This is a genomic window from Pseudonocardia sp. P-1 (assembly GCF_058111925.1).
On sequence record NZ_CM176614.1, the window covers coordinates 5366156 to 5423635 of the forward strand.

48 protein-coding genes and 2 pseudogenes (2 of these 50 only partly in view) are annotated in these 57480 nt (G+C 75.3%); 23 read left to right on the forward strand and 27 right to left on the reverse strand.

Going from position 1 to position 57480, the window contains the following annotated elements:
- A protein-coding gene (locus AC0GKK_RS26235) for an amino acid adenylation domain-containing protein (protein ID WP_489882812.1) crosses the window boundary here: on the forward strand, positions 1-5221 show its 3' portion. It extends 9884 nt beyond the left edge of the window; only the last 5221 of its 15105 coding nucleotides appear in the window; the start codon falls outside the window, past its left edge; its stop codon occupies positions 5219-5221.
- A 67-nt stretch (positions 5222-5288) separates the two neighbouring features.
- Here the strand turns inward: AC0GKK_RS26235 and AC0GKK_RS26240 are convergent, their stop codons facing one another.
- From AC0GKK_RS26240 to AC0GKK_RS26250, 3 genes are all read right to left on the reverse strand, one after another.
- On the reverse strand, positions 5289-6329 hold the full coding sequence (locus AC0GKK_RS26240; protein WP_073574557.1) for an ABC transporter substrate-binding protein: 1041 nt from the start codon (positions 6327-6329) through the stop codon (positions 5289-5291).
- A gap of 108 nt (positions 6330-6437) precedes the next feature.
- Positions 6438-8234 (reverse strand): ABC transporter ATP-binding protein, encoded by a 1797-nt coding sequence (locus tag AC0GKK_RS26245; protein ID WP_489882813.1) that lies wholly within the window; start codon positions 8232-8234, stop codon positions 6438-6440.
- On the reverse strand, positions 8231-9973 hold the full coding sequence (locus tag AC0GKK_RS26250; protein ID WP_489882814.1) for an ABC transporter transmembrane domain-containing protein: 1743 nt from the start codon (positions 9971-9973) through the stop codon (positions 8231-8233). The genes AC0GKK_RS26245 and AC0GKK_RS26250 overlap by 4 nt, the downstream gene beginning before the upstream one ends.
- A gap of 124 nt (positions 9974-10097) precedes the next feature.
- Between AC0GKK_RS26250 and AC0GKK_RS26255 the strand changes: the two genes are divergently transcribed.
- Complete coding sequence (locus AC0GKK_RS26255; protein WP_489882815.1) at positions 10098-11036, forward strand: methionyl-tRNA formyltransferase; 939 nt, start codon at positions 10098-10100, stop codon at positions 11034-11036.
- Positions 11036-12250, forward strand: a complete 1215-nt coding sequence (locus AC0GKK_RS26260; RefSeq protein WP_489882816.1) for a GNAT family N-acetyltransferase — start codon at positions 11036-11038, stop codon at positions 12248-12250. The genes AC0GKK_RS26255 and AC0GKK_RS26260 overlap by 1 nt, the downstream gene beginning before the upstream one ends.
- 3 nt (positions 12251-12253) lie before the next feature.
- On the opposite strand, the gene AC0GKK_RS26265 is transcribed toward AC0GKK_RS26260, so the two are convergent.
- From AC0GKK_RS26265 to AC0GKK_RS26280, 4 genes are all read right to left on the reverse strand, one after another.
- The gene (locus AC0GKK_RS26265; protein WP_251782246.1) at positions 12254-13660 is read right to left on the reverse strand and encodes a uracil-xanthine permease family protein; all 1407 of its coding nucleotides are present in this window, start codon (positions 13658-13660) and stop codon (positions 12254-12256) included.
- A 128-nt stretch (positions 13661-13788) separates the two neighbouring features.
- On the reverse strand, positions 13789-14778 hold the full coding sequence (locus AC0GKK_RS26270) for an ABC transporter substrate-binding protein (protein ID WP_489882817.1): 990 nt from the start codon (positions 14776-14778) through the stop codon (positions 13789-13791).
- A gap of 106 nt (positions 14779-14884) precedes the next feature.
- Positions 14885-16321 carry a pyridoxal phosphate-dependent decarboxylase family protein gene (locus AC0GKK_RS26275; protein ID WP_489882818.1) on the reverse strand — a complete coding sequence of 479 codons (1437 nt, stop codon included), beginning with the start codon at positions 16319-16321 and terminating at the stop codon, positions 14885-14887.
- Positions 16322-16332: 11 nt separating this feature from the next.
- Positions 16333-17490, reverse strand: a complete 1158-nt coding sequence (locus tag AC0GKK_RS26280; protein WP_405416705.1) for a GTP-binding protein — start codon at positions 17488-17490, stop codon at positions 16333-16335.
- Between the two features lie 184 nt (positions 17491-17674).
- On the opposite strand from AC0GKK_RS26280, the gene trpS reads away from it, so the two are divergent.
- On the forward strand, positions 17675-18742 hold the full coding sequence (trpS, locus tag AC0GKK_RS26285; RefSeq protein WP_178373567.1) for a tryptophan--tRNA ligase: 1068 nt from the start codon (positions 17675-17677) through the stop codon (positions 18740-18742).
- Here trpS and AC0GKK_RS26290 read toward each other — a convergent pair.
- Positions 18714-19358, reverse strand: a complete 645-nt coding sequence (locus tag AC0GKK_RS26290) for an MOSC domain-containing protein (RefSeq protein ID WP_251782250.1) — start codon at positions 19356-19358, stop codon at positions 18714-18716. The two genes, trpS and AC0GKK_RS26290, sit on opposite strands and share 29 nt — an antisense overlap.
- Before the next feature lie 48 nt (positions 19359-19406).
- Positions 19407-20918, reverse strand: a complete 1512-nt coding sequence (locus AC0GKK_RS26295; protein WP_489882819.1) for a long-chain-fatty-acid--CoA ligase — start codon at positions 20916-20918, stop codon at positions 19407-19409.
- A gap of 115 nt (positions 20919-21033) precedes the next feature.
- Between AC0GKK_RS26295 and AC0GKK_RS26300 the strand changes: the two genes are divergently transcribed.
- On the forward strand, positions 21034-22290 hold the full coding sequence (locus AC0GKK_RS26300; protein ID WP_489882820.1) for an MFS transporter: 1257 nt from the start codon (positions 21034-21036) through the stop codon (positions 22288-22290).
- Between the two features lie 76 nt (positions 22291-22366).
- On the opposite strand, the gene AC0GKK_RS26305 is transcribed toward AC0GKK_RS26300, so the two are convergent.
- From AC0GKK_RS26305 to AC0GKK_RS26315, 3 genes are all read right to left on the reverse strand, one after another.
- A complete protein-coding gene (locus AC0GKK_RS26305) occupies positions 22367-23902 on the reverse strand; it encodes an acyl-CoA synthetase (RefSeq protein WP_489882821.1) in 1536 nt (511 codons plus the stop codon).
- A 96-nt stretch (positions 23903-23998) separates the two neighbouring features.
- Complete coding sequence (locus AC0GKK_RS26310; RefSeq protein ID WP_251782253.1) at positions 23999-24343, reverse strand: histone-like nucleoid-structuring protein Lsr2; 345 nt, start codon at positions 24341-24343, stop codon at positions 23999-24001.
- Between the two features lie 219 nt (positions 24344-24562).
- Positions 24563-25702, reverse strand: coding sequence for an MBL fold metallo-hydrolase (locus tag AC0GKK_RS26315; RefSeq protein WP_476651709.1), 1140 nt, complete (start codon positions 25700-25702; stop codon positions 24563-24565).
- A 51-nt stretch (positions 25703-25753) separates the two neighbouring features.
- Between AC0GKK_RS26315 and AC0GKK_RS26320 the strand changes: the two genes are divergently transcribed.
- Together AC0GKK_RS26320 and AC0GKK_RS26325 are read left to right on the forward strand one after the other, a co-directional pair.
- Positions 25754-26524, forward strand: a complete 771-nt coding sequence (locus AC0GKK_RS26320) for an enoyl-CoA hydratase-related protein (protein WP_489882822.1) — start codon at positions 25754-25756, stop codon at positions 26522-26524.
- 42 nt (positions 26525-26566) lie between these two features.
- Positions 26567-27058: a MarR family winged helix-turn-helix transcriptional regulator gene (locus AC0GKK_RS26325; RefSeq protein WP_062395807.1), complete on the forward strand. Its 492-nt coding sequence runs from the start codon at positions 26567-26569 to the stop codon at positions 27056-27058.
- Positions 27059-27061: 3 nt separating this feature from the next.
- On the opposite strand, the gene AC0GKK_RS26330 is transcribed toward AC0GKK_RS26325, so the two are convergent.
- A complete protein-coding gene (locus AC0GKK_RS26330; RefSeq protein WP_489882823.1) occupies positions 27062-28348 on the reverse strand; it encodes an acyl-CoA dehydrogenase family protein in 1287 nt (428 codons plus the stop codon).
- 595 nt (positions 28349-28943) lie between these two features.
- Here AC0GKK_RS26330 and AC0GKK_RS26335 point away from each other — a divergent pair.
- Positions 28944-30548 carry an AMP-binding protein gene (locus AC0GKK_RS26335; RefSeq protein WP_489882824.1) on the forward strand — a complete coding sequence of 535 codons (1605 nt, stop codon included), beginning with the start codon at positions 28944-28946 and terminating at the stop codon, positions 30546-30548.
- On the opposite strand, the gene AC0GKK_RS26340 is transcribed toward AC0GKK_RS26335, so the two are convergent.
- The 4 genes and pseudogenes from AC0GKK_RS26340 to AC0GKK_RS26355 all read right to left on the reverse strand — a co-directional run bounded on the left by AC0GKK_RS26340 (position 30451) and on the right by AC0GKK_RS26355 (position 34985).
- On the reverse strand, positions 30451-32316 hold the full coding sequence (locus AC0GKK_RS26340; RefSeq protein ID WP_489882825.1) for an MFS transporter: 1866 nt from the start codon (positions 32314-32316) through the stop codon (positions 30451-30453). The two genes, AC0GKK_RS26335 and AC0GKK_RS26340, sit on opposite strands and share 98 nt — an antisense overlap.
- Positions 32317-32392: 76 nt before the next feature.
- Positions 32393-33010 (reverse strand): TetR/AcrR family transcriptional regulator, encoded by a 618-nt coding sequence (locus AC0GKK_RS26345; protein ID WP_405416719.1) that lies wholly within the window; start codon positions 33008-33010, stop codon positions 32393-32395.
- Positions 33011-33087: 77 nt separating this feature from the next.
- Positions 33088-33566 (reverse strand): annotated as a pseudogene (locus AC0GKK_RS26350) (tautomerase family protein).
- A 90-nt stretch (positions 33567-33656) separates the two neighbouring features.
- A complete protein-coding gene (locus tag AC0GKK_RS26355; protein WP_489882826.1) occupies positions 33657-34985 on the reverse strand; it encodes a L,D-transpeptidase in 1329 nt (442 codons plus the stop codon).
- Between the two features lie 107 nt (positions 34986-35092).
- Between AC0GKK_RS26355 and AC0GKK_RS26360 the strand changes: the two genes are divergently transcribed.
- The 7 genes from AC0GKK_RS26360 to AC0GKK_RS26390 all read left to right on the forward strand — a co-directional run bounded on the left by AC0GKK_RS26360 (position 35093) and on the right by AC0GKK_RS26390 (position 41926).
- Complete coding sequence (locus AC0GKK_RS26360; protein WP_489882827.1) at positions 35093-36292, forward strand: cysteine desulfurase-like protein; 1200 nt, start codon at positions 35093-35095, stop codon at positions 36290-36292.
- A gap of 23 nt (positions 36293-36315) precedes the next feature.
- Positions 36316-37512 carry an ABC transporter substrate-binding protein gene (locus AC0GKK_RS26365; RefSeq protein WP_489882828.1) on the forward strand — a complete coding sequence of 399 codons (1197 nt, stop codon included), beginning with the start codon at positions 36316-36318 and terminating at the stop codon, positions 37510-37512.
- Positions 37509-38630 carry an iron chelate uptake ABC transporter family permease subunit gene (locus tag AC0GKK_RS26370; protein WP_476651696.1) on the forward strand — a complete coding sequence of 374 codons (1122 nt, stop codon included), beginning with the start codon at positions 37509-37511 and terminating at the stop codon, positions 38628-38630. The genes AC0GKK_RS26365 and AC0GKK_RS26370 overlap by 4 nt, the downstream gene beginning before the upstream one ends.
- Complete coding sequence (locus AC0GKK_RS26375; RefSeq protein WP_224402248.1) at positions 38627-39424, forward strand: ABC transporter ATP-binding protein; 798 nt, start codon at positions 38627-38629, stop codon at positions 39422-39424. The genes AC0GKK_RS26370 and AC0GKK_RS26375 overlap by 4 nt, the downstream gene beginning before the upstream one ends.
- Positions 39425-39803: 379 nt before the next feature.
- The gene (locus AC0GKK_RS26380) at positions 39804-40631 is read left to right on the forward strand and encodes an amino acid kinase family protein (RefSeq protein ID WP_489882829.1); all 828 of its coding nucleotides are present in this window, start codon (positions 39804-39806) and stop codon (positions 40629-40631) included.
- Entirely contained in the window at positions 40628-41425 is a 798-nt protein-coding gene (locus AC0GKK_RS26385) for an amino acid kinase family protein (RefSeq protein WP_062395798.1), read from the forward strand. Before AC0GKK_RS26380 ends, AC0GKK_RS26385 begins: the two co-directional genes overlap by 4 nt.
- Positions 41426-41470: 45 nt before the next feature.
- Positions 41471-41926 carry an epoxide hydrolase N-terminal domain-containing protein gene (locus AC0GKK_RS26390; RefSeq protein ID WP_489882830.1) on the forward strand — a complete coding sequence of 152 codons (456 nt, stop codon included), beginning with the start codon at positions 41471-41473 and terminating at the stop codon, positions 41924-41926.
- A 72-nt stretch (positions 41927-41998) separates the two neighbouring features.
- On the opposite strand, the gene AC0GKK_RS26395 is transcribed toward AC0GKK_RS26390, so the two are convergent.
- Positions 41999-42673, reverse strand: coding sequence for a TVP38/TMEM64 family protein (locus AC0GKK_RS26395; RefSeq protein ID WP_476651690.1), 675 nt, complete (start codon positions 42671-42673; stop codon positions 41999-42001).
- Positions 42674-42803: 130 nt separating this feature from the next.
- Between AC0GKK_RS26395 and AC0GKK_RS26400 the strand changes: the two genes are divergently transcribed.
- Positions 42804-43199, forward strand: coding sequence for a hypothetical protein (locus tag AC0GKK_RS26400; protein ID WP_489882831.1), 396 nt, complete (start codon positions 42804-42806; stop codon positions 43197-43199).
- Here the strand turns inward: AC0GKK_RS26400 and AC0GKK_RS26405 are convergent.
- From AC0GKK_RS26405 to AC0GKK_RS26425, 5 genes are all read right to left on the reverse strand, one after another.
- Positions 43162-43503 (reverse strand): hypothetical protein, encoded by a 342-nt coding sequence (locus AC0GKK_RS26405; protein ID WP_489882832.1) that lies wholly within the window; start codon positions 43501-43503, stop codon positions 43162-43164. The genes AC0GKK_RS26400 and AC0GKK_RS26405 overlap by 38 nt on opposite strands.
- 82 nt (positions 43504-43585) lie before the next feature.
- On the reverse strand, positions 43586-44611 hold the full coding sequence (locus tag AC0GKK_RS26410; RefSeq protein WP_489882833.1) for a glycoside hydrolase family 183 protein: 1026 nt from the start codon (positions 44609-44611) through the stop codon (positions 43586-43588).
- A gap of 9 nt (positions 44612-44620) precedes the next feature.
- Positions 44621-45364 carry an enoyl-CoA hydratase/isomerase family protein gene (locus AC0GKK_RS26415; RefSeq protein WP_489882834.1) on the reverse strand — a complete coding sequence of 248 codons (744 nt, stop codon included), beginning with the start codon at positions 45362-45364 and terminating at the stop codon, positions 44621-44623.
- Positions 45364-45897, reverse strand: coding sequence for a hypothetical protein (locus AC0GKK_RS26420; protein ID WP_489882835.1), 534 nt, complete (start codon positions 45895-45897; stop codon positions 45364-45366). Before AC0GKK_RS26420 ends, AC0GKK_RS26415 begins: the two co-directional genes overlap by 1 nt.
- A gap of 31 nt (positions 45898-45928) precedes the next feature.
- Positions 45929-46798 (reverse strand): alpha/beta fold hydrolase, encoded by an 870-nt coding sequence (locus tag AC0GKK_RS26425; RefSeq protein WP_489882836.1) that lies wholly within the window; start codon positions 46796-46798, stop codon positions 45929-45931.
- 92 nt (positions 46799-46890) lie between these two features.
- Between AC0GKK_RS26425 and AC0GKK_RS26430 the strand changes: the two genes are divergently transcribed.
- The 4 genes from AC0GKK_RS26430 to AC0GKK_RS26445 all read left to right on the forward strand — a co-directional run bounded on the left by AC0GKK_RS26430 (position 46891) and on the right by AC0GKK_RS26445 (position 49951).
- Entirely contained in the window at positions 46891-47421 is a 531-nt protein-coding gene (locus AC0GKK_RS26430) for a hypothetical protein (RefSeq protein ID WP_251782273.1), read from the forward strand.
- Between the two features lie 73 nt (positions 47422-47494).
- Positions 47495-48787 (forward strand): MFS transporter, encoded by a 1293-nt coding sequence (locus AC0GKK_RS26435; RefSeq protein WP_251782274.1) that lies wholly within the window; start codon positions 47495-47497, stop codon positions 48785-48787.
- Positions 48788-48833: 46 nt separating this feature from the next.
- The gene (locus AC0GKK_RS26440; protein WP_489882837.1) at positions 48834-49379 is read left to right on the forward strand and encodes a DUF4334 domain-containing protein; all 546 of its coding nucleotides are present in this window, start codon (positions 48834-48836) and stop codon (positions 49377-49379) included.
- The gene (locus AC0GKK_RS26445; protein ID WP_476651684.1) at positions 49376-49951 is read left to right on the forward strand and encodes a TetR/AcrR family transcriptional regulator; all 576 of its coding nucleotides are present in this window, start codon (positions 49376-49378) and stop codon (positions 49949-49951) included. Before AC0GKK_RS26440 ends, AC0GKK_RS26445 begins: the two co-directional genes overlap by 4 nt.
- A gap of 13 nt (positions 49952-49964) precedes the next feature.
- On the opposite strand, the gene AC0GKK_RS26450 is transcribed toward AC0GKK_RS26445, so the two are convergent.
- Complete coding sequence (locus AC0GKK_RS26450) at positions 49965-50822, reverse strand: YncE family protein (RefSeq protein WP_405416734.1); 858 nt, start codon at positions 50820-50822, stop codon at positions 49965-49967.
- Between the two features lie 23 nt (positions 50823-50845).
- The gene (locus AC0GKK_RS26455; protein ID WP_489882838.1) at positions 50846-51016 is read right to left on the reverse strand and encodes a hypothetical protein; all 171 of its coding nucleotides are present in this window, start codon (positions 51014-51016) and stop codon (positions 50846-50848) included.
- 128 nt (positions 51017-51144) lie between these two features.
- Between AC0GKK_RS26455 and AC0GKK_RS26460 the strand changes: the two are divergent.
- A pseudogene (locus AC0GKK_RS26460) lies at positions 51145-52357 on the forward strand (cytochrome P450).
- A gap of 84 nt (positions 52358-52441) precedes the next feature.
- Here AC0GKK_RS26460 and AC0GKK_RS26465 read toward each other — a convergent pair.
- On the reverse strand, positions 52442-54100 hold the full coding sequence (locus AC0GKK_RS26465; protein WP_489882839.1) for a GMC oxidoreductase: 1659 nt from the start codon (positions 54098-54100) through the stop codon (positions 52442-52444).
- Positions 54101-54111: 11 nt separating this feature from the next.
- The gene (locus tag AC0GKK_RS26470) at positions 54112-54552 is read right to left on the reverse strand and encodes a DUF8021 domain-containing protein (protein WP_476651679.1); all 441 of its coding nucleotides are present in this window, start codon (positions 54550-54552) and stop codon (positions 54112-54114) included.
- A 91-nt stretch (positions 54553-54643) separates the two neighbouring features.
- Between AC0GKK_RS26470 and AC0GKK_RS26475 the strand changes: the two genes are divergently transcribed.
- Both AC0GKK_RS26475 and AC0GKK_RS26480 read left to right on the forward strand, forming a co-directional pair.
- Positions 54644-55246, forward strand: a complete 603-nt coding sequence (locus AC0GKK_RS26475; RefSeq protein ID WP_476651678.1) for a TetR/AcrR family transcriptional regulator — start codon at positions 54644-54646, stop codon at positions 55244-55246.
- Positions 55247-55420: 174 nt separating this feature from the next.
- A protein-coding gene (locus AC0GKK_RS26480) for a Tex family protein (protein WP_489882840.1) crosses the window boundary here: on the forward strand, positions 55421-57480 show its 5' portion. It continues 412 nt past the right edge of the window; the window shows 2060 of its 2472 coding nt (coding positions 1-2060); it begins with the start codon at positions 55421-55423; its stop codon lies off the right edge, out of view.

Sequence of the window (57480 nt, forward strand, 5' to 3'; positions counted from 1 at the left end):
GGCCGGGGCCACCGGCCTGCGCCTCACCGGCGTCCCGGACGTGCGGCTCGCGACCGAGCAGGGCCGCCCGGCCGACGGCCCGGAGCCCGACGCGCTGCGCGCCCTCGCCGCCCGGCACGGCCGCGACGCCGAGCCGACCTGGTCCCCGGACGGGCCCGGCGTGCTCGACGTCGTGCTCGTGGAGGCCGATCCGGCGGGCCGTCCGCTGGTCGGGCTGCACCGCGCCGGGGACCCGGCGGCGCCCGAGGCGACCGACCCGGCCGCGGCCCGGTTCGCCGCCGAGCTGGTCCCGGTGCTGCGCGAGGACCTGCGGGCAGCCCTGCCCGACCACCTCGTGCCGTCGGCGTTCGTGCTGCTCGACGAGCTGCCGCTGACCGCCAACGGCAAGCTCGACACCCGCGCGCTGCCCGTCCCCGACGCCCGCGCCGCCGCGGCGCCGTCGCGGGCCCCGGAGACCGCGACCGAGCAGGCCCTCTGCACGGTGTTCGCCGAGGTCCTCGGCCTCGACGAGGTCGGCGTGGACGACGACTTCTTCGACCTCGGCGGGCACTCGCTGCTCGCCACCCGGATCGTCGCCCGGCTGCGCACCGCGCTCGGGGCCGAGGTGTCGATCCGCGACCTGTTCACCGAGCCGACACCGGCCCGGCTCGCCGCCCACCTCGACGCCGGTGACGCGGCCGGCGCCGAGCGCGGTCCTGCCCGCCCCGTGCTGGCGCCGCGGCCCCGCCCGGAGCCGCTGCCCGCGTCGTCGGCGCAGCACCGGCTCTGGGTCCTCGACCGGCTCGACGCCGACGCGGGCCGCGACAGCGCCTACCACTTCCCGATCACCTTCCGGCTGGCCGGAGCCCTGGACGCCGACGCACTGGAGCAGGCGCTGCACGACGTCGTCGCCCGCCACGAGTCGCTGCGCACCCTGCTCGTCGACGGGGGCGACGGCGTCCCGGTCCAGGTGGTCGTCGACGCCGCGGCGGCCCGGGTGCCGTTCGTGCGCCGCACCGTCGACGCCGCCGCCACCCCGGCGGAGGTGGCGGCGGAGATCCGGCGCCCGTTCGACCTGGGATCGGACGTGCCGGTCCGGGCGCTGCTGCTCACCGAGTCCGACACCGGCGAGCACGTACTGGTCCTCGTGCTCCACCACGTCACCACCGACGAGTGGTCCGACCGGCCGTTCCTGGCCGACCTCGCGACCGCTTACGCGGCCCGGTCCGCGGGCCGCGCGCCCCGCCTCACCCCGCTGCCGGTGCAGTACGCCGACCACACCCTGTGGCTGCGGGAGCTGCTCGGCGACCCGGCCGACCCGTCGTCGGTCGCGGGCCGCCAGCTCGGGTTCTGGACCCGCACCCTGGCCGGGCTGCCCGAGCGCCTGGACCTGCCGACCGACCGGCCCGAGCCGGCGTCGCCGACGATGGCGGGCGACGCGGTCGACGTGCCGATCGACCCCGCGCTCGGCGCCGAGCTGCGCCGCACGGCGCGCGCCGCCGGTGCGAGCACCTTCATGCTCGCCCGGGCCGCGGTCGCGGTCCTGCTGCACCGCCTCGGCGCCGGCGACGACATCCCGCTGGGCGCCCCCGTCGCCGGCCGCGCCGACCAGGCACTGGAGGACGTCGTCGGGTTCTTCGTCAACACCCTGGTGCTGCGCACCGACCTGTCCGGCGACCCCGGATTCACCGAGGTCCTGGACCGGGTCCGGGCTGCCGACCTGGAGGCGTTCGCGCACGCCGACGTGCCCTTCGAGTCGGTGGTGCGCGCGGTCAACCCGGACCGCAGCGCCGACACCACCCCGCTGTTCCAGGTGATGGTGGTGCACCGCGCCGGTGGCACCGCCCGCGAGTCGGGCCTGGTCCTGCCCGGTGTCACCGTCGGCGAGCAGCCGCAGCCGCCCGCCCGCGCCCAGTTCGACCTGGTCGTCGAATTCCGCGACGGCGGGCCGGAGGAACCGCTGGGGGTGCGGCTGCTGTACCGCACCGAGCTGTTCGACGCCGCGACCGTGCACGCGCTGGGGGAGCGGCTGACCACGGTGCTGCGCGCCGTCGTGGCCGACCCGCGGCGCCCGGTCCGCCGGATCGACGTCGCCGCGGCCGGGGAGGCCGCCCGGGCCCGCCGCGCCCTCGACGGCGGCCCGGTCCCGGCCGCCCGCACGATGTGGGAGATGGTCGCCGGCTCCGTCGCCGACCGGCCCACCGCGGTCGCCGTCGCCGACGAGCACCGCGAGCTCGACTACGCCGGGCTCGACGTCGAGACCGCCGCTCTGGCCCGCGAGCTGCGCGCCCGCGGCGTCGGCCCGGAGACCGTCGTCGGGGTCGCGGTGCCGCGGTCGGTCGAGATGGTCGTCGCGGTGCTGGCGGTGCTGCGCGCCGGTGGCGCGTTCCTGCCGCTGGACCTCAACCTGCCCGCCGAGCGGCTGGAGTACCTGCTCACCGACTCCGGCACCCGACTAATCGTGACGACCGGCGACGCCGCGGCCCTGCTGCCCGCCGTCGACGGCGTCACCCACCTCGTCCCGGCGCCTCCGGAGCCGGGCCCGGCTCCGGAGGACCCGCCCACCGACCCGGCGGGCGCCGCCTACGTCATCTACACCTCGGGCTCGACCGGACGCCCGAAGGGCGCGGTCCTGCCGCACGCCGGCATCGGCGAGCTGCTGGAGCTGGCCCGCGACCGGATGCGGCTCACCAAGGACTCCCGGGTCCTGCAGTTCTCCGCGCCCGGCTTCGACGTGCTCGTGTTCGAGCTGTGCATGGCGCTGTGCTCCGGGGCCCGGCTCGTCGTCGCCCCGGAGCGGCTGCGCGGCCGCGACGCCGACCCGTCCGAGCTGACCGGGTTCTTCGCCGAGCAGCGGCTCACGCACCTGATCCTGCCGCCGTCGCTGATCACCGCGCTGCCGCCGGAGGCGTCGCTCCCGGCCGGGTCGACGGTGCTCGCCGGGACCGAGGCCGTCCCGCCGGACCTGATCGACCGCTGGGGCGCGCACCTGGACCTGCACGTCGCCTACGGGCTCACCGAGGCCACCGTGAACTCCACGCTGTGGCACTCGCGGCCGGGCACCGCGTTCCGGTCACCGATCGGGCGCCCCGACCCGGGCGTGCGGACCTACGTCCTCGACGACGCCCTCACCCCCGTCCCGCCCGGCGTCCCCGGCGAGCTGTACGTGGCCGGGGCCGGGCTGGCCCGCGGCTACCTGGGGCGCACCGCCCTCACCGCGGACCGCTTCGTGGCCTGCCCGTTCGGGGAGCCGGGCGCCCGGATGTACCGCACCGGCGACCGCGTCCGGCTGCGCTTCGACGACGGCGCCGAGCACCCCGACCGCGAGCCGGTCCTGGAGTTCCTCGGCCGTTCCGACGACCAGGTCACGATCCGCGGCTACCGGATCGAGCCCGGCGAGATCGAGGCCGTCCTGGCCGCGCACCCGGACGTCGCGCAGGCCGCGGTCGTCGTACGTCGGCGGGGCCCGGTCACCCGGCTCGACGCCTACGTCGTCCCGGCGGGCGGCGGCACCTCGGTGCCCGCCGGCCTCGCCGAGCACCTGCGCGGGCGGCTGCCCGAGCACATGGTCCCGGCGCACCTCGTCGCGCTCGACGGGCCGCTGCCGCGCACCCCGAACGGGAAGGTCGACAAGCGGGCGCTGCCCGAGCCCGCCGCCGCGACCGGCAGCGGCCGGGAGCCCGCCGAAGGTCCGGAACGGGTGCTGGCCGGGCTGGTCGCCGAGCTGGTGGCCGTCGACCGGGTCGGCGCCGACGACGACTTCTTCGCCCTCGGCGGGGACTCGATCATCGCGATCCGGCTGGTGTCCGCGGCCCGCGCGGCCGGGCTGGCGCTCACCCCGCGCCAGGTGTTCCGGCAGCGCACGGTCGCCGGGCTGGCCACCGTCGCCGAGCCGGTCGCGCACGACCACACCCACGACGACGGCGTCGGGCCGGTCGGGTCCACCCCGATCCTGGACTGGCTCACCGAGGTCGACCCGCACGCGCCCGGCTACAACCAGTCGGTGCTGGTGCGCACGCCGGCCGGGCTGACCGGGCCGGTGCTGCGCCGCGCCCTGGGCGCGCTGCTCGCCACGCACGGCATGCTCCGCGCCCGGCGCACCGCCGACGGCCTGGAGGTCCCGGCCGCGGTGCCCGGCCCCGTGCTGCGGGAGGTGCCGGTCAGCGCGGCGAACACCGCCGACCAGGTGCGCGAGCAGCTGGGGGAGGAGGCACTCGCCGCGCGCGACCGGCTCGACCCCGGCTCCGGCACGATGCTGTCGGCGGTCTGGTTCGACGCCGGACCGGACGCCCCCGGCCGCCTGTTGCTGGTGGTGGCCCACGTCGCCGTGGACTGGGTGTCGTGGCGGATCCTGCTCGACGATCTCGCCGGTGCCGTCGCCGCCCAGGACGCGGGGCGCGAGCCGTCGCCGCCGCCGGTCCCGGTGTCCTACCGCGCCTGGGCGTCGATGCTCGCCGCCGAGGCCGCCCGCCCGCAGCGGGTCGCCGAGACCGGCCGGTGGCGGTCGGTCCTGGCCGGACCGCGGGTGGCACTGCCGCTGGCGACGCCCTTCGACCCGGACCGCGACCGGCACGGCACCAACCGGGTGCACCCGGTGGAGCTGCCCGCGGACCTGTCGGCCGCCGTCCTCGCCGCCGGTGCGGACCGGGCACTGGCCGCCGGGCTCGGGATCGCCGTCGCCGGCCTCGCGCGCCACCACGGCGCCCCCGCCGAGGGGGTCGTGCCGCTCGCGATGGAGGGACACGGACGGGAGGAGGAGGCCGTCGCGGCGCGACCGGACCTGTCCCGCACCGTCGGCTGGTTCACCGCGATCCGGCCGGTCGCGGTCGACCCGCGCGGACCCGCCGGGCAGGTGCGCGACCGGCTGGTCGCCGACCTCGACGGCGAGCCCGACCACGGCGTCGGATTCGGCCTGCTGCGCCACCTGAACCCCGACACCGCCGCGGAGCTCGCGCCGCTTCCGCTGCCCGAGATCGAGTTCAACTACCTGGGCCGGTTCGACCGGCGCGCCCCGCGCGACTGGGGCTTCGCCGACGAGGACGACGTCCTCGACGTCGCCGTCGAGCCGGACATGCGTCAGCGGTTCCCGCTGACCGTCATCGCCCGCACCGTCGACGGCGTGGACGGACCCCGGGTGCACGCCGACCTGATCCACCCGGTGGCGGTGTTCGACGACGCCGTCGTCGCCGACCTCGGCCGGCGGTGGGGTGCGGCGCTGCGCGAGGTGACCGGGCAGGGCTGAGCACGACGGAGGGGGCCGGTCGCGGTGCGACCGGCCCCCTCTCGTGTGCGCGGGGTGCGCCCCGGGGTCAGCCCTGGGTGGCGGGGAGCGCCTCGAGCTCCGGCACCAGCTTGTCGATCGCGTACGGCAGGCTGAGCACGCTGCCGTAGCTCAGCGCGGCGGGCAGCGGCTCGGTGCGGTCGGAGCTGAGCATCCACAGCACCCGGCCCTGCTGGACGGCGTCGAGCCTGCTGAACTCCGGACGCGCCTGGATCTCGGCCTTCGCGGCCTCGGTCGGGGCGAGCACGAGCAGCTTGTCGACGTCGAACTCGCCGGCCTGCTCCGGGCTCAGCTGCGCCTCGCTCGTCCCGGCCGCGGCCCGGGTGATCGCCTCGGGGGCGCGGAAGCCGAGCTGGGCGAGCAGGTCGGCCTTGATGTCGCCACCGGCGAACGCGAAGTAGTTCGGGGTGTCGTAGGAGACCGCGACGGCGGTCTGCTGCGCCCAGTCGGGGTGCGCGGCCTTGGCGTCGGCGATCTTCTTCTCGGTCGCGGCGATCAGTTCGTCGCCCTGCTGCTCACGGCCGACGGCCCTGGTGATCTCCCGGGTCATGACCTGCCAGGACGCGGTGTAGTCCTCGAAGCCCTTCGGCTGCGCGACCGTCGGCGCGATCCGGGAGACCTGGTCGTACTGCTCCTGGGTCATGCCCGAGTACGACGCGATGATCAGGTCCGGCTGGAGCGCCGCGATCTTCTCCAGCTGGTACTCCTCGCGGACGCCGACGACCTCGGGGGTCTGCCCGGCGAAGCCCTGCTCCTGCCACAGCCACGTGTTACCGGCCGGGGGCTGGGTGAACCAGTCGACGATGCCGACCGGCGCGATCCCGACGGCGAGCAGCGCGTCCGGGTCGGTGTAGCCCAGGGTCACGACCCGCTCGGGCTCGGCGGTGATCTCGGTGGAGCCGTACTTGTGCTCGACGGTCACCGGGAAGGTGCCGGACGCGGCCGGGGCCGCGGGGGCCTCGGCGCCGCCGCCCGACGGCGCCGACGAGCACCCGGCGAGGACGAGGACACCGAGCAGGGCGACGAGCAGTGGACGGAACCGTCCCCTGGACGGTGAGGCGTGAGGCATGACGTTCCTGTTCTCTCGACCCGGGACGACGGGGCCGTCGTTGCCCGGTGATCCGATGTGGCAGTTGAGGCTTACCTAAGTCGCAGGCCAGGTCAAGAGATCCTTACCTCAGTCGCCGGTACGCCGGACGGACTCACCGCGCAGACCCGTCCAGGCCTGCCACAGCTGGGCGAAGCGGCCGCCGGAGGCGACCAGCTCGGCGTGCGTGCCGGTCTCCGCGGTCCGCCCGCCCTCGAGCACCAGCACGAGGTCGGCGTCGGCGACCTGGCTGAGCCGGTGCGCCACGACGACGGCCGTGCGGCCGGCCAGCGCGGCGTCGGCGGCGCGTTCCAGCTCCGCCGCGCCGGCGCTGCCGGCCTCGGCGGTCGCCTCGTCGAGGATCACCACCGGCGGGTCGGCCAGCACCAGCCGGGCCAGCGCGAGCTGCTGGGACTGCACCACGGTCAGCGCGTGCCCGGTGTCCCCGACGACGGTCTCCAGCCCGTCGGGCAGCCGGTCCACCCAGGGCGCCGCGCCGACCGTGGCCAGGGCGGCGCGCAGGTCGTCGTCGGTGGCGTCCGGGCGGGCCAGGCGCAGGTCCTCGGCGAGCGGCCCGGCGAACACGTGCACCTCCTGGGTCACCAGGACCACCGGCGGCCGCCCGCCGCGCTGGTCGATGCGTTCCAGCGGCACGCCGCCGATCTCGACCGATCCGGCGTCCGGGGTGTGCATCCCGGCGACGAGCTTGGCCAGCGTGGACTTGCCCGCCCCGCTGGTCCCGACCAGCGCGACCCGGGCGCCGGGCGCCAGGTCGAGGTCGACCCCGGACAGTGCCGGGTGGCCGTCGACGTAGGAGTGGGTCAGGCCGCGCACCCGCACCCGCGCGTCGGCGGGCACCGCCGGGTCCGCGGGCGGGGCGGGCGGGTCGATCTCGGCGACGCCGACGATGCGCCGCAACCCGGCGACCGCGGACTGGGCGGCGTCGAGCTGGAACAGCATGATGTTGATCGGCGTGAACAGGTTGATGAAGTACAGCGCCGCCGCGCTCGCCGTACCGATCGTCGTGCTGCCGCTGCCGACCAGCACGAACCCGGCGACCAGCACGCCGCTCAGACCGAGGACCTCACCGGCGTTGAGCCGGCCGAAGAAGCGGGTCTGCAGCACCACGAGCCGCTGCCCGATCCCGGCGACGGCCTCGGCGCGGGCACGGACCCGGTCCAGGTGGTCGTCGGTGAGGCGGAACGCGCGCACCGTGCTCACCCCGGCCGCGGTGTCGAGCAGTTGCTGCTGCTGGGCCCCGCCCGCGATGCGCTCGTCGTCGTAGAGCGGGCCGGAGTGACGCAGGAACCAGCGGGCGGTGGCCACCTGGATCGGCACCGCCAGCAGCGCGCCGAGCAGGAACCGCCAGTCCAGCGCGGCGAGCGCGACCAGGGTCAGGCCGATGATCAGTGCGGCCCTGGCGAACTCGGGCAGCGCCTCGCGCACCGCCTCGCCGACGACCTTGACGTCGTCGGTGACGCGCGCGGTGAGGTCACCGGACCCGGCCTGCTCCAGGGTGTCCAGCGGCAGGTCCAGCGCGCGGGCGACGAAGCGCTCCCGCAGCCGGGCCAGCATCGTCTCCCCGACCCGGGCGATCAGCGCGATCCCGGCGAAGGCGAGCACACCCTGGACGACCGCGACCCCGGCCAGCGCGGCGACCGGCGCGGTCAGCGCCGACGGCGCCGCCCCGCGGGCGGCGAGGTCGACGATCCGGCCCAGCAGCGGTGCCGCCACCAGGCTCACCGCCGACCCGGCGACCAGCGCGACGAGGGCGGCGACGGCCGTCCCGCGGCGCGGCCGGAGCAGCTCGCCGAGGACGGCGCGGGTGCGGCGCCCGTCGGCGACGGGCAGCAGACGGGGTCCGGACGGCTCGGTCCCGGTGGTCATCCGGTCACCACCCTGCGGTAGTCGGTGTCGTCGGTCATCAGCTCGGTGTGCGTCGCGTCCGCGACGACCCGGCCGTCGCGCAGCACCACCACGCGGTCGGTGACCGCGAGCAGCGCCGGGCTGGTGGTGAGGAGCACGGTCGTGCGGCCGGTGCGGTGCTCGCGCAGCCGGGCCGCGATCTCGGTCTCGGTGACGGCGTCGACGGCGGTCGTGGGGTCGTGCAGCACCAGGACCGGGGGATCGGCGGCCAGCGCCCTGGCCAGTGCGACCCGCTGGCGCTGCCCGCCCGACAGTGAGCTGCCGCGCGAGGTCACCGGGGTGTCCGCGCCCTGCGGGAGGGCCTCGACGGCCTGGTCGGCGCGGGCCGCGGCCATCGCCGCGACCGTCGCGGACCCCGCGGCGCCGTCGCGGGTCGCGGCGGTGACGTTATCCAGGACGGTGCCGGTGAACAGGTGCGCGTCGTGCGCCGCGACCAGCAGCGTGGACCGGGTGGCGGCCGGGGCGAGGTCGTCGACGCCGGTGCCGCCGAGCAGGATCCGCCCTTCCTCGGGTGCGATGTCGCGGGCCAGGCAGCGGGCGAGTGCGGTCGCCGCGGACGGGTCGCTGGCGACCACGCCGAGCAGCTGACCGGCGGGCACCTGCAGGTCGAGGCCGTCGAGCGGGCCGTGCCGCAGCCCGGTGACCGCCAGCGCGGCGACGGGGTCGGTGGGGTCGGCGGTGGGGCCGGCATCGCGGCCGTCGTGGCCGGGGCCGACGGCGGGCGGCGCGGAGAGGATCTCGGCGATCCGCCCGGCCGAGGCCCGCGCCTGGGCGAAGCGCGCCCCGGCGATGCCGAGGGTCTGCAGCGGCCCGACGAGGAACTGGGCGAGCCCGACCGCGGAGACCAGGTTGCCGACGGTGATGGACCCGTCGAGGGCGAGCAGGCCGCCCACGAGCGCGATGACCGCGAGGAACAGGCCGTTCGCGAGCTGGACGGTGCCGAGGAAACCGGCCTCGGCGCGGGTCGCCCGCAGCGTGGCGCCCAGCGCGGTGCGGCTGCTGGCCGCGTACTGCTCGGCCGCGGCGGGCCCGGCGCCCAGTCCCTTGAGGACGCGGATCCCGGACACCAGGTCGGCTGCGGTGCCCGCCGCGCGTGCGGCCCGCTCCTGCTCGGCGCCGCTGCGCCGCTCCAGCGGCCGGCCGACCCGGCCGATCAGCCACAGCAGCGGCGGGGTGCCGAGCAGGATGAGCAGGCCCAGGGGGAGCGAGATCCGCAGCAGCGCGACGGCGGCGACGACGAGCGCCGCCGCCGCGGCCGCCGCCGTCGGGATCCAGAAGTTCATCACCGCGACTCGCTTGGCGTCGGCGACGGCGATCGAGGTGACCGACCCGGGCAGCCTGCCGGTCTCGGCGCCGCCCCGGTGGTCCAGCAGCCGCGCCGCCACGCGGGTGCGGAGCCCGGCGTCGGCACGCAGGTCGGCGTGCAGGGCCTGCCGCGCGCCGAACCGGTAGCTGTAGGACAGCATCGCGAAGTCCGCGGCCAGTACCAGCAGCCAGATCACCAGGCTGCCGACGTCGCCGGTCGCGACCGCGCGGTCGATCACCACGCCCACCAGGACCGGTACCAGCGCCTCACCCACCTGGTGCCCGCAGAGCAGGACGGTGGCCGCGGCGACCCGGCCGCGGAACGACCTGATCGTGCTGCGGACCACCTCGCGTGCGGTGACCCGTGCGTCACCGGTGCCCCTGTGCTCGGTCATGAAGAGAGGCTAACCTCACCAGCGCGTGGCGATCATGAGGGCGGGGTGTGTCTCGCCGCTCCCCGGTCGGCGCACCGGTCGCCGCCCGTCATCGGGTCCCGTCCCAGGAGGAGGTCGACACCTCGTGCGTGTCGTGTTGTTCGGATACCAGAAGTGGGGAGCCCGGCTGCTCGCCGACCTGCTGGACTCGCGGCACGAGGTGGTGCTCGTCGTCAGCCACCCGGAGGAGGGCGAGCCGTCCCCGGTGATCTTCCAGGAGTCGCTCGGTGACCTGGCCCGTGAGCACGGGATCCCGGTGCTCTACCGGGAGAAGGCCGTGGACGCCGAGCTGGTCACCGCGATCACCGGGTCCGGTGCCGACATCGGGGTGGCCTGCAACTGGCGCACCTGGATCTCCCCGCAGGTGTTCTCCGCCCCGCCCCGCGGGACGGTCAACACCCACGACTCGCTGCTCCCGCGCTACGCCGGGTTCTCCCCGCTGAACTGGGCGCTGATCAACGGCGAGAGCCAGGTGGGCGTGACCGCGCACTGGATGGACGCCGAGCTCGACCGCGGCCCGATCATCTGCCAGCGCACGGTGCCGGTCACCCCGACCGACACCACCGAGGACCTGTTCGAGCGCACCGTGCTCCTGTTCGGACCGCTCGCGCTCGAGGCGTTCGACCGGGTCGAGCACGGTCCGCACGAGTGGCTCACCCAGGACCCGGCGCACGCGTCGTTCTTCCACAAGCGGGCCGACGAGGACAACCGCATCCCCTGGGACCGTCCGGCGGCCGACCTGGTCAACCTGGTGCGCGCGCAGACCGGGCCGTACCCGAACGCCTGGTGCCTGCACGACGGGGCGCGGCTGCGGGTGCTGGAGGCGACCGTGTCGCGGGAGCGCTGCGGCGGGACCAACGGGCGGATCTTCGCCCGCGAGGGGAGCGGGGTGGTCGTCGTCGCCGGGCCGGACGCCTGGCGTGGCGGCCAGTACGGCCTGGTCCTGCAGCGGGTCAAGGACGCCGACGGGGTCGAGCACGTCGCCGGCGACCACTTCCGCCGCATGGGGGGTTACCTGACCTGATGACTCCCGACGCCCGCCGGGAACGGATCCTGCGACACGCCCTCCTCGACATCGGCGCCGATCCGGCGCCGGGTCCGCTGGTCCTGCCGTTGCCCGCGGTGGGGATGGACGTCGTCGCCGAGGTCGAGCACGCCTCGCCGGTCGGCCTGCACTGGTTCTCCCGGATCGCCCTGGCCACGACCGACGGTGCCGTCGACCCCCACCCGGGTCCCGACGAGCTGGCCGCCGCGCTGCGTACCGAGCTCGCCGCCCGCGGCGGCCCCGGACCGCTGCCGCCGGGTCCGGTCCCGGCGGCCGCCGACGGTCCCGCCCCGGAACAGGGGCCGGCCGGCGCCCCGCCGGAGCCCGTCGGTGGCACCGACCCGGTGGCGGTCGCGCTGGCCCTGCTGCACCACGAGGCGGGTCGCGTCTCCGACGCCGACCTGACCGACCGGGTACTGGTGTCGGGCCTGCTGCCGCTGGTCGGGGCAACCGGCCCGGCGGCTCGGCCGGAGTGCTCGGAGCTCACCGCGCTGGCCGAGCGGCTCGCCGCGGCCCGTGACGCCGAGCGCCCCGGCCGGGTGCGGCGGCTGCTGCATCATTGGCTGACCGCGGCGCACCTGTGGCGTCGCCCGGTCCTGCACCCGGCCCGGTGGCACCGCACGCCGAACCCGCTGCTGCGGGCGGGTGCGCCGGCGGTGACCGACCCGCCGGTGCCCGGCCGCGCGGGGGAGTACCTGCTGCGTCCGGCCCGTCCGCACGGCGCCGACCTGCGCACCGTCGGGGACTGGATGCGCAGGCCCGAGGTGGTGCGCTTCTTCGGTCAGCCCTGGCCCGACGAGCGCTGGGCTCGTGAGCTGGACGGCCACGGCGCCGGGTCGGGTACCGCCGCCGTGCTCGTGGAGCCCGCCGGCGACCCGGCCGCCGGACCGATCGCGTACCTGGAGATCTTCCGCCCGGTGCGGCACGCGCTGGCCCGCGCGTTCCCGGTCGGCCCGGGCGACGTCGGCGTGCACGTCTGCGTCGGTGCCGCGCACCGGCGTGGCACCGGTGGCGCGCTGCTCGCCGCGGTCGCCGAGGCGCTGACCGCCGCGGGGTGCCCGCGGGTGCTCGCCGAGCCCGACGCCCGCTACACCGCCGCGCGGGGGGCGTTCGGCCGGGCCGGGTTCGACGAGGCCGAGCGGATCGCGCTGCCGCACAAGGACGCCGTCGTCATGGTGCGCACGGCGGCCTGAGCCTCAGCCGAGCGGCCCGCCGTCCCCGTCCCCGGAGGGGCGCCGGTCGGCGGGGAGCAGCGCGTGCAGGGCGTGGTAGCCGACGAGCACCACGATCGTGCCCAGCGCGATCCCGGACAGCTCGAACCCGCCCACCGACAGGCTCGCCCCGCCGATGCCGATGATCAGCCCGGCGGACAGCGGCACCAGGTTCGCGGCGTGGGCCAGGTCGACCCCGTTGCGGATCCAGATGGCCGCCCCGAGCAGCCCGACCATGCCGTAGAGGACCACGGTGAGCCCGCCGAGCACCCCGCCCGGCACCGCGACGATCAGCGCCCCGAACTTCGGGCAGAACCCCAGCAGCACCGCGACGGCCGCGGCCACCCAGTACGCGGCGGTGGAGTAGACGCGGGTCGCGGCCATCACGCCGATGTTCTCCGCGTAGGTCGTGGTGGGGGAGCCGCCGACCAGGCCGGCCAGCGTGGTGCCCGCGCCGTCCGCGGCCAGGGCCCGGCCCAGGTACGGGTCGAGGCGCTCGCCGGTCATCCCCTCGACGGCCTTGACGTGCCCGGCGTTCTCCGCGATCAGCGCGATCACCGAGGGCAGCACGAGGAGCGCGAAGGCGAACGAGAACGTCGGCCAGTGCCAGCCGGCGATCTCCATGCCGTCCGGACCGGTCTGGGTGGCGGGCGGCAGGCCCACCCAGTCCGCGGACCCGACCCCGGACAGGTCGACCCGCATCCGGGTGCCGACGTCCCCGCTCGCGTCGGGCGCGGTGATCGGGCCGGTCGTGGCGTCGAGCAGCAGCGAGAAGGCGAACCCGGCGACCAGGCCGATCAGCACCCCGATCCGGCCCCAGAACCCCGGCAGCAGTACCGCGGCGGCGATCACCACGACCATCGTCACCAGCGCGGCCCACTGGTCCTGTGGCCAGTAGACGGTCGAGGCGACCCCGGCGAGGTTGAACCCGATCAGCATGACGACGGCGCCGGTCACCGCGGGTGGCAGCAGCCGGGACACGACGCGGGCGCCGACCAGGTGCACGACCACGCCGACCAGCAGCAGCACCACCCCGGCGACGACGATCGCGCCGGTCACGGCCGCGGAGTCCCCGCCCTGGGCGCGGATCGCCGCGACCCCGCCGACGAACGACGCCGAGGACCCCAGGTAACTGGGGATCCGGCCGTGGGTCATCAGCAGGAACAGCGCGGTCGCGACGCCGGACATCAGGATCGCGATGTTCGGGTTCAGTCCCATGAGGACCGGGAAGACGAACGTCGCCCCGAACATCGCGATCACGTGCTGGCCGCCGAGGCCGACGGTGCGCGGCCAGGACAGCCGCTCGTGCGGGCCCACGACCTCGCCGGGCGGCGGGGCCTTGCCGCCGTGCACCACGGTCCAGCCGCGCCGTCGTTCCCGCGTCGAAGTCACCGAGCCCCCTCACCGTGGCCCGCCGCCCTGACGGGGCCGCGATCACAGTCGTCGGCGCGGCCGGGCGGGACAAGGGGTTGCGCACACCGGTGACGTGACGTTCACGGCACCGGTGCGCGGGCGCCGGCTCAGCTGCCGGGGGCCCGGCCCTGCAGCGCCGCGTCGAGCTGCGGCGCGACGGAGTCGATGGCGTAGGGCAGCGACAGCGGGCTGGAGTAGCCCAGCGCGGCGGCGAACTCGGTCTCGAACGGCCCGAGGTAGGCGACCCGGCCCTGCTGGACCGCCGGGATCGCGCGGAACACCGGGTCGGCCTCGGACTCGGCGCGCGAACGGCCCAGCACCACGAGCACGTCGCTGTCGAGGTCGCCCTGGCGCTCCAGCGAGAGGGTCTGCGAGTCCGGCCGGACGGTGAAGCCGAGGCCGGCGAAGATCTGGGCGCGCAGGTCGTCGGTTCCCATGTCGTAGGGGACGCCCTCGATGAAGAAGTCCATCTTCAGGTTCTTGCCCGCGAAGTCGGGGTGGGCCGCCTTGGCCTCGTCGAACTTCGCGCGGGTCGCGGCGATGACCTGCTCGGCCTGCTCGGTGCGCCCGGTGGCCTGCCCGGTGATGCGGGTCTGCTCCTCCCAGCCCGCGGCGTTCGTGCCGTCGGGGGTGCCCTGGGCGACGGTCGGCGCGATCTGCGACAGCGCGGCGTAGGTCGCCTGGTCCATGAAGGAGTAGACGCCGAGGATCAGGTCGGGCTGGAGTGCGGCGACCTGCTCGACCGGGATCTGGGACCCGGTCAGCAGCTGCGGCTGCGTCCCGCCGAGTGCCTCCTGCGCCCAGGGGCGCTTCGCGTAGTCGTAGTCGCCGATGTTCTCGCGGACCCCGACCGGCTTCACGCCGAGGGCGAGGGCGAAGTCGGCGTCGTTGAAGCCGACGGTCACGACCCGCTGCGGCGCGGCGGGGATCGTCGTCTGCCCGAAGGCGTGGGTGAGGGTGACCGGGAACGCCCCGGTGGGGGCGTCGTCGGCGGGGGCGGGCTGTGCCGCGTCGCCGGAGCCCCCGGAGGAGCAGCCGGCCAGTGCCAGCAGCAGGACCACGCACGCGGCGAGCGCGCGGAGCAGGGGTCGGGGCATGGGGGCGGTCCTTTCGACGGGACCCGTGCGGGCGGGGTGCACCGGGCGCCGGGGGATCAGATCAGTACACCCTTCTGGGTGGACAGGCGAACCTTACCCACGGCGGTCACGATCGGGCAGACAGGACATCCCACACGACGTCGAGGTGCTCGCGGCCCGTGGTGACCCCGCCGAACGCCACCCGCACCACCGGGTGTCCGTCGACCTCGGTGCCGGTGAGCAGCACCCGTCCGTCGGCGTTGGCGCGTTCCAGCAGCGCGGTGGTCGCGGCGTCGCCGGAGCGCGAGCGGAGGCAGACCAGGGACAACACCGGCGCGCACGCCAGCTCCAGGTCGTCGTGCCCGCGGATCCGCTCGGCCAGCTCGGCGGCGAGGTCGACGTGCCCGCGCAGGTGCGACCGCAGCCCGGACAACCCCTGTCCGTGCAGCACCGCCCACAGCTTCAGCGCCCGGAACCGACGCCCGAGCGGGACCTGCCAGTCCCGGAAGTCCACGACGGCGCCGGAGTCGGAGTGCGCGTCGCGCAGGTAGGCGGGGGTGATCGACAGCGCGGCCGGCAGCGCGCGGGCGTCGCGCACCCAGAGCAGCGAGGCGTCGAACGCGGTGAGCAGCCACTTGTGGGCGTCGGTGCAGAAGGAGTCGACGCCGGGACCCGGGCCCGGGTTCACGCCGTCGAGCACCCAGCGGTGCTCCGGGCAGAGCGCGGCGACGCCCGCCCACGCGGCGTCGACGTGCACCCACGCCCGGTACGGCCGCGCCGCCGTGACCAGCGCCGCGACCGGGTCGCTCGACCCGGTCGAGGTCGTCCCGACCGTCGCGCACACCAGCACCGGGACCAGCCCTGCGGCGACGTCCGCGGCCAGGGTGTCGGCCAGCGCGGCCGGGTCCATCGCCCGGGAGCCCGGGCTGCACGGGACGGTCCGCAGCCCGTCGGAGCCGAGCCCGGCCACCCGCACCGCCTTGGCCAGCGACGAGTGCGTCTCGGCCGTGACGTAGACGCGTTCCCGGCCGGTCACCCCGCGCACGCGCCAGCCGGAGTCCGGGTCCGGCGCGGCCCGGTGCAGCGCGGCGGTCAGCGCGACCAGCGCCGCCGAGGACGCCGAGTCCTGGATCGAGCCGCCCCCGCCGCCGTCGTGGGTGAACGCCTCGTCCAGCCCGAGCGCCCTGGCCAGCTGGTCGGTGACCGCCTGCTCCACCTCGGTGCACGCGGGCGAGGTCGACCAGAGCATGCCCTGCGCCCCGGCGCCGCCCGACAGCAGCTCACCCAGCAGCGAGGTCAGCGAGGCGTTCGCCGGGAAGAACGCGTGGAACCCGGGGTGCTGCCAGCGGGTGTCGGCGTCACCGGTGACGGCCTCGACCAGCGAGGGGAACGCCGCGAGCGGCTCGGGGTCCTCGTTCGCCTCGCGGGGGAAGCGGGCCCGCACGGTGCCGGGCTCGACGACGTCGCGGACCGGGTGGCGTTCGATCCCGGCGCGGGCGTCGGCGACGGCGTCGACGAACAGGTGGCCGAGGGCTCGGAACTCGTCCGGGGTGAGGTCGGGCACGTGCCCGGACGCTACCCGGCCACGGGCGTGTGCTCGTGGATCCCGTGGTCGTGCAGGTCGTCGAGGTCCCAGGCGGGCAGCGGGTCGTCCAGGTCGCGCCAGGAGCCGGGCCCGGCGAGCAGCTCGTCGTCGGTGAGCAGGGCCGGGTCGAGGCGCGCCGTGACGGCGTCGCGGGTCAGGCCGAGCCCGATGAACACGATCTCCTGCCCGCGCGGCCCGTCGAACGACGACCACGGCGCCGCCGGATCCAGGGCCATGTTCGGGCCGGCCTGCGACCACAGGCCGGCGACGTCGGGCCGGGTCGCCAGCCAGCAGAAGCCCTTGCTGCGCAGCAGGCCGGGCCATTCGCCGAGCGCGTCGAGCAGCCGGGCGGGGTGGAAGGGTCGTCCGGCCCGCCAGGTCACGCTCGCGATCCCGTACTCCTCGGTCTCGGGGGTGTGGCTGCCGTTGAGCTCCTGCGCCCAGCCGGGGGTCGCGGACGCCGCCGCGGGGTCGTAGCGGTGGGTGTCGAGCAGCTCGGCGACCGGCACGTCGCCACGCACCGCGCGGACCCGGCGTGCGCCCGGGTTCATCCGCGACAGCAGCGCCTCGATCCGGCCCAGCGCGTGCGGCGCGACGAGGTCGGTCTTGTTGAGCACCAGCAGGTCCGCGAACTCGACCTGGTCGGCGAGCAGGTCCGACAGGGTCCGCTCGTCGCCCTCGGCGGCCTGCAGCTCGCGGTCGGCGAGGGAGTCCTCGCTGGTCAGGAGCGTCTCGAAGGTCGAGGCGTCGACGAGGGTGACCATCGTGTCCAGCCGCGCGACGTCGGAGAGCGCGGTGCCGTCGTCGAAGGTCCACTCGAACGTCGCCGCGACCGGCATCGGCTCGGAGATCCCGGTCGACTCGACGACGACGTGGTCGTAGCGCCCCTCTGCGGCCAGCTCGCCGACCGTGGTCAGCAGGTCCTCGCGCAGCGTGCAGCAGATGCAGCCGTTGGTGAGCTCGACCAGCTTCTCCCGGCCGCGCTGCAGCCGGACCTGGGCGCCGTCGATGTTGACCTCGCTCATGTCGTTGACGACGACGGCGATCCGCCTGCCGTCGCGGTTCGCGAGCAGGTGCTCCAGCAGCGTCGTCTTCCCCGCGCCGAGGAAGCCGGACAGGATCGTGACGGGAACGCGACGGTCGGCCATGCATTCACGATAACCATTGTCGATAACGGCGGTGTAGGGTGCCCCCGTGCGCACCTCCCGTCCGGTCTGGTGGCGGCTGCTCCCCGCAGCCGCGTAGACGCACGTCACCGTCATCCCGGGCTGCCCGAGCAGCCCGGCGGCCACCGGTGTGTCTCGTGCAGCTCCCCGTTCTCAGGAGCTGATCATGGATTCCCTCGCCGCCACCGTCGCCCGGATGCCCGCGCTGCGTGCCGCCGTCGCCGCCGACCCGTCGTCGCACCGGGTGCTGACCGGGGAGCGGCCGACCGGCCCGCTGCACCTGGGGCACCTGGTGGGCACGATCTCCGAACGCGTCCGGCTGCAACGGTCCGGAGTGGACGTGCTGGTGATCCTCGCCGACTACCAGGTGATCACCGACCGTGACGTCGCCGACCGGCTGTCGGACCACGTCCGCGGCGCGGTGCTCGACCAGCTCGCCGCCGGGCTCGACCCGGACCGCACGACGGTGTTCGCCCACTCCGCGGTGCCCGCGCTGAACCAGCTCATGCTGCCGTTCCTGTCGCTGGTCACCGAGGCCGAGCTGCACCGCAACCCGACGGTGAAGGCCGAGCACGCCGCGTCCGGGCGCGCGTTGTCGGGGCTGCTGCTGACCTATCCGGTGCACCAGGCCGCGGACATCCTGTCCTGCCGCGCCGACCTCGTGCCGGTGGGCAAGGACCAGCTTCCGCACATCGAGCTCACCCGGGTGCTGGCCCGGCGCTTCGCCGAGCGCTACGGCCCGGTGTTCACCCCGCCCGAGCCGATGCTGACCGACACCCCGGAGCTGCCCGGGCTCGACGGGCACAAGATGTCCAAGTCCCGCGGCAACGCCGTCCCGCTCGGCGCGACCGCGGACGAGACCGCGGCGCTCGTGCGCCGCGCCCGCACCGACCCCGAGCGGCGCATCACCGTCGACCCGGACGGCAGGCCCGGGGTGTACGGGCTGCTCACGACCGCGGCCCTGTGCCTGGGCCGCGACCCGCACGAGCTGGCCGCGACCCTGGACGGGGCCGCCGCGCTGAAACGGCTCACCACCGACGCGGTCAACGACCACCTCGCCGGGCACCGCGCTCGGCGCGCCGAGCTGGCCCGCGACCCCGGGCTCGTCGACGACGTGCTGGCCCGCGGCAACGCCCGCGCCAACGCGCTGGCCGACGAGACACTCGACGCGGTCCGCACGGCCATGGGGATGCGCTACGGCCGGGTCAGCGCCGGGACGCGGTCCGCTTCGTGACGGTCTCCCGGATCTTCGGCAGCAGGTGCTCACCCGCGGCCAGGAGGTCCGGGAGCCGGGCCGGCTCGGCGAGCAACGCCCGGAACGCGTCGGCGACGGTGACGCCGTGCCCGGGCCGGTGCTCGACGGTCACGGCGTCGCCGGCGCGGATCTCGCCGGGGGACAGGACCCTCAGGTAGGCGCCGGGGCGGGCGGCTGCGGTGAACCGCTTCACCCAGCCCGCCCGCTCCAGGTGCGCCGCGAAGGTCCGGCACGGGATGCGCGGCGCGGTCACCTGCAGCAGCACCCCGCCGACCCGCCAGCGCTCGCCCAGCTCCGCGCCGCACACGTCGACGCCGCGGGTGGTGAGGTTCTCCCCGAACATCCCCGCCCGCAGCGGGCCCAGCTCGGCGGCGAAGGACTCCAGGTCCTCCCGGGCGTAGGCGTAGACGGCCTGGTCCGGGCCACCGTGGTGGTCGGCGTCGCAGATCGTGTCGCCGGCCAGCCCGCTCGCCGCGGGCGCCGGGACGTCCACCCGGACCGGACCGGGTACCGGCCGCTTGTCGATGCCCGAGGCCCCCGCCTTGGCGAGGATCGGACGGGACACCCCGGTGTTCACGGACTCCACGACGGACACCCGCGCGACGCTAGGCGTCCCACCGCCGCCGACGCGAGCGGGTTCGTGTCACACGGACCCGTGGAGGCGGCGCAGCTCGGTCTTGAGCACCTTGCCCGACGGGTTGCGCGGTAGCACCTCCACCAGCGCGAGCCGGCTCGGCTGCTTGTAGCGGGCCAGCCGGTCGGCGCACCACGCCGTGAGCGCGTCCAGGTCCGGCGGGGCGGCGGGGTCGGCGGGCACGACCACGGCGAGCGGGGTCTCGCCCCAGCGCGGGTCCGGCACCCCGACGACCGCGACGTCGGCGACGCCCGGGTGCGCGGCCAGCACCTCCTCGACCTCGGCGCTGTACACGTTCTCCCCACCGGAAATGATCATGTCCTTGGCGCGGTCGACGACGTAGTAGAAGCCGTCGGGATCCTCGCGCACCAGGTCTCCGGAGTGGAACCAGCCGCCGCGGAACGCCTCGGCCGTCGCCTCCGGGCGGCCCCAGTACTCCCGCATCACGGTCGGACCGCGGTAGACGATCTCGCCGACCTCGCCGCGCGGCACGTCGTTCATGTCCGCGTCGACGACCCGCACCTCGACGCCGACCATCGGCGTCCCCACCGAGCCGATCTTGCGCACCGAGTCCTCGCCCCGCAGCGCGCAGGTGACCGGGCTGCACTCGGTCTGCCCGAACGCGGTGACCACCATGGCCTGCGGGAACGTGTCGATCATGGTGCGGATCAGCGTCGTCGACGCGGGGGCGGCACCCCAGGTGATCCGGCGCAGCGCCGACAGGTCCCGTTGCGCGATGCCGGGCACGGCGCAGATCGCCTGCCACTGCGCCGGGACGAAGAAGCACGACGACACCCGCTCCCGCTCCAGGGTGTCGACCGTCGCGACCGGGTCGAACCCGCCCGACGGTGGGATGATCACCCGGCCGCCCGCGATCAGGGTCGGGAGCATCCCGGACAGCCCGGCGATGTGGAACAGCGGAGCCCCGGACAGCGAGACCCGGTCGTCGCCCGCGGTGCCCAGGTGCGTGATCGACAGGAACGCGTGCAGCATCAGGTTGCGGTGGGTCAGCACCGCGCCCTTCGGGCGGCCGGTCGTGCCCGAGGTGTACATGATGTAGGCGGGCTCGTCGTCGGCGACGTCGTCGCCCCAGTCGCCGGGGTCGGTCCCGGCGAGCAGCGCGCCGAAGCCCTCGCCGAGGGTGAGCACCGTCCGCACCGACGGCGCCTGCTCCCGCGCGGCCTCCACGGCCGCGGCGAACCCGTCGTCGCAGAGCACGGCGGTGGGGGTGCAGTCGGTGAGCTGGAAGGCGACCTCGCCCGCGGTCAGCCGGAAGTTCAGCGGCACGCAGATCGCGCCGCGGCGCAGCACCGCCAGATAGCTCTCGACGAGCTCGACGGAGTTGAGCCCGAGCACCGCGACCCGGTCCCCGCGGTCGACCCCCCGGTCGGCGAGCACGGTCGCCAGCCGGGACACCCTGTCGTCGAGCTGCGCCCAGGTCCGCGACGTCCGCGGGTCGGCGAGCGCCGGCCCGTCCGGTGTGGTCCGTGCGTGCCGCGCGACGACGTCCGCCGCGGTCATCCCGTGTCCCGTGATCGTCCCCACCGGTGGCCTCCCGAGCCTCGACTGCCCTGCCACTGTGGTCCCGCTCACCCCGGTGGGGCAAGATCACGGCCCGCCGTGCAGGGTGACGCCGGTGAGCACGACCCCCGACGGAGCCGACCCCGACGGAGCCGACCCCGACGGAGCCGGCCCCGAGGGCGCCGACCCCGGCGGTGCCGTCCCCGACGGCACCCGCCGGCTCCGGCTGCTGCAGCTGGCGTCGCTGACCAGCACCGTCGACCGGTTCGCGATCGCGCCGCTGCTGGTCCCGATCGCCGCGTCGTTCTCGGCGCCGCTGGCCGCGGCGGCCGGCGCGGCCGGGGGCTACTTCCTCGCCTACGGCCTCATGCAGGTCGTGTGGGGGGTGCTGTCCGACCGGATCGGCCGGGTCCGGGTGATGCGCCTGGCCCTGGTCGGCGCGGTGCTGGGCGGGGTCGCCTCGGTACTGGCCCCGACCCTCGCGGTGCTGGTCGTCGCCCGGGTCGCCACCGGCGCGTGCACGGCGGCGCTGATCCCGGCGGCGCTGGTGTACGTCGGTGACACCTGGCCCGCCGCGGTCCGGCAGCGGCCCCTGTCGGACCTGCTCGCGGCGACCGCGCTCGGCACCGCCGTCGCCACGGCCGGGGCGGGCCTGCTGGCCGACCTGGCCGGGTGGCGCGTCGTCCTCGGTACGACGGCGGCCGGCTGCGCGGTGCTGTTCGTCGCGCTGCGGGCGCTGCCCGAACCCGACGGCGCCCGCACCACCTCGCGCGGGATCGTCGACGCGGTGCTCCGCCCGCTGGCCACGGTCGCCGGGAACCGCTGGGCGCGGCTGGTCCTGGTGCTCGCCTTCGTCGAGGGCGCCGTCGTGCTCGGGGTGCTGACCTACCTGGCCCCGTCGCTGCAGGCCGGGGGCAGCTCCGCCGCGCTGGCCGGGCTCGCCGCCGGGGGCTACGGCGTCGGCGCGGTGCTGTTCTCCCGGGTCGTGCGACGCCTGGTCGGGCGCCTGCGACCGGCCGCGCTGGCCGCCGTCGGCGGCGGGTTCCTCGTCGTCGCCTGGGTGTTCCCGCTGGTCGTCGTGCACCCGGTGACGATCGCCGCGGCCGGGCTCTGCCTGGGCGGGGCGTGGGCGTTCCTGCACTCGACCCTGCAGACCTGGGCGACCGAGGTCGTCCCGCAGGCCCGCGCGACCGCCGTCGCGCTGTTCGCGACGCTGCTGTTCCTGGGCAGCTCGGCCGGCACCGCGCTGGGTGCCCCGCTCGCCGATGCCGGGCGCTTCGCCCCGCTGTTCGCCGCCGCCCTGGTGGCCTCGGTGCCGCTCGCGCTGGTCGCCGCCCGTACCCGCGCCCGCTACGCCCGCCGGGCCACCTGACCCGCGCTGTGTGCTCCCAGGGTCACTTTCGTGGCTTAGAGCGCCACGAAAGTGACCCTGGGAGCACGGTGGGGCGTCACACGTAGCGGTCGCGCAGCTCCCGCTTGACCAGCTTGCCGGTGGGGGTGCGCGGCAGGAAGTCGGTGAAGTCCACCGACGACGGCGCCTTGTAGTGCGCGATCCGCTCCCGCACGAAGTCGATCAGCTCGCGCTCCAGCTCCGGGCCGGCGTCGACGCCCTCCGGGGGCTGGACGACGGCCTTGACCTTCTCGCCCATCTCGTCGTCGGGCACCCCGATGACGGCGACGTCGAGCACCTTCGGGTGCAGCGCGAGGGCGTCCTCGACCTCCTGCGGGTAGATGTTCACCCCGCCCGAGATGATCATGAACGCCTTGCGGTCGGTGAGGAAGAGGTAGCCGTCCTCGTCGAGGTAGCCCAGATCCCCGGTGGTGGTCCAGCTCTCGTGCTCGGGGTGGGTCGCGGCGAGGGTCTTGCCCGGGTCGTTGTGGTACTCGAACGGCCGGACGTCGCGCTCGAAGTAGACCGTCCCGATCTCGCCAGGGGCCAGGACGGCGCCGGTGTCGTCGGCGATCCGGATGGTGCCGAGCCCGGCGCGCCCGACCGAGCCGGGACGCTCGCTCCACTGCGCCGAGTCGATGAAGGTGATGCCGTTGGACTCGGTCGCGGCGTAGTACTCGTGCAGGACCGGACCCCACCAGTCGATCATCGCCTGCTTGACGTCCACCGGGCACGGCGCGGCCGCGTGGATCGCGACCCGCATCGAGGACACGTCGTAGGAGGCGCGGACGGACTCCGGGAGCTTGAGCATCCGCACGAACATCGTCGGCACCCACTGCGAGTGGGTGGCCGAGTACCGCTGGATCAGCTCCAGGGCCTTCTCGGGGTCGAAGCGCTCCATCACCACGACGGTGCCGCCGAGCGCCTGCACCGTGGCGGTGAACCGCAGCGGCGCGGCGTGGTAGAGCGGGGCCGGGTTCAGGTAGACGGTGTCGGTGTCGAAGCCGTACATCGACCCGAACAGGGCCTGGTAGGTGTCGCCCGGCTCGTCGACCTGCCGGTCGGGCAGCGTCGGCTTGATGCCCTTGGGGCGGCCGGTGGTGCCCGACGAGTAGAGCATGTCCGCCCCGCGCGGCTGGTCGGCCGGCGGCTCGGCCGGCACCGCGGCGAGGGTCTCGTCGTAGGCGGCGTAGCGCGACGCCCCGGGGATCTCACCGCCGAAGGCCAGCCGCACCGGGGTGTCGACGTGGTCCTCGATCGCCGCGGCCATACCGGCGACACCGGCCGAGACGACGAGCGCCTTCGCGCCGCAGTCCCGCACGATGTAGGCGGCCTCGGGCGCGGAGAGGTGGTGGTTCACCGCGGTGATGTAGAGCCCCGACCGCTGGGCGGCCCAGTAGACCTCGTAGACCCGCGCGGTGTTCTCCGCGACGAGCGCGACGACGTCGCCCCGCTGCAGACCGGCCGCACGCAGGTGGTTCGCGAGCCGGGCGGACCCCTCCTCCAGCTCACGGAAGGTCAGGGTCTCGCCCGAGCCCCCCATGATCACGGCCGGCTTGTCGGGGGTCGTGGCGGCGTGCGTGCCTGGGTACATCGGGGCCTCTCCGTCGGGGCGCGCCGCGGATCGCCCGGCGCACGTCTCTGGTCGGCCCGATCCTGCCATCCGGGGCGACCCCGGCGGCGGCAGCGGTCAGGAGTGCGCGTTCTGATAGGCCTCGAGAACCGAGGACGGGATACGCCCGCGCTCGGAGATCTTCATGCCCTGGGCAACCGCCCATTCCCGCACGGCGCGGTTCGCGGCGCGTTCCGAGGAGCTGGAACCGTTCGACGACGAGGTGCCGGAAGCGGGACTGCGCCGACCGGACCCGCGACGGGCGGCCGCGACGTAGGGCGCCAACGATTCCCGCAGCTTCTCGGCATTCTTGGTGGACAGGTCGATCTCGTAGGCGCGGCCGTCGACGGAGAACTCCACCTGCTCGTCGGCCTCGGTGCCGTCGAGGTCGTCGACCAGTGTGATGGTCGTCTGCTGCGCCACGTCGTCATTCCTTCCACGGGGGAATCACCGGATCGGCCGGAGATGGGAATCGCCCGGTGGGAGCCGGAACCGATTCTTGGGGCAGAACGATAAAGGATGCCGAACCGACCTGTCGAACCCCTGCCCGGAAATAGTCCCGCGCCGTCGTTTCGGGTCGGGGGATACGGCGTCCGGGCGACGGGAATGGGCGAAAAGGGTCAGTGGTGAACGTGACGTGAATCAGCGCGCGGTCGGCCACCACGGTTCGGTGGGAACCGCGGCGCGAGCCTCGTCGACGGTCGTGACGCCGGTCAGGTCGATCCGCTCGCCCGGGCGCGGCAGGGCCAGGACCACGTCCTGGTCGGCGGCGGCCTTGCGGGCCCGCTCAGCGGGCTCGTCCCACGGATGGAAGCCCAGGTTGAACGTCGCCCAGTGGATCGGCAGCAGCACCCGGCCGCCCAGCTCGCGGTGCGCGGCGACGGCCTGCTCCGGGTCGGCGTGGATGTCGGGCCACAGGTCGGCGTAGGCGCCGATCGGCAGCACCGTCAGGTCGAACGGGCCGTGCGCGGCCCCGGTACGCGCGTGCGCCCGGGTGGCGCCGGTGTCCCCGCCCAGGTAGGCGGTGTGCCGCGGCCCCGCGACCTTCCAGGCGGCCCACAGCGTCGTGTTGCGGCGCAGCCCGCGCCCGGAGAAGTGCCGGGTCTCCAGGCAGGTCAGCTCCAGGCCGGCGACGGTCACCACGCCCTCCCAGTCGCGCTCGACGACCCGGTGCCCGGGCACGCCCCAGGCCCGCAGGTGCGCGCCCACCCCGAGCGGGCCGACGAACACCGCGGAGGTGTCGCGGGCCAGCGCGGTGACCGTCGGACGGTCGAGGTGGTCGTAGTGGTCGTGGCTGATCACGACGACGTCCGGGGACCCCAGCGCGGACAGCGGCCCGACGGGCGGGTGCAGGCGGCGCGGCCCGAAGCGCGGCACGGGGGAGGCGTACTCCGACCAGACAGGGTCGGCCAGGACCCGTCGGCCGTCGATCTCCAGCAGGACCCCGGCGTGACCCAGCCAGGTCACCGCCAGCCCGGCGGGCTCGTCGGGGGTCCGCAGCGACGCGAGCGGCACCGTGGCCGGCGCGACGCCCTCGGACCGGCGGCCCACCAGCATGTTCAGGATCATCCTGGCGGAGGCCTTGGCCCGCGGCAGACCCGGCTCGGTGTTGGCGAACACGCCGTCGACGGCGTTCGGCGACCCGGAGGCGATCCGGTGGAGCTCGGCCGCGCGGGCCCCCATGTTGCGGCGCACGTGCACGCCGAGCGCGGCGAGGGCCCCGGTCAGGGCGAGCGGGACGGACAGGACGGCCGCGGTCGGGACGCGCTTGCTGCGGGACACGATCACCACAGTACGAACGGCCGGGCCCGCTCCCCACCTACAGTCACGATCGTGACGGACGGCATGACGGGGACACGGGTGACCACCGAGCGGCACGGGCACGTGCTCCTGATCCGGATGACGCGGCCGGACAAGCGCAACGCCGTCGACGCGGCGATGACGGCGGGGCTCGACGAGGCGCTCAACTCCCTCGACGACGACCCGGACCTGTGGTGCGGTGTGCTCGCCGGGGACGCGACGGCGTTCAGCGCGGGCACCGACCTGGCGGCGGGCTCCGGCGGGCCGACGCCGCGCGGCGGCAACTACGGCGTCGTCCGGCGCGACCGGCGGCGCCCGCTGATCGCCGCCGTCGAGGGCGTCGCCTACGGCGGCGGGTTCGAGATCGTGCTGGCCTGCGACATGGTCGTCGCGTCGACGACGGCGCGGTTCGGGCTGCCCGAGGTCGCCCGCGGCCTGGTCGCGAACTGCGGGGCGCTGTTCCGGGCGCCGCGGCCGCTGCCGCTCAACATCGCCAAGCAGCTGCTGGTCACCGGGCGACCGCTGGACGCCGAGCGCGCGTACACCCTGGGCCTGGTCTCCGAGCTCGTCGAGCCGGGCGGGGCGGAGGCCGCGGCGCTCGCGCTCGCGGCCGCGGTGTGCGAGAACTCGCCGCTGGCGGTGTCGGTGTCGCTGCGCGCGCTGGACCGTGTGGTGTCCGAGCCGGACGAGCGCGGCTGGAACGCCACCGAGATCGCCTCGGCGGCGATCGACCGGTCCGCGGACAGGACCGAGGGGATCGCGGCCTTCCTGGAGAAGCGCCCGCCGCGCTGGACGGGGCGCTGACCCGCGCCCGGTGTGTCGCCGCACGCGACTAGGCTCGTCGGCATGCCTGCCCGGACGCGACGTGAGGACCTGGTCGCGCTGCTGCAGGACTACGCGGGCGAGGCCGAGCTGCTCGGCCAGGAGTTCGCCGGGCGGCACCGGCTGCACCCCACCGACCTGCACGCGCTGCTCGCGGTGATGCGCGCGGACTCCGCGGGCGAGCCGCTGACCCCGGGCGTCCTCGGCGCCCGGCTCGGGCTGTCCACGGGTGCGACGACCGCGCTCGTCGACCGCCTGGAGCGCGCGGGCCACGTGCGCCGCAGCCGCGAGTCCACCGACCGGCGGCGGGTGACCCTGCGCCAGGCCGAGAACGCCGCCGAGGTCGGCGGGGCGTTCTTCGGCCCGCTCGGCGCTCGGATGGACGCCGTGCTCGCCGGCTTCGACGACGACGAGCTCGCCGCCGCGGCCCGCTTCCTCACCGCGATGAACGCGCTGGTCGCGGACTACCGCGCCGACCTCGCCGCCGGGCCGGCGCAGAAGTCCACGCCGGCCTGAGGTTCAGGCGTTCGCCGCCGCGGTGTCCAGGTACTCCGCGAACTTCCGGCGCGCGGCCGCGGTGCGGGTCGGGACGTGCTCGGTGGGGACCTCCACCGGGGTGTAGCCGCGCAGGATGCGCCGCGCGACGGACTCCTTGTGCACCTCGTCGGGGCCGTCGTAGATGCGCGCGGCACGGGCCGCCCGGTACATCTGCTCCAGCGGCAGATCCCCGGAGAAGCCCAGCGAGCCGTGCACCTGGATCGCGCGGTCGATCACGTCGTGCAGCACCTTCGCGCCCCAGTACTTGATCATCCCGATCTCGATCCGGGCGTTCGAGGCGCCGACCTGGTCCATCGTCCACGCCGCGTGCAGGGTCAGCAGACGCGCCGCGGCCATGTCCGCAGCGGACTGCGCGATCATGTCCTGCACCATCTGCTTGTCGGCGAGCCGCGTGCCGCTCGCCGTCCGCGACACCGCGCGCTCGCACAGCATGTCGAACGCCCGCCGGGACTGGCCCAGCCAGCGCATCGCGTGGTGGATGCGCCCTGGGCCGAGCCGCTGCTGGGCGAGCCTGAAGCCGTCGCCGGGGTTGCCGACCAGGTTCGTCGCCGGCACCCGGACGTCGCGGTAGAACACCTCGGCGTGGCCGCCGTAGATCTCGCCGCCGACGTCGGGGTGGTCCATCACCGGGATGTCGCGGGCCACGTCGACCCCCGGGGTGTCGGTCGGGACGACGATCATCGAGGCCCGTTGGTACGGGGGCGCGTCCGGGTCGGTCACCACCATCGCGATCAGGAAGTCCGAGCCGGTGGCGTTCGAGGAGAACCACTTGTGGCCGTTGATGACGTAGTCGTCGCCGTCGCGCACGGCCCGGGTGGACAGCATCGTCGGGTCCGCACCGGCGCCGGGCTCGGTCATCGAGAAGCAGGACCGCAGCTCACCGCGCAGCAGCGGGTGCATCCAGCGTTCCTTCTGCTCCGGCGACCCGCCGATCGCGAGCAGCTCGGCGTTGCCCGAGTCGGGGGCCTGGTTGCCGAACACCCCCGGCGCGTAGCGGCACTGGCCGAGGATCTCGTGCATCAGCCCGAGGGAGACCTGGCCGAACCCGCCGCCACCGAGCCCCGGGGGCAGGTGCGCGGCCCACAGGCCCTGCTCCTTGACCTGCTCCTTGAGCGGGGCGGTGATCCGGGCGAAGGTCTCCCGGTCCAGGTCGAGGGTCTCGAGCGGGATGATCTCGTCGCGGACGAAGCCGCGCATCCACTTCAGCTTCTCCTCGAACTCCGGATCGGTGCTGAAGTCCCACGCCATCGCGTCCGCCTCCCGACGAGCCTCGTTGCCACTGCGAACGTAACCCAGCCCGCCACGACGTGGACAGGGCCGCCGCCGAGCCGGTGGTCGACGGGGTCGGTGGTCGGTGGTGCCGGTGGCCGGCGGTGCGGTGGTCGGTGGTGCCGGTGGCCGGCGGTGCGGTGATCGACGGGGCCCGGTGCTCGGTGGTGCCGGTGCTCGGTGGTGCCGGTGGTCGGTGGTGCCGGTGGCCGGCGGTGCGGCGATCGACGGAGCAGGTTGTCGACGGAGCCGGCCGTCGGTGGCCGGCCGAACCGGTGATCGGCGATGCGCGCGGTGATCCGCTCCGCGCGCGCGTCCGGACGCGCGCGCGGAGTGGATCACCGCGCGGACGACGGATCACGCGCGGGCTCGCGATCACGCTGCGGTCGGGATCACCGTGCGGTCGGGATCACCGTGCGGTCGGGATCACCGTGCGGGCGGGACCACCGTGCGCGGACGGCGGGTCACCGGGCGGGCGGGTCCACCGTGCGGGCGGGATCACCGTGCGCGGACGCCGGGTCACCGGGCGGGCGGGGCGATTGCGTGCCCGGGCGCCGGCGGGGAGGCTCGGGGGATGACCGACGAGGCTCCCGTCCCCGTCCACCCGGCGGGTGTCCCGGCCGACCTGGTGGACCTGTCCTACGAGCCGCTGACCCCCACGGCGTTCCTCGACCGGGCCGCGGCGGCGCACGGCGACCGGGTCGCGGTCGTCGACGGCGACCTGCGGTTCACCTACACCGAGTTCCGCGACCGCTGCCGGCGCCTGGCGGGCTCGCTCGCCGCGCTGCACGACGGGCGCCCGGTCGCGGTCCTCGTGCCGAACACCCACGTCGGGCTGGAGGCGGCGCACGCGGTCCCGTGGTCGGGGACGGCGCTGGTCGCGGTCAACACCCGGCTCTCGGCGGGCGAGGTCGCCTACATCCTGGAGCACTCCCACGCCTCGGTGCTGGTGGCCGACCCGGTGTTCGACGACCTCGTCGCCGAGGTCGTCACCCGCCTCGACGCCCCGCCGCACACGGTGCGGGTCGGCCCGGACTACGAGCGCCTCGTCGAGGAGGGGGAGCCCACCGCGGTGCGGCCCGCCGACGAGCGCGGCCTGCTGTCGATCAACTACACGTCCGGGACCACCGGGAACCCGAAGGGCGTGATGTACCACCACCGGGGCGCCTACCTGCAGGCGCTCGCGATGGTCGGCCACACCGGGCTGACCGCGTCGTCGGTGCACCTGTGGACGCTGCCGATGTTCCACTGCAACGGCTGGTGCTTCCCCTGGGCGGTCACCGCGGCCGCCGCCACCCACGTCTGCCTGCCGAAGGTCGAGCCGGCCCGGATCTGGGAGCTCGTGCGCGACCAGGGCGTCACCCACCTCAACGGCGCCCCCACCGTGCTGTCGATGATCGCCTACGCGCCGGAGGCCGGGCCGGTGGAGACCCCGGTGGCCGTCGCGACCGGGGGAGCACCGCCGAGCCCGGCGATCCTGCGCCGGATGGCCGAGCTCGGGTTCGAGGTGACCCACCTCTACGGGCTCACCGAGACGTTCGGCCCGGCGATGATCTGCGACTGGCGTCCGGAGTGGAACGACCTCGACGCCGACGCCCGGGCCCGGATGAAGGCCCGCCAGGGCGTCGGGAACATGATCGCCTGTGCGGTCCGGGTGATCGACGACGACGGCGCCGACGTCCCCGCCGACGGGGAGACGACCGGCCAGATCGCGTTGCGCGGCAACAACGTGATGCTCGGCTACCTCGACGACGAGCAGGCCACCCGCGACGCCGCGCCGGACGGCTGGTTCCGGACCGGCGACATCGGCGTCATGCACCCCGACGGCTACGTCGAGCTCCGTGACCGCTCGAAGGACGTGATCATCTCCGGTGGGGAGAACATCGCCAGCGTCGAGGTGGAACAGGCCATCGCCGACCACCCGGCCGTGCTGGAGGTCGCGGTGATCGCCGTCCCCGACGAGCGGTGGGGCGAGGTCCCGGCCGCGTGGGTGACCCTGCGCGAGGGCGAGAGCGCCACCGAGGACGAGATCGTCGAGCACGTGCGCGGGCGACTGGCGCGGTTCAAGGCCCCCAAGCGGGTCACCTTCGCCGAGCTGCCGAAGACCTCCACCGGGAAGATCCAGAAGTTCGTGCTGCGCGAGGAGGCGTGGGCAGGGGAGGAACGCCGGATCCGCTAGCTAGCGGTGACGTGCCCCCGCGGGAGACGGCGACCGGGTCAGGGCGGGTCGGCCACCGGCGCGTCCCGCCGCACCAGCGACAGGGCCGTCTCACCGCCCATCGGCACTCGGTGGGCCCGGGGTGGTGACCCGCCTCGGTCACCACGAGGACCACGTGCGTGCCCGGCGCGACCCGGGCGCCGTCCACCGGGACGGCGAGCCGGCCGTCGGGTCCGGTCACCGCCCGGGCCAGCTCGGCGCCGCCGGCGTCGATCACCGTGCCGACCGCTCCGGCCAGCGGCCGCCCGCGGCCGTCCCGGACGATCCCGCGCACCACGGGTGGGACGCCGCGCATCCGACCGTCGGCGTGGGCGTCGACGGGGGAGCCGACCGCGGTGTCGGGATCCGCGGTGACCCGAGCCGGCCGTCGTTCGGCTGCGGCGAGCACGAGCGCGAGGAGCGCGGCGACGACCGCCGACCCCGCGAGGAGCACCCACCCGGCCCGGACCGAGCCGAACTCCGACGGCAGCCCGGTGGTGTGCACGCCGATCACCGAGACGAGCAGGGCCACGCCCAGCACGGACCCGACCTGGCGGGCGGTGTTGATCAGCGACGAACCCGAACCCCACTGCGGTGCGGGCAGCGCGGAACCGACCACGGACGAGAGCGTGGGCAGGATCAGCCCGACGCCGAGCCCGGTGAGCAGCTGCCCGGGGAGCATGCCTGCGGCGTAGTCGGGCGTGAGGCCCAGGTGGGCCAGCCACCAGACGGGCCCGGCCGCGAAGGCGAGGGCACCGAGTGCCGCCGTCGCACCGGTCCCGATCCGCGCCGACAGCTGACCGGCGAGCCTCGATACGACGACCACGACCATCGGCCCCGGGGCGGGGGCCAGGCCCGCGAGCTGCGCCGTCCAGCCCCAGGTCCCGGTCAGGTAGAGCACGTTCACGACCAGCATCCCGGCGAACCCGCACGTGAAGGCCACCATCGTCAGCGCGGCGAACCCGACGGCCGGCACCCGGACGACGGCGAGGTCCAGGGCCGGGACGGCGTGCCGCCGCGACCGCAGGACGACCGCGACCAGGCCGAGGACCGCGATCCCGCCGGCGGTGAGGACCTCCGCCGAGAGCCACCCGTGATCCGGAGCGCGGACCAGGGCGAAGGCGAGCGCGCCGATGCCCACGACCAGGGCCAGGGCGCCGAGCAGGTCGGGCATCCCGGTCGGTGCGACGTCCGACTCGCGCAGCACCCGCGCCCCGGCCAGCAGCGCCGCGACCCCGACCGGGACGTTCACCAGGAACACCCAGTGCCACGACGCCTGCACGAGCAGCCCGCCCAGGGGTGGGCCCAGCGCCGCGGCGACCGCGCCGATCGAGGCCCACGCGCCGACGGCGCGGCTGCGGTGCTCGGCCGGGTACGCGGCGAGCAGCAGCGACAGCGAGGTGGGCATGACGAACGCCGCCCCCACGGCCTGCACCGCCCGCGCCGCCACCAGCAGCCACACGGTCGGCGCCACCGCGCACGCGACCGACGCGAGCGTGAACACGGCGAGCCCGGTCAGGAAGATCCGCTTGTGCCCGAAGCGGTCGCCGAGCCGCCCGGCGAGGGCGAGGAACGCCGCGAACACCACCGTGTAGCCGTTGAGGATCCACGACATCTGCCCGAGGTCGGTGCCGGGGAACGACGCGCGGATGTCGGGGAAGGCGATGTTGACGATGAACAGGTCGAGGCTGGACAGGAACGCCGCCGCAGACGTGATCAGCAGCACGGCACCGGGCCGGGGCGCGGTCATGGGTGTCCTCTCGTGACGGACCGATCGGTCCGACCCGGCGTACGGGCAGGTGGGACGGGTACGACGGGTCGTGGGGTCAGGCCCCGACGAGGTGCCGGGTGAGCCGTACAGCGGTGTCGGCGCCGCGCCGGACGTCGGCCGGGTCGCGGTGGGCGGCCTGCATGAACAGCCCGTCGACGAGCAGGCAGAGCTCGTCGGCGAGCCGGCCGGGGTCGTCGGTCCCGAGCTCGCCGACCAGTCCGTCGATGATCGCCCGAACGTCCGCCAGGTGTTCCCGGGCCAGGACCGCGGGTGTGTCGGCCCCGGCGGCGGTGTCGGCGGCGTCGGTGGTACCCGCGGCGTCGTCGGCGGGGAACTCGACGAGGTAGTTGCGGAAGGCGCAGCCGCGCGAGCCCGTGCGGGTCACCAGGTCGCCGAGCTCGCCGACCAGCGCGACCAGACGGGCGCGCGGGTCGTCGCCCGCCGCGTCGAGGGCCCGGTGGATCGCGTCCGCCCGACGCTCGCGGACCCGGGCGAGGTAGCCCGCGACCAGGTCGTCCTTGGTGGTGAAGTGCTGGTAGAGCAGGTTCTTCCCGGTACCCGCCTCGTCGATGATCCGGTTCATCCCGATCGCGCGGACCCCGTGCGCGTAGAACAGCCGCGACGCGGTGGTGAGGATGCGCTCCCGGGTGCCCGGGGCGGGGGTGCGAGCCATCCGTCGATGGTAACGGACCGATCGGTCCGGGTGTGCCGTCGTGCCGGGGCCTGCCGGTCCCGCTCCGGGTGCCGGCATCAGGGGCGGGCCGCGGCGACGTCGTCGTAGGGGACCGGTGCGCCGCGCTCGGCCCACAGGCGCTCGCCCGGGGTCCCGGGACCCGGTGGGCGCATCCCCTGGATGAGCCAGAGGTCGCGGGAGGTCTCGTCGACGTGGAGCTCCCAGTCCAGGGAGCGCTCGGCCATGAAGGGGGTCAGGAGGTCGCCGACCCGCCCGATCAGGCGGACGCGCGCGGACGCGTCGGGCAGGGTCCGGGCGATGTGGTCCACCTGGATCCGGACGAACCGCTCCCGGGGGCTCCGCCGATGAACAGCGCGCCGGGCTCGGCCGCCTGGAACACCACGCCGACATAGAACGACGGCAGCATGGAGTAGATCCCCGTGATGCCCTCGGCCAGGGTCCGGCGGTCGTCGGGGCGGAGGCAGTCCGCGCTGTGGTGGACGGTCCAGAGGGGCATGGGGACGCCTTCCGTCGGTGCCGGGTCGGGGTCGACCATAGCGGACCGATCGGTCCCGGACCAAACGGTCCGGTTCGGTGCGGAGGCGGTCCCGGCAGGTGGTCCACCGGGAGACCGGGGGAGGGGCGGTCAGGACAGCGCGCTCAGCGAGCGCCACTCGTCCCAGGGGATCGTCCAGTCGTAGAGGTCGCCGTCGCGGGCGGTCAGCGGCTGCGAGCTGCCGGTCACCTCGACCGGGTCGCCGAACACGGCGCCCGCGAAGAACTCCTTCGCGTCACGGGTGGACAGGTTGATGCAGCCGTGGCTGACGTTGCGGTTGCCCTGCGCCCACGACGACGCGGGGTTGGCGTGGATGAACTCGCCGTTGTTGGAGATCCGGACCGCCCAGAACTGGGGCTCGTCGACGTAGCCGTAGTCGGGGTTGCTCATCAGCACCTTCTCCGACTTGGCCATGACCACGTGGATGCCGGAGCGGGTCACCCGGCGCGGGTCGGACTCCAGGCCGTAGGAGGCGTCGTAGCGGGCGACCTCCCTGCCGTCGCGGACGACGACGATCGCGTGGCTGCGGGTGTCGGCCTTCACGATCTGGCTGCGTCCCACGGTGAAGGTCCGGTCCAGGTCCTTCGTCATGAAGGTGCCGTCGCCCAGGTCGAGGCCGCGCAGCGCGCCCCGCACGTGGACCTGCGTGTGCGCGGGCCAGTAGGCCTTCGGGCGGTAGTGCACCCGCGAGCCCTCGGCGGTGTCGGGCAGCCACGCCCAGGCACCCTCGACCGTCCGTGACGCGGTGACGCGCAGCGCCCGCTCGACGGTGGCCTTCGCGGCGTCGGGGAGCCTCTCGCCGAAGGTGAGCACGACCGGGGCGCCGATGCCGACCTCGCCGCCGTCGCGGATGTTCATGGTTGCGTCGACGGTGTCGTCGGGGTCGACGGTGGTGAACGGGGCCGGGGGCACCGGGCGCCGGTCCTGCGGGCCCACCACCCAGCTGCCCGACCAGTGGTAGGTGGTGGCGAGGTCCAGCGGCTCGGTGGCGGTCCAGCTGCGGCCGTCGGGGGACAGGGTGCCCGCGACGGTGACCGGCCCGTCGTCGGAGTCGGCGGTGAGCGCGACGCCGTCGAGGGTCCCGGTGCTGACCTCGGTGCGGACCGGGCTGCGCGGGGCGACCGGGGCACCGCCGGCCGGGACGCTGGTGAGGACCTCGGGGACGGGGGGTACGGGTGGCACGGCCGGGGCCGGACGGAGGCGGTCGACGGCACCGGCGAGGTTGCGGGCCAGCGAGTCGACGCCGCCGCCGACGGTGTCACCGATCCGGCCGCCCGCCATCGCGGCGGTCCCGCCCGCGAGCAGGACCACCAGTGCGACCAGCGAGGTCGCGAGCACCGCCCAGGTGCGACGGTGCACCGAGCGTCGCCGCCGGCGTGGGGTGTGGCGCCCGCGCGAGTGCTCCCAGGACCTCGACATGCCGAGGATCATGGCCCGCGTGTCACCCACACGGGCGGTGCGACACCCCGACGACATGTGATCGTTGCCCGGGCGCGTCCGCGGCGACGGCGTGACAGGGTTCCGCCATGAGCTACGACGTCGCCGCCGTCCGCAGCCGTTTCCCCGCCCTGCGCGCCGGGATCGCCCACTTCGACGGGCCCGGCGGCTCCCAGGTCCCCGACGCCGTCGCCGGGGCGGTGGCCGCCGCCATGACCTCGCCGCTGGCCAACCGCGGGACGGTCACCAGCGGTGAGCGCGCCGCCGACGCGATCGTGCTCGGCGCCCGCGCCGCGACCGCCGACCTGCTCGGCGCGGACCCGCGCGGGATCGTGTTCGGGCGCAGCATGACCGCGCTGACCTTCGACCTCGCCCGCACGCTGGCCGCGACCTGGTCGCCGGGCGACGAGATCGTCGTGACCCGCCTCGACCACGACGCGAACATCCGCCCCTGGGTGACCGCCGCGCAGGCGGTCGGGGTGACGGTCCGGTGGCTCGACTTCGACCCCGCCACCACCGAGCTCGACGACGTGACGCCGCTGCTGTCCGACCGCACCCGGCTCGTCGCGGTGACCGGGGCGTCGAACCTGGTCGGGACCCGCCCCGACCTGCCCGCGATCGCCGCAGCCGTGCATGCCGCCGGGGCGCTGTTCATGGTAGACGGTGTGCACCTGACCGCCCACGCCCCGATCGACGTCGCCGCGGTCGGCGCCGACTTCTACGCCTGCTCGCCCTACAAGTTCCTCGGCCCGCACTGCGGGGTGCTCGCCGCCGACCCGGCGCTGCTGGAGACCCTGCACCCGGCGAAGCTGGCACCGTCGAGCGACGCGGTGCCCGAGCGCTTCGAGCTCGGCACCCTGCCCTACGAGCTGCTCGCCGGGACCACCGCCGCCGTCGAGTTCCTCGCCGCCCTGGACCCGTCGGCGACCGGGGACCGCCGGGCGCGGCTGCAGGCGTCGATGGCCGCGGTGGAGGAGCACGAGCGGCCGCTGCGCGAGCGCATCGAGGCCCACCTCGCCGCCCTGCCCGGGGTCACCGTGCGCTCCCGGGCGGCCCGGCGGACCCCGACCCTGCTGGTGACCTTCGACGACCGCGACGCCGCCGACGCCTACCGGCACCTGGCGCAGCGACGGATCGCGGCGCCCGCCTCGTCGTTCTACGCGCTCGAGTGCTCGCGGCGGCTCGGCCTGGGGGACACCGGATCCCTGCGGATCGGGCTCGCCTGCTACACCGACGACGCCGACGTCGACCGGCTCCTGGACGGGCTCTCCGACTTCGTCGGGGCCTGATCCACATATGTGAGACTGTTCAGGTGACGCGTCCTCGGTGGGTCCTCGCGGCCCTGCTCGCACTGTCCCTCGTCGTCGGGTGCTCGGCACCCGCCGCGGCACCGCAGGCCCCCGGTGGGACCGCAGCGGCGGCACAGGACTGCGTGCCCGGCGCCGCATCCGCCCCGGACGACACGGTCGCCTTCGGCCACGCCACCAACGTCACGATCACCGGCGGCGACGGCTACCGGGTCCTGACCGTCCGCACGCCCTTCCCGGGTGGGCAGCCGCAGTCGGTCGTGCTCGTCGGCTGCGGACAGGGCGACCCGGCGCTGCCCGCGGCGCTCGCCGTGGCCCCGGTGGTGCACACCCCGGTGAGCGGGATCTTCGCCGGCTCGACCACCCAGCTACCGATGATCACCGAACTGGGTGGGCTCGACCGGATCACCGGCGTCGGCGGGGCCGCGCTGGTCACCGACCCGGCCGTGCGCGGTCGCGTCGAGTCCGGTGCCGCCGTCGAGTTCGCGCCGAACTCCACGATCGACGCCGAGGCCGTCGTCGCCGCCGCGCCGCCGGTCGTGCTGTCGGCGGGGACCGACGACCCGGCCTTCCCGGCGCTGGCCGCCGCCGGGATCCCGGTGGTCGGCTGGGCGGACTACCTGGAGACCGGCCCGCTCGGCCAGGCCGAGTGGATCAAGGTCGTCGGTGCGCTGACCGGGCAGGACGCCCGCGCCGCGGAGGTCTTCGACGGCATCGCGGGCCGCTACACCGACCTCGCCGGTCGCGTGCGCGGCCTGCCGCCGACCCCGATCGTCGCCGGGCAGCCCTACCAGGGCACCTGGAACGTCCCGGCCGCCGAGTCGACCGCGGGCATCCTCTTCCGCGACGCCGGCGCCACCTGGCTGGGCGCCGGGATGCCCGGCACCGGCACCCAGGCGCAGTCGCTGGAGCGGGTGCTGGCCGACGACGGCGACGCCCGCATCTGGCTCGCCGACGGCCCGTTCGCCACGACCGCCGACGTCGCGACACTCGACCCGCGGCTGTCCTCGCTCGCCGCGGCCCGCCCCGGCGGGCAGCTGTGGACCCGCGACAGGGCCACCACCGCCGACGGCGGCAACGCCCTCTACGAGCGCGGCGCGCTCCACCAGGACGAGATCCTCGCCGACCTCGTCGCGATCCTGCACCCGCAGGCCCTGCCCGGGCACGCGTTCACCTACTACCGGCAGGTGCCCGCCGGATGAGGCCGGCCGCGCCGGCGTCGCCCGCTCCGGCGACCCGGGTCCCGGACCGGGCCGGACAACGCTCGGGACGCCGGGCGCCGCTGGTCCTGGCCGTGCTCGCCACCGGTGTCGTCGTGCTGTTCGCCCTGGCCGTCTCGACCGGGTCGGTGGTGATCGGGCTCGACCGGACGCTGTCGGCGCTGCTCGGCATCGGCACCACCGACGCCCGGCTCGACCTGCTCGTCACCGACCTGCGGGTCCCGCGGGCGGTGACCGCGGCGGCCGTCGGCGTCGGGCTGGGCACCGCGGGGCTGCTCACCCAGACCCTGTTCCGCAACCCGCTGGCCGAGCCCTACGTACTCGGGGTCAGCGCCGGAGCCGGGCTGGGCGTCGCGCTGGTGACCACGCTCGGCGCGGCCGCGGGGACCGCCGCGTTCGCCACCGGCGGGCTCGGCGCCGCACCGGTCGTCGGGGGGCGGCTCACGACGGTCGTGGCCGCGGCGGTCGGTGCCGCCGCCGTGCTCGCGCTGGTGCTGGCACTGTCGCGGTTCGCCCGGTCGGTCACCGCACTGCTCGTGATCGGCGTGATGCTGGGGTCGGCGGTCACCTCGGTGGTCAGCCTGCTGCTGGTCTGGACCGACCCGCGCACCGCGCAGCAGTACCTGATGTGGGGCCTCGGCTCGGTGTCCGGCGTCGGCCGCGGCGAGCTGCCGGTCCTCGGCGGGATCGTCGCGGCCGGGCTGCTGGCGGTGATCCTGCTGGCCAAGCCGCTCGACGGGCTGTTGCTCGGCGACGACTACGCCCGCACCGCCGGTGTCGACGTCGCCCGGGTGCGGCTGGTCGTGCTGCTCGTCGCCGCCGTACTGGCCGGGACGGTCACCGCGTTCTGCGGACCGATCGGGTTCCTCGGCATCGCCGTGCCGCACCTCGCCCGGATGGCGGTCGGCACCTCGCGGCACCGGGTGCTCGTCCCGGCCACCGCCCTGACCGGTGCGCTGGTCGGGCTGGCCTGCGCGGTCGTCGCGAACCCGCCGGGGCTGGGCACGGTGATCCCGCTGAACGTGGTGACCTCGCTGGTCGGGGCACCGGTCGTGATCGCGGTGCTCCTGCGCTCCCGACGCCTGGGCGCGGCCTGGTGAGCGCCGGGCTGGTGCTGTCCGGGCTCGACGTCGGGCACGCCGAGGGCGGGACGCTGCGCCGCGGCCGGGTGCGCCCGGTGCTGTCCGGGGTGGACGCCGTCGCCGCACGGGGCGAGCTGACCGTGCTGCTCGGGGCGAACGGCGCTGGCAAGTCCACCCTGCTGCGGACCCTCGCCGGGCTGCTGCCCGCGCTGGGCGGCACGGTCGCCCTCGACGGCACCGACCTGCTCGGGCTGCGCGCACCGGAGCGGGCCCGCCGGGTCGGGGTGGTGCTGACCGACCGGCCGGACCCGGGGCAGCTGACCGGCCGCGACGTCGTCGAGCTGGGGCGGCTGCCGCACACCGGCGCCACCGGCGTGCTCACCGCCGACGACGAGGCCGCCGTCGACGCCGCGATCGACGCGGTCCGCGCCGGGCCGCTGGCCGGACGCCCGCTGGCCCGGATGTCCGACGGCGAGCGGCAGCGGATGATGGTCGCCCGCGCACTGGCCCAGCAGCCCTCGCTGCTGCTGCTCGACGAGCCGAGCGCGTTCCTCGACGTCTCCTCCCGGGTCGCGCTGCTCGGGACGCTGCGCCGGCTGGCGGGGGAGCAGGACCTCGCGGTGCTGTTGTCCACCCACGACCTGGAGCCGGCACTGCGTCTGGCGGACCGGGCCTGGCTGCTCGACGGCGCGGGCGCGCTGCACACCGGGACGCCCGGTGAGCTGGCGGCCTCCGGGGCGGTGGGTGCGGCGTTCGACACCGACGAGCTGGCCTTCGACGCGCCCACCGGCACCTTCCGCCTCCGCGCCTGAGACCCCGGCACAGGACCCGCGCCGCACAGGTTCCGGTCGCGCCGCACACGCCCGGACCTGTGCGGCGGGACCGGAACCCTGTGCGGCGCTGCACGTGGTGGGGGGAGCACCGCGGGTGCGGGGGCTGAGTGCGGGAGGGGGCGGAGCTGCGGAACGGGCGCCGGACAGTGGCATGGATCACCCGGACGGCGTCGCGATCAGCGGAAGCGGGCCGGTCGTGCACGACCGGCCGCGCCGACGGCGCGGCGCCCGGGTCCGGTGCCGCAGCCCGGTCGGGGTGTCCGTGGCGTCGTCGGGCACGACGCGACCCGGAGTCGCTAGGTTCGCGCTGGACCGCGCCGCCCGTCCGGGTGCGCGCACCGGAACACGAGGAGATGCGATGACGCACGCCGCGAGCGCGGCCGAGCTCGAGTCGCTGCTGCTGACCCGGTCGCTCGACGACCCGGAGCTCGCCGCGGCCACCGAGCGGACTCCCGACACCCGGGTCCTGCCCGACGTGTCCGTGGTCAAGGTCGGCGGCCAGAGCTTCATGGACCGCGGCCGCGAGGCTGTGTTCCCGCTGGTCGAGGAGCTGCTGGAGGCCCGGTCCGCGCACCGGTTGCTGATCGGCACCGGCGGCGGCACCCGGGCCCGGCACGCGTACTCCCTGGCCGCGGGGCTCGGCCTGCCCACCGGTGTGCTCAGCTCGGTCGGCAGCGCCGTCGCCGGGCAGAACGCCACCATGCTCGGCTACCTGATGGCCCGGCACGGGGTGCCGGTCGTCGCCGGGGGCGGGTTCGACGCGCTGCCGCTGTCGCTGTCCGAGGTCCGCGCGGCGATCTTCGCCGGCATGCCGCCGTACGCGATGTGGCAGCCGCTGCCCGACGAGGGCGTCATCCCGCCCTACCGCACCGACGCCGGCTGCTACCTGGTCGCCGAGACCTACGGCTGCAAGAACATGATCTTCGTCAAGGACGAGGACGGTCTCTACACCGCGAACCCGAAGAACGACCCGTCGGCGACCCTGATCCCCGAGATCACCGTCGACGAGCTCGTCGAGCGGGACCTGCCCGACCTGATCGTCGAGCGCCCGGTGCTGGAGCTCATGCGGCGCGCGACGCACGTCCGCTCGATCCAGATCGTCAACGGTCTCAAGCCCGGCAACCTCACCCGCGCGCTCGCCGGCGAGCACGTGGGCACGATCATCACTGCGGGAGACGCCCGATGAGCACCACCCACCCCAAGGACGTCGAGTCCCCGCTGGCCCGCCAGACCCTGCTCGACCGCGAGCAGGTCCGCCCCGTCGACCAGCAGCAGCCGGTCATCCGGATGCTGCCCCGCCTGCGCGTGGTCGTGCTCGGCGGCCGCTCCATCGTCGACCGCGGCCGCGACGTGCTGCTGCCGCTCGTCGAGGAGCTGCGCGCCGCGATCTCCGGGGACCCGCTGCTGATCGCCACCGGTGCCGGGATCCGTGCCCGGCACGCGCTCGGCGTCGGCCTCGACCTGGGCCTGCCGACCGGCGCGCTCGCCGAGATCGCCGGCCGTGAGGCCGAGCAGAACGGGCACCTGGTCGCCGCGCTGCTCGCCGAGCAGGGCGTCGCCTACCTCGGGCACGACACCGTCGCCCACCAGCTGCCGGTCCACCTGGCCGCGTCGAACGCCGCCGTCACCAACGGCTATCCGCCCTACGGCGTGCACGAGCTGCCGACGGCGGCCGGGAAGATCCCGGCCCACCGCACCGACACCGGCGCGCTGCTGCTGGCCGACGCGTGGGGCGCGGCCTCGTTGACCTACGTCCGCGACGTCGGCGGCGTGCTCGACGGGGACACCGTGCTCCGCGAGGCGTCCGCGGCCGACCTGCTCGCCGACGCCGCCCGGACCCTGCCGATCGACCGCGAGGCGCTGCGCACGCTGCAGCGCGCCCGGCACGTCCGGTCGGTGCAGATCATCGACGGGACCGTCGCCGGGAACCTGACGAAGGCCCTCGCCGGGGAGCACATCGGGACCGTCGTCTCGGCCTGACCTCCGAGGACGGGATCCGTCCGGGTCCGGTGCCACGGTCGTGTCGTGGCGCCGAACCCGTTCCCCGTCCTGCAGGCGGAGATCGACCGCCTGCACGCCCGACTCGACGACACCCGCCGGCCCGACGTGCCGTCCGGCGCCGGGTGGTCCTCCGGCGTCCCGCCCGACCATCTGCGCGCGCTCGCCGACCACTGGCGGCACCACGTCGACTGGCGGGCGGTGGAGGAGCGGCCGGCCGCGGACTCCGTCGTCGTCGACACCCCCGACCACGCCGGGGTGCACGCGCTGGTCCGCCGCTCGACGCGGTCCGACGCCGTACCGCCGCTGCCGGTGCACGGCTGGCCGTCCACCCCGGCGGACGTCCTCGACCTCCTGGGCCCCGCTCACCGAGCCGCTCCTCGACGACCTCCGGGCGTTCGCCCACTCCCTCGGACCCGAGTCCGGGGATCGATCAGTACTTCAGGGCGGTCGCGTGACGGGGGGACAGCGCTGAGGTACTGATCGATGTCGGCGCGGCCGGGAGCCGGCGAGCGCAGCTCGGGCGGCGCCGGGGCGGGGTCGGGCAGCCGGGCCTCAGCCCACCGGGACCGGCGGGACCGGCGGAGCGGCACCGGGCTCCGTGCGTCGCCGCCGTCGTCGCCCGGCGACGAGTGCGGCGGCCGTCAGGAGCACCAGCCCGGCTACGGCCGCCACGAACGGCACCGAGGCCGGGTCCCCGCCGTAGGCGCCGATCGTCACGAACGCCACCGCCGAGGGCGCCACCCCGAGCACCGACCCGGCCAGGTAGTCACGCAGCCGGATCGCGGTCAGCCCGCAGGCGTAGCTCAGCACCGGGAACGGGATCACCGGCAGCAGCCTGCCCCCGGCGACGGCCCACAGCCCGCCCCGGCGCAGCCGCGCGTCGAGACGGCGGATGCGGGCGCTGCCGATCCCGGCGACGACCTCGCGGCCCAGCGTCCGCGACAGCACGAAGCCGATCAGCGAGCCCACGGCGACGGCGGTCATCGTCGTCGCCAGGCCGACGGGCAGGCCGAACAGGACCCCGGCGGCGATGCCCATCACGGTCGCGGGCGCGGGGACCAGGGTGAACCCGACGAACAGCAGGGTGAACAGGACCGGTGCCGCCCAGCCCGCGGACGCCGTCGTCGCACGGACGCCCTCGACCGTCGGCCAGCCGGTGACCAGCAGTACCGCGGAGCCCGCGGCCACCAGCGTCACCAGCAGCACGGGCCGCCACCATCGGGCCACCGTCGACCACCTCCACCCGGGTCTACGAGTACGGGTACCCGCGGGGTTCGGGTGAGCACCGGCACGGACCGGTGAACGGCGACCGGTGCGCGGCGGACGACGGTGTCCGGTGTGACACAGTCTCGGCCTGATGAGACGTCCGGCGCGCACCCGCACCCTGCTGGGGTGGATCGCCGTCGCGTTCGTCGGGGCGTGGATCGTCGGGACCGTCACGTTGATCGCGGCGGCGGGGGAGCGCGGTGCCGACGACCGGGCCGCGCTCTACGAGCGTGGCGAGGCCGCGCTGCGGACCCCCGACGGTGGCGGCGCCCGGCTGCACGAGCTGCTGCTCGACGCCCCGGACCGCGGTTTCGTCGACGACTACGTCGAACGCCTCCAGGCGACCGGGTCGCCCACCGTGCTGCCCACCGGGCCGGACCGGGTCGAGGTGCGCTCGGGACCGGTGCTGGTGACGCTGTCGGTCACCGAGGAGGCGGGCCGCTGGTACTTCAGCCTCCTGCCGCCCGGGGAGCGGGAACCGGGCTGACCACCGGGCGCCACCACGGCGTCCGCGACCGGGGCGCCGGCCCGGGGCCGGCCGCGACGACGACACCGGGGAACCCGGTCAGCAACCGCGGCACCGCGCGGCGCAGCCGTCGCACGGCGGCGGCGCCGTCGACGTCGTCGAGGCGCGCCTGCAGGAACAGCCCGCCCTCGTGGCACGCGGTCCGCACCCGGGACAGCTCGGGCAGCGTCCGCGCCAGCACGCGCAGCTCCTCGGCGGTGAGGGGACAGCCACCGACGACCACCGTCGCGGTGAAGGGGCGCGTCCCGTCGTGCTCCGAGCTCATGGAGTCCCCTACGAGCGGCCCCCCCGTCCGGATGCGGTCACGGCCGGGAGATACCCACTTCTCATGACGCCGGGACCTGGGGTTACTCCGTCCGCAGCAGCTCCGTGACGTCCGTCCGGAACTGCATCGCCCGGTAGGGCCAGTTGGTCGTGGTGTTCCACTGGCTGACGACCAGGTGCAGGTCGTCGAGCGTCGAGCCGGGGACGACGTAGCCGCCGTAGAGCTGTGCGACGCGGCCGGTGGCGTGGTCCTCGTCGTCCCAGCCACAGCCGGAGAGCACCGTGGTCCGCGGGGCGCGGTGCAGGTCGGCGTTCGGGCGGTCGAGCAGCAGTGTGTCGATCCGGTAGTTCCCGGCGTCGAAGACGGTGAGCAGCAGGTGCTCGCGACCGTCCGGGCCGGGCACCCGGCGCAGGTTGAGCTCGCCGAACGCGCCGGGGAGGGTCAGCGTCGGCGGGTTGCCCCAGTCCCAGCGCTCCCCGGCGAAGCCCCACGGCTCCCACGCGTCGCGGTCGGTGATCCGGTCGGCGGGCACCCGGTGCAGCAGCAGGCCGTCGCGGCGCTGGAAGCCGGTGGTGTAGGCGTAGACGTAGCCGTCGCCGCCGTCGCACCAGGTCAGCTGCTGGAACAGGCCGTCGTGGTGGTCGCCGGGCCAGTCGCAGCCGGTCCGCTGCCAGGTGACGCCGTTGTCGCGGGAGGCGACGATCTCGCTCCACAGCACGTTGCCGAGGCCCTTGTTGGCCATGACGTGCAGGTACATCGTGTCGCCGACGGTGATGACGTCGGCCGGCAGGATCGTGGTGACGCGCCGGTGCAGCCGGAACCAGTTCGTCGCCGGCTTGCTGACCAGGCGGCAGGCGTAGTCGGCCGTGTCGCCGCCGGAGCCGGTCCAGCGCAGGCCGCCGCGGACGTCGTCGGGGTCGGCGAACAGCACGACCGGGGAGCGCCAGCCGGGCCCGCCGACACCGGCCCGGTCGAACGTGTCGCCGAAGACGGCGACCAGGCGCCCGTCCGGGGCGGTGGCGAGGATGCCGAGGTCGGTGCCGCCGATCCCGAACCGGTCGGTGTACCCGGGCCCGGTCAGGTCGGCGATCTTGCTCGTGACGGCCATGGCGCGACCCTACGGGCGGTACCGCGCGATCGCGTCGCGGGTCGCGGGCAGCGCGAACACCTCCGCGAAGGTGTCGACGCTCGCCTCCACCGAGCCGGTGATGCCCTGCTCGCGCCAGGTCTCGAGCAGTTCCTTCTGCGCCGACAGGACCTCGCGGGTCGGGGCGAGCAGCGTCGCGACGAGGTCGTCGACGGCGGCGTCGAGCCCGGCGGGGGAGTCGACGAGCCGGTTCACCAGCGGCGCCGTCCCGGGCTCGTCGACCCGGTGCACGCTGCCGGTCAGGACCATCTCCTGGGCGAGTGCGGCACCGACGTAGCGGGGCAGCAGCGCCGCGTCGACCACCGACGGGATCCCGAGGCGCACCTCGGGCAGCCCCACCCGCACCCCGGCGTGGGCGACGCGCAGGTCGCAGGCCAGCGCCAGCTCGAACGCCGCACCGAGGCAGGCGCCGTTCAGCCGGGCGATCGTCGGCACCGGTGCGGTGCGCACCGCGCGCAGGCAGGTCGCGAGCCGGGTGATGATCGCGCGACCGTCGCCGGGGGCGGCGTCGCGGAACACGTCGAGGTGCATCCCGGCGCCGAACGCGCGGTCCCCGGCCCCGGTGACCACCACGACCCGCACCCGGTCCGGGAGGTCGGTGACGGCCCCGGTGATCGTGTCGACGTCGCCCGTGTGCAGTGCGTTGGCGGCCTCGGGACGGTCCAGGGTGACCGTCCGGACCGCGCCGTCGTCGTGCACCCGCGGAGTCCCCATCAGTGCACCGTCCACGGCGGCGGGGCGGTGCGTGGGGGGCGTCGCCGCAGCACCAGGACCAGCACCAGCAGCACGATCGCGCCGACGCCGGCCGCGACCGTCGTCAGGACCGCCAGGATCAGCGGGGCGATCCCGGCTGCGGCGACGACCAGCGCGACCCCGATCCCGCGTGCCCCGGGCGCGGCGGACAGCGTGAAGGTGCCCGGCTCGTCGACCTCGAACGACCCGATCAGGAAGCCGGAGCGGGCACCGACGGAGTAGGTCTCGTCCATCGTCGCCGGGACCAGCGGCACCGGGCCGGACGGGCCGGTCACCGTCGGGAGCGCGTCGGCGGAGCCGTAGCCGCTGCGGGTCTCCAGGTACACCCAGCGGGTCCCGGGCCCGGTGACCGCGACGGGACCGCCGGTGGTCGCGGGGACGGCGACGTCCGCGGGCAGCCCGGCCCAGCGCACCCAGGACAGCAGCGCCAGGAGCGCCAGCACCGCGACCGCCGCTCCGCCGATCCACCGCCATCCCCGGACCACGACGATCATCGGACCACAGCGGCGGCCGCGACGACAGGTCCTACCGGGCGGCCGCCGCGGCCACCGCGTCGGCGAACACCTGCGGCGCCTCGACCGGGACGAAGTGCCCGACGCCGTCGACGGGGGTGACGGTCACGTCGGTGAAGAACTCCCCGACCCGGTCGGACCAGTCGCGCGGGAACAGCGGGTCGTGCTCGGGCCACAGGAACGTCGTCGGGACGGTGACGCGGTCGGCCGGGTCGGGTGCGGTCTCGGCGAGTGAGCGGGCCACCGCGCCGCCGCCGGAGCGGTACCAGTTGATCGACGCGACGAACGCGCCCGGCGCCCCGTACGCGACGGCGAGGTGGTCGAGGCGCTCGTCGTCGGGGGTGAACTCCGGGCCGGACCAGTGCGACCAGAAGTGGCGCAGGTACGCGCGGGCGGCACGGGCGTCGCCGTCGACGAGCTCGCGGGCCAGGTCGAGCTGGTGGAAGGACTGGTACCAGAACTCGCGCACGGGCCGCTCCGCGAGGATCCGGCGCCCGACCCCCGGCGCGGGCGGGGTGACCACGAGCGCGCGCAGCAGGTCGGGCCGGTCCCTCGCGACCTGCTGGCCGACGCGGCTGCCGACGTCGTAGCCGGCGACGACCACCTCGGACAGGTCCAGCTCGCCCAGCAGCGCCGTCAGCGAGCGCGCCTGCGCGGCCGCCGAGTACTGCTCGGCCGGGTCGCGGTCGTGGGAGTCGGACCCGCCGAACCCGCGCAGGTCCGGGACGACGACGTCGTGCGCGGGGGCCAGCCGCTCGGCGACGGCGGTCATGTCCGTCCGGTCGCCCGGCCAGCCGTGCAGCAGCAGGACCGGCGGCGCGCCGGGCTCGCCGTGACGGTCGTAGGCCAGTCGGAAGCCGTCGGCGGCGGCGGACAGGGGCATCGCGGGGACCCTCCGGGATCGTGGGACGGGCGGCTCGGTGTACCGAGAAATGATGATGGGGTGCCCGGGGCGCGACGGCGATACTCGCGCGTGTGAGTGAGCGCCGGAACCCCGACGTCGAGGTCGACTGGGACGACCCGGAGACCCCCACCCCGGGCTGGATGGGGTTCCTGCTGGCGCTGTGGCTGCTGCTCGCGCTCGCCTGCGGCTGGTTCGCCGTCGACGACCTGCGCCTGGCCACCGGCTCGGTCGGCGCGCCCGGGGTCCTGGAGGTCACCGACTGCACCGACCTGGGGGAGGGCCGCTACGACTGCAACGGCCTGTTCCTCCCCGACGCCGGCGGTGACCCGATCGCCGTCGACGCCTCGCCGGACTCGTCGGCCGGGGAGGTCGTCGCGGCGCAGCTGACCCCCGCAGGTGACCGTGCGGTGCCCACCGGGACGACCGGGGTGCTCGCCGCACTGACCCTGCCGTTCCTCGGCGTCGCCCTGCTCGGCTACCTGCCCTGGACGACGGCGGTGGTGCTCGGCACCCGCCGCGGCCGCCGCGGGCTCGCCGTGCTCGGGCACGTGGTGACGCTCGTCTTCGGGACCGCGACGATCGTCGGCCTGGTCCTCTCCTGACCAGTCCGGTCGATTTGTCGGGCTGTAACGGTTACCGTTCGCCGACCGTTCGGCCGACACGTCAGGGGGAACCGTGTCCCAGGCACCCACCACCGGAACGACGGAACGTCACCGTCTCCCGGTCCGGACGCTGGTCGCGGCGTCCATCGGCAACGCGGTCGAGTGGTACGACTGGACGATCTACGCGACGTTCTCGATCTACTTCGCGACGCAGATCTTCCCGCCCGAGAACGCGGCGCTGGCCCTCATCTCGACGCTCGCGACCTACGCGCTCGCCTTCTTCTTCCGGCCGCTGGGCGGTCTGCTGCTGGGCCGGTTCGCCGACCTCAGGGGCCGCCGCACCGCGATGCTGGTGACCATCCTGCTGATGGCGGGCGGGTCGTTCGTCATCGGCCTGCTGCCGACGTTCGCGATGATCGGCTGGTTCGCGCCGGTGCTGCTCCTGCTCGCGCGCATCGCGCAGGGCATGTCGCTGGGCGGCGAGGTCTCCAACGCCTCGGCCTACCTCGCCGAGATCGCCCCGCGCGAGCGGCGCGGGCGCTACTCGTCGTTCTTCTACATCTCCACCGGCACCGCGGTGCTGTTCGCCTCCCTCACCGGCTTCGTGCTGGCCGCGACGCTGACCGAGGACCAGCTGGCCTCCTGGGGCTGGCGGATCCCGTTCCTGCTCGGCGGGGTGCTCGGGATCATCGGGCTCTGGATGCGGCGCCAGATGAGCGAGACCGAGCAGTTCGAGGACAACAAGGAGTCCGCGGCCCGGATCCGCAACCCGCTGATGCTGACCCTGCGTGAGCACCCGAAGGCGGTCGCGCAGCTCGTCGGCTTCACGATCCTGCACACGCTCTGCTACTACACGTTCTTCTCCGCGCTGACCCCGTTCGCGACCCGCTCCCGCGGCGCCGACGCGACGGAGGTGTTCCTCGCGCTGTCGATCGCCACGGCGATCTTCGTGCTCCTGCAGTACCCGATGGGGGCCGCCGCCGACCGGTACGGCCGCAAGCCGCAGATGCTGGTCTGGTCCGCGGCCACCGCGGTGCTCGTCGTGCCGCTGTCGTTCCTGATCGGGCCCGGTTTCTGGAACATGTTCGTCGTGTTCGTCGTCGGGCTGGGGCTCTACACGGCGATGACCTCGGTCGCGCCGGCGATCATGAGTGAGCTGTTCCCGACCAAGGTCCGCGCCCTGGGCATCGGCGCCTGGTACAACCTGACCGTCGCCGTGTTCGGTGGGACCGCGCCGCTGGTCATCGCCTCGCTGCAGGAGGCGGACCTGGCGATCCTGTTCTTCGTCTACGTCGCCGTCGGGGCGGTGATCTCCTTCGTCGCGGTGCTGACCCTGCCGGAGACGAAGGGCTCCGCGCTGCGCTGACCGGTACTCTCCATCGAAACGTCGCCGTTTCGATGGAGAGCTCGCGATGACCAGCACCGCACCGGCCGACACGCTGCGCCACCTCGCGTACGGCGCCACGCTCGAGGAGGGCCTCGGCTTCTTCGACGCGCTGCCCGCCGTCCGCGTGGAGGAGATGCTCGGCGACTGGTCCGGCGGCGAGATCTCCACCGGCAACCCGATGGACGGGCTGCTGGGTCGCTTCGGCTGGCACGGCAAGCGGTTCGACGGCGTCGACGACGTCCACCCGCTCGTCATGGACCACCCCCGCGGCGGGCGGTTCTCGCTCAACCCCGCCCTGGTCCCGCTGCCCGCGCTGCTCCGGTACCCGGCCGCGCTGCGGAACGCGACCCTCGCGCGGATCGCCCGCACCGCGGGCCCCGCACTCGCCACCCGGGCGCCGAAGGCCCGGCTGCGCACCACCGAGTACCGCGGGGTCGCCAGCGCCACCATGTGCTACGACGACCTGCCGATCCACGACGTCTTCCGGCGCGTCGACGACGACACCGTCCTCGGTGCCATGGACATGCGCGGCCTCACCCACCCGTTCCTGTTCTTCCTGCGTCGCGAGTGACCAGTCGCTTCCCCGACGAGCGCCGCCGGGAGGTGCTCGCCGCGACCCGTGCCCTCGTCGCGGAACGCGGCTACTCCTCGACCACCGTCGAGGCCGTCGCCGCGGCGACCCGCACCAGCAAGGCGACGCTCTACCGGCAGTGGGGTGACAAGGCCGCGCTGGTGGTGGAGGCCGTCTCGGCGGGCAGCCGGATCGCGATCGATCGGATCGACACCGGGTCGCTGGCCGGGGACCTCGCGGCGGTCGTCGACCAGCTGGCCGCGCGGGCCGCGGTCGACGTGCCGATCGTGCTGGGGCTGGCCGGGGCCGGGCAGTGCGACCCCGCCCTGCCGGCCGCGTTGTCCTCACGGCTGCTGCCGCAGGTCGAGGCGCTGCGCGCGGTGGTGGGGCGGGCCGTCGCCCGCGGGGAGCTGCCGGCCGACCCGCCCGCCGCCCGGCACCTGCCCTACCTGCTGGCGGGCGCGGTGGTGGCGCCGACGCTGCTCGACGGGCCGGCCGCCGTCGCCGACGCCGGGTACCTGCGGTCGGTCTGCGACGACGTGCTGCTGCCGGCCCTCGGGGCCCGCGCGTGAGCTCCGGGCGCTCCTAGGCGGGCCCGTCGACGACCTGCACGACACCGTCGGCGGTGCCGGTGACGAACAGGCGTCCGGTGTCCGGGTCGACCGCGACCGTGTTCGGCTGGCGCACGGTGGGGATCCGGGCGACCTCCCGCGGCGTCGGGTCGGTCATGTCGTAGCCGACGAGCAGGTTTGCCCCGGTCGCGGTGACCCACACGCGGTCCCGGACCGGGTCGTAGGCGATCCCGTAGGGCTCGCCGGGCAGGTCCACCCGTCCGACCTCGGCCGGGGTGCCCGCCGGGTCGAAGACGATCAGGTGCCCGCCCCGGGTGTCGGTCGCGATCATGCGGCCGTGCCGGTCGGCGACCAGGTGGGTCGGGCCGTCGCCGGCCGGGAGCTCGCGGATGCCGTCGCCGGTGGCGGCGTCGTAGACGGTGAGGGTGTTCTCGCGGACGTCGATCAGCCCGACCCGGTCGCCGACGGGGGCGAGCCCGGCGGGCTGGGTGACGTCGGTCAGCTGGCGCACCACCCGGTCCCCGCGGACCACGGACACGCTGCCACCCGCCTCGTTGGCGACGAACACGGTCCCGGCCGCCGTCCCGGTCGCGTCGTGCGCCATCGGGCCGGTCATCACCTCCGGCGACACCCGGCCACCGGGCAGCGAGACGCGCAGCAGGCCGTTCGCGCTCTCGCTCGGGACCAGGACCGGCCCGCCCGGCCCGGCGAGCTGCAGGTGGCGCAGCACGCCCGGCAGCGGCACCCGCCCGACGACGGCGGCGGAGTCGGCGTCGAGCAGCACGAGCCGGTCGGGCTGCCGCACCCCGACCGCGACGCGGCGCGTCGGCCCGTCGGCGACGATGCCCTCCGGGACGGCGCCGACGGGCACGATCCGGCCGGGTGGGGCGGCCGTCACCGCCGGGGCGGCGCCCGGCTCGGCCGGTGGCGGCAGCGGCTCGGCGAACCGGGCGGGGTGCCCGCCCGCCCGGGGGCGGCCGGGCCGTCGGGCGGCGCGGCGCAGCCCACCGCGAGCAGGGCCAGGGCCAGGACGGCCGCCCGCTGCATGCGTTTCCCTGTCGCCATGGGGTCCAGCATCACGCCCCGGCCGGATGCCCGCGCGTCGGCCAAGGAGTGCGCCTGCCTGTTGCGCTGCAAAACGATAGATGGCTACCGTTCCGGTGTCCCGATCATGACGACGAGGGAGTTCCGCCGTGACGACGACCGAGGCCCCGCAGCTGCCCTTCGACCGGCCGAACGTCATCGACGTCGCGCCGCTGTACGCGGTGCTCCGCCGCGAGGGGCCGATCGTGCCGGTGCGCACCCCGGTCGGTGACCCGGCGTGGCTGGTCACCCGGCACGCCGAGGCGCGCTCCCTGTTCGCCGACCCGCGGCTCGGCCGCTCGCACCCCGCGGCCCGAGCAGGCGGCCCGGGTGTCCGAGGCGGCGGTCCTGGCCGGCCCCACCGGCACCGTGGAGACCGAGAAGGCCGAGCACGACCGGCTGCGCAGGCTGCTGGTCCCCGCGTTCTCGGCCAAGCGGATGCGGCGCCTCGGCGACCACGTCGGCGAGCTCGTCGACGGCTGCCTCGACGACCTCGTCGCCGCGAGGGAGACGTCCCCCGACGGCGTCGCGGACCTGCACGCCCACCTCGCGTTCCCGCTCCCGGTGCTGGTCATCTGCGAGCTGCTCGGCGTGCCCTTCGCCGACCGCGGCTACTTCAGCGGGCTGTCCGAGCGGGTCGCGACCCTCCGCTCCGGCGGCGACGCCGAGACCGCGATGACCGAGTTCCGCGGCTACATGGGACGGCTCGCGGCGGCGAAGCGGGAGACCCCGGGGGAGGACGTCGTCACCGACCTCGTGCGGGCCCAGGCCGAGGACCCCGGCTTCGGGGAGGCCGAGCTGACCCGGCTCGCCGCCGGGCTGCTGTTCGCCGGGCACGAGACCACCGTCGGGCGCATCGACCTCGGTGTGCTCCTGCTGCTCACCGACACCGCCCGCCGGGACGCCTTCGTCGCCGACGTCGACGGCCGGTTGCACGGCACCGTCGAGGAGGTCCTGCGCATGTCGGCCCCCGGCGGGCTCGGGCTGCTGCGCTACGCGCACGCCGACATCGAGGCCGGGGACGTCACGATCCGCCGCGGTGACGCGGTGATGATCTCGACGGCGTCGGCGAACCGGGACACCGAGGTGTTCGACGACGCCGACGCCTTCGACCCGACCCGCCGGCCCAACCCGCACGTGTCCTTCGGCTACGGCGGCCACTTCTGCATCGGTGCGAGCCTGGCCCGCACCGAGCTCGCGACGGTGTTCGCGCGGCTGTTCCGGCGGCTGCCCGGGCTGCGGCTCGCCGTCGCCCCGGAGGACCTGGACGTGCGGGCCGAGCAGGTCACCGGGGGAGTGCGGGGGCTGCCGGTCACCTGGTGAGCCGGTGCCGCGGCGCCCCACGACCTCGCGCGGCGACCCGCGCACGGGGTGCCGCGGACCGGGCAGGGGCGCCGCGGGACGGGCTCACAGCCCGTCGGCCAGGATCCCGTCCATCGCCCGCTCCACGATCGCCGCGATCGTCCACGACGGGTTCGTGCTCCCCGTCGTCCCCGGCACCAGCGCCCCGTCGACGACGTGCAGTCCCGGGTGCCCGGCCACGCGTCCCCGGTCGTCGGTGACCCGGCCCAGCACCGCGCCGCCCAGCGGGTGCCACGTGACCGGGTCCGCTGCCCCCAGGTCGAGGACCCCGGAGGGTGCGTCCGCGGCACGCGCGACCAGGCCGGAGAGCCCTGCGGGCAGCCGGGAGGCGACGTCGGAGACGACCCGTCCGAGGCCGGCGCCGATCGGGGCGTCCGGGGCGATCAACCGCTGGGTGAGGTCGCGGACGGTGCGCTGGGCGTCGGCGTCGCCGTCGGCCGGCCAGTGCAGCACGGCCTCGCCGGTGGCGCCGTCGAAGCGGAACTCGCCCACCGGGTCGCAGGCCCCGAAACCCGGCAGCGACATCGCGCGGACGTCGAACGGCAGCGGCGCGGGACCGAAGGTGAGCGTGACGGCCTCTGCGCGGTCGTCGGTGGGTGGGCGGATGCCGGCCGCCATCGGCCCGGCCTGCGGTCCGCCCGCCGGTTCGGGGACGCCGACGCGCAGCTGGATGCGGTCGCCGTTGTTGCCCCAGAACCGGCCGGCGTCGGCGGTGAGGTCGGGCAGCGTCCCGGTCTCGCGGGCCCGCACGAGCAGCCGGGAGGTGCCGGTCGACCCGGCGGCGAGGAACAGCGCGCCGGTGGTGAGCGCGATCCGTTCCCGCACGACGCCGTCGGTGTCGATCCGCTCGACGTCGAGCCGGTAGCGTCCGCCGCCGACCGCGTGCAGGTCGACCACCCGGTGCAGCGGGGCGACGGTGACCAGTCCGGAGGCCTCGGCGTCGCGCAGGTAGTTCTTGTCCGCCGACAGCCGCGCCCCGGAGTTGACACCGGTGAAGTACTCGCCGACCGACATCGACGGCGTCGCCCGCCCGGCGAACTCGGCACGCACGACGTCCCAGTCGGTCGCGTTGGGCAGCAGCTGCGCGGTCAGCCCGGCACGGCGGGCCTGCTCCAGGAACAGCCGGGTGCCGACGTGCGCGGGGTGGGCCAGGACGTCGTCGGGGATCGGCGAGACCCCGACCCGGGCGGCGGCGCGCGGGTAGTGCACGGCGGCGAGCTCGTCGTGGTCGATGCCGGGGACCGCCGCGGAGAACACCGCCGCGTCCGGCCGGATCCACACCCCGGCGTACACCAGCGTCGACCCGCCGACGCCCGCCCCGCAGAGCACGCTCATCCCGCGCCCGGACACCTTCTCGAACAGGCCGGTGTAGGGCCGGTAGAGGGTCGGCGGCTGGCCGGGGAACACCGGCGCGGGCGTCAGCCACGACGAGCGGCGGTCCGGGCGCAGGAACGGCGGGAACGTGTCGGCGGCCGGTGTGGTCCAGCGGCGGCCGCGTTCGAGGACCAGGGTGCGCACGCCCGCCTCGGCGAGCCGGGCCGCGGCGATCGACCCGCCGAGCCCGCTCCCGACGACGACGGCCGGTGCGGACATCGCGGTGACCTCGCGGCGCAGCAGGGCCGGCGCGGCGGTCGCGGTGCCGGCGGCACCCAGCGCGGCCGCACCGAGCGCGGCCCCGGTCAGGAACCCCCGGCGGCTGGTCACCCGCATCCGGCTCAGCCCCCGATCCGGATGTCGGCGACGATCTCGCGGATCAGGCCGTCGTCGTAGCGGAAGGTCTCGTGCACCCGCGCGGTCGTGAGGCCCACCGGACCCGCCCCGACGGACAGGGTGAACTCCGCGACGACGACGCCGTCCCCGCGCACGTGGTAGGTCTCGTCGGAGACGGCGCGGATGATCCGGTACTGCGGGCCGAACCGCAGGTCGGCGCGCAGCTGGTCGCCGGAGAACCCGGTCGGCAGCCCCGCCTCGACCCGGGTCGCGTCCGGGTGGAACGGCACCGCCGACGGGTCGTGGTCGGCGAGCGCGGCGACGTAGGCGCGGGCACCGTCGACCCGGCAGGCGTCGTCACAGGTGGAGGCGGACGCGACACCCGCCCCCGCTCCGGCGACGATCACGCCGACGAGCACGGACAGCAGCAGACTGCGCGACCGCATGGGAACCTCCGGGACCTGGGGGAGCGGACGGGGGGACGACGTGACGGGAGCGACGCCCGGGGGCAGGCGCCGGGAGACACGGGACGACGGCGTGGCGCGCACGCGGGCGGCCCTGCTGGCCGCGGCGGCCGACGTGTTCGCCGAGCGGGGCTACGACGGCGCCTCGGTGGACGAGATCGCCCGCGCCGCCGGGGTGTCGGTGGGGTCGATCTACAGCCGCTTCGGCAGCAAGCAGGACCTGTTCCGGGCGCTGATGACCGGCCACCTGGAGGGCGACCTGCACCGGGTGCGGTCCGGTTTGGACACGGGCCCCGAACAGGGGCTGGCCGAGCTGGAGGCGGTGCTGCTGGAGACCGCCCGCTCGCGCCCGGCGACCCTGCTCGACGCCGAGAGCTGGGCGGTGGCGATGCGCACCCCGGCGATGCGCGCGGCCGTGGCCGACCACCACCGCAGGGTCCGGGACGAGGCCGCGGCGATGGTGGCGCGCGGCCGCGCGGCCGGCGGGGTGGACCTCGGCGTGCCGGACGACGAGCTGGCGACCGCGATGATCGCGCTGTTCCACGGCCTCGTCCGAGAGTACCGCCTCGGTGTGCCCGGCGAGGCGCCGCCCGACCTGTACAGCCGCATGGTGCACGCGCTCGCGACCGGGCTCGCCGCACTGGCCGCGGACGGCGGGCCGCCCGGCGGGCCATGATCCACAGCGAGCCACGGGCGGCAGTCTGGCACGGGTGAGCGGACGCTCACCCACCGGGTTCTCCATCGGATGTCGGACACCCGTCGACGGTCACGGGGCCGCCGTCCGGACGGGCGCGGACGCGACCCCCCACCCGGCGGTGGCGCCCGCGACACCGTTCGCCACGATGGGGCGGTGACAGGCACGGCACCCCCGGACATCCAGCAGCACCGCTCGATCAACCAGCGCATCGCCGACGAGCTCGGCGCCCGGCCGGACCAGGTCGGGGCCGCGGTGGCCCTGCTGGACGAGGGCTCGACGGTCCCCTTCGTCGCCCGGTACCGCAAGGAGGCGACCGGCGGCCTCGACGACGCCCAGCTCCGCACCCTGGAGGAGCGGCTGCGCTACCTGCGGGAGCTGGAGGAGCGGCGCACCGTCGTCCTCGACTCCATCCGGTCGCAGGGCAAGCTCGACGAGTCCCTCGAGGCCACCATCCTCGCCGCCGAGTCCAAGGCCCGGCTCGAGGACATCTACCTGCCCTACAAGCCCAAGCGCCGCACCAAGGCGATGATCGCCCGCGAGCAGGGCCTGGAACCGCTGGCCGTCGCGCTGCTCGCCGACCCGACGCTCGACCCGCACTCGTCGGCGGCCGGCTACGTGACCGACGAGGTCGCCGACGCCGGCGCCGCGCTGGAGGGTGCCCGGTCGATCCTGGTCGAGCGGATCGGGGAGAACGCCGACCTCGTCGGCGGCCTGCGCGAGCGCATGTGGGCGCACGGGCGGCTGGTCACCACGGTCCGTGAGGGCAAGGAGAACGACCAGGCCGCGGCCAAGTTCTCGGACTACTTCGACTTCGCCGAGAAGTTCACGACACTGCCCTCGCACCGGATCCTCGCGGTCTTCCGCGGCGAGTCCGAGGAGGCGCTCGACGTCACCCTCGACGCCGGCGTCGCCGACGACGAGCCGAACCCCTACGAGGCCCTGATCGCCGCCGAGTACGGCGTCGCCGACCGCGGCCGCGCCGGCGACGCCTGGCTGCTCGGCGTCGTCCGGTGGGCGTGGCGGACCCGCCTGCTCACCGCGCTCGGCATCGACATCCGGGTCCGGCTGCGCACCGCCGCCGAGGAGGGCGCCATCGGCGTGTTCGCGGCGAACCTGCGCGACCTGCTGCTCGCCGCCCCCGCGGGCACCCGCGCCACCCTGGGCCTCGACCCGGGCCTGCGCACCGGGGTCAAGGTCGCCGTCGTCGACGCGACCGGCAAGGTCGTCGACACCGCGGTGATCTACCCGCACGAGCCCCGCAAGGACCGCGCCGGGTCGCTGAAGACCCTGGCGGCGCTGTGCACGAAGCACTCCGTCGAGCTGATCGCGATCGGCAACGGCACCGCCTCGCGGGAGACCGACGCGCTGGCCGGTGAGCTCATCGCGGCGAACCCGGGCCTGAAGCTGACCAAGGTGATGGTGTCCGAGGCCGGCGCGTCGGTGTACTCGGCGTCGGCCTACGCCTCGGCCGAGCTGCCCGACATGGACGTCTCGCTGCGCGGCGCGGTCTCCATCGCGCGGCGCCTGCAGGACCCGCTCGCCGAGCTGGTCAAGATCGACCCGAAGTCGATCGGGGTCGGGCAGTACCAGCACGACCTGCCCGAGTCGTCGCTGTCGCGCTCGCTCGACGCGGTCGTCGAGGACTGTGTGAACGCCGTCGGTGTCGACGTGAACTCGGCGTCCGCGCCGCTGCTGCGCCGGGTCTCGGGCATCTCCGAGTCCCTCGCCGGCGCGATCGTCGCCCACCGCGACGAGAACGGCCCGTTCCGGAACCGCACCGCGCTGACCGGCGTCGCGCGGCTGGGGCCCAAGGCGTTCGAGCAGTGCGCGGGCTTCCTGCGCATCCGCGGTGGGGACGAGCCGCTCGACGTCACCGGCGTGCACCCCGAGTCCTATCCGGTCGTCCGGCGGATGGTGGAGCGCACCACGCTCGACGTGTCCGCCCTGATGGGCAACGCCGCACGACTGCACCAGATCAAGCCCAAGGACTACGTCGACGACACCGTCGGGCTCCCGACCGTCACCGACATCCTGGCCGAGCTGGAGAAGCCCGGCCGGGACCCGCGGCCGGCGTTCCGGACCGCGACCTTCGCCGAGGGCGTCCACAAGATCTCCGACCTGCGGCCGGGGATGCTGCTGGAGGGCGTCGTCACCAACGTGGCCGCCTTCGGCGCGTTCGTCGACGTCGGGGTGCACCAGGACGGCCTCGTGCA

Excerpts from the sequence above, each read along its gene's own strand:
- AC0GKK_RS26240 (WP_073574557.1), bottom strand. The coding sequence starts at position 6,329 with ATGCCTCACGCCTCACCGTCCAGGGGACGGTTCCGTCCACTGCTCGTC.
- AC0GKK_RS26245 (WP_489882813.1), bottom strand. The coding sequence starts at position 8,234 with ATGACCACCGGGACCGAGCCGTCCGGACCCCGTCTGCTGCCCGTCGCC.
- AC0GKK_RS26250 (WP_489882814.1), bottom strand. The coding sequence starts at position 9,973 with ATGACCGAGCACAGGGGCACCGGTGACGCACGGGTCACCGCACGCGAG.
- AC0GKK_RS26260 (WP_489882816.1), top strand. The coding sequence starts at position 11,036 with ATGACTCCCGACGCCCGCCGGGAACGGATCCTGCGACACGCCCTCCTC.
- AC0GKK_RS26270 (WP_489882817.1), bottom strand. The coding sequence starts at position 14,778 with ATGCCCCGACCCCTGCTCCGCGCGCTCGCCGCGTGCGTGGTCCTGCTG.
- AC0GKK_RS26280 (WP_405416705.1), bottom strand. The coding sequence starts at position 17,490 with ATGGCCGACCGTCGCGTTCCCGTCACGATCCTGTCCGGCTTCCTCGGC.
- trpS (WP_178373567.1), top strand. The coding sequence starts at position 17,675 with ATGGATTCCCTCGCCGCCACCGTCGCCCGGATGCCCGCGCTGCGTGCC.
- AC0GKK_RS26295 (WP_489882819.1), bottom strand. The coding sequence starts at position 20,918 with ATGACCGCGGCGGACGTCGTCGCGCGGCACGCACGGACCACACCGGAC.
- AC0GKK_RS26305 (WP_489882821.1), bottom strand. The coding sequence starts at position 23,902 with ATGTACCCAGGCACGCACGCCGCCACGACCCCCGACAAGCCGGCCGTG.
- AC0GKK_RS26325 (WP_062395807.1), top strand. The coding sequence starts at position 26,567 with ATGCCTGCCCGGACGCGACGTGAGGACCTGGTCGCGCTGCTGCAGGAC.
- AC0GKK_RS26330 (WP_489882823.1), bottom strand. The coding sequence starts at position 28,348 with ATGGCGTGGGACTTCAGCACCGATCCGGAGTTCGAGGAGAAGCTGAAG.
- AC0GKK_RS26335 (WP_489882824.1), top strand. The coding sequence starts at position 28,944 with ATGACCGACGAGGCTCCCGTCCCCGTCCACCCGGCGGGTGTCCCGGCC.
- AC0GKK_RS26340 (WP_489882825.1), bottom strand. The coding sequence starts at position 32,316 with ATGACCGCGCCCCGGCCCGGTGCCGTGCTGCTGATCACGTCTGCGGCG.
- AC0GKK_RS26345 (WP_405416719.1), bottom strand. The coding sequence starts at position 33,010 with ATGGCTCGCACCCCCGCCCCGGGCACCCGGGAGCGCATCCTCACCACC.
- AC0GKK_RS26355 (WP_489882826.1), bottom strand. The coding sequence starts at position 34,985 with ATGTCGAGGTCCTGGGAGCACTCGCGCGGGCGCCACACCCCACGCCGG.
- AC0GKK_RS26360 (WP_489882827.1), top strand. The coding sequence starts at position 35,093 with ATGAGCTACGACGTCGCCGCCGTCCGCAGCCGTTTCCCCGCCCTGCGC.
- AC0GKK_RS26370 (WP_476651696.1), top strand. The coding sequence starts at position 37,509 with ATGAGGCCGGCCGCGCCGGCGTCGCCCGCTCCGGCGACCCGGGTCCCG.
- AC0GKK_RS26380 (WP_489882829.1), top strand. The coding sequence starts at position 39,804 with ATGACGCACGCCGCGAGCGCGGCCGAGCTCGAGTCGCTGCTGCTGACC.
- AC0GKK_RS26385 (WP_062395798.1), top strand. The coding sequence starts at position 40,628 with ATGAGCACCACCCACCCCAAGGACGTCGAGTCCCCGCTGGCCCGCCAG.
- AC0GKK_RS26400 (WP_489882831.1), top strand. The coding sequence starts at position 42,804 with ATGAGACGTCCGGCGCGCACCCGCACCCTGCTGGGGTGGATCGCCGTC.
- AC0GKK_RS26405 (WP_489882832.1), bottom strand. The coding sequence starts at position 43,503 with ATGAGCTCGGAGCACGACGGGACGCGCCCCTTCACCGCGACGGTGGTC.
- AC0GKK_RS26410 (WP_489882833.1), bottom strand. The coding sequence starts at position 44,611 with ATGGCCGTCACGAGCAAGATCGCCGACCTGACCGGGCCCGGGTACACC.
- AC0GKK_RS26415 (WP_489882834.1), bottom strand. The coding sequence starts at position 45,364 with ATGGGGACTCCGCGGGTGCACGACGACGGCGCGGTCCGGACGGTCACC.
- AC0GKK_RS26420 (WP_489882835.1), bottom strand. The coding sequence starts at position 45,897 with ATGATCGTCGTGGTCCGGGGATGGCGGTGGATCGGCGGAGCGGCGGTC.
- AC0GKK_RS26425 (WP_489882836.1), bottom strand. The coding sequence starts at position 46,798 with ATGCCCCTGTCCGCCGCCGCCGACGGCTTCCGACTGGCCTACGACCGT.
- AC0GKK_RS26440 (WP_489882837.1), top strand. The coding sequence starts at position 48,834 with ATGACCAGCACCGCACCGGCCGACACGCTGCGCCACCTCGCGTACGGC.
- AC0GKK_RS26455 (WP_489882838.1), bottom strand. The coding sequence starts at position 51,016 with ATGGCGACAGGGAAACGCATGCAGCGGGCGGCCGTCCTGGCCCTGGCC.
- AC0GKK_RS26470 (WP_476651679.1), bottom strand. The coding sequence starts at position 54,552 with ATGCGGTCGCGCAGTCTGCTGCTGTCCGTGCTCGTCGGCGTGATCGTC.